At 65.5% G+C, this 55651-nt stretch carries 54 protein-coding genes (1 of these 54 only partly in view); 22 read left to right on the top strand and 32 right to left on the bottom strand.

Going from position 1 to position 55651, the window contains the following annotated elements; genetic code table 11:
• Positions 1–42: 42 nt before the first annotated feature.
• From AC3WT0_RS01615 to AC3WT0_RS01590, 6 genes are all read right to left on the bottom strand, one after another.
• Entirely contained in the window at positions 43–321 is a 279-nt protein-coding gene (locus AC3WT0_RS01615) for a hypothetical protein (protein WP_492750899.1), read from the bottom strand.
• Between the two features lie 49 nt (positions 322–370).
• Positions 371–817, bottom strand: a complete 447-nt coding sequence (locus AC3WT0_RS01610) for a helix-turn-helix domain-containing protein (protein WP_492750897.1) — start codon at positions 815–817, stop codon at positions 371–373.
• Positions 818–913: 96 nt separating this feature from the next.
• A complete protein-coding gene (locus AC3WT0_RS01605; protein ID WP_492750895.1) occupies positions 914–2806 on the bottom strand; it encodes an acetyl/propionyl/methylcrotonyl-CoA carboxylase subunit alpha in 1893 nt (630 codons plus the stop codon).
• Positions 2800–3264 (bottom strand): DUF4440 domain-containing protein, encoded by a 465-nt coding sequence (locus tag AC3WT0_RS01600; protein ID WP_492750893.1) that lies wholly within the window; start codon positions 3262–3264, stop codon positions 2800–2802. Before AC3WT0_RS01600 ends, AC3WT0_RS01605 begins: the two co-directional genes overlap by 7 nt.
• 163 nt (positions 3265–3427) lie before the next feature.
• Entirely contained in the window at positions 3428–5029 is a 1602-nt protein-coding gene (locus AC3WT0_RS01595; RefSeq protein ID WP_492750892.1) for a carboxyl transferase domain-containing protein, read from the bottom strand.
• The gene (locus AC3WT0_RS01590; RefSeq protein WP_492750891.1) at positions 5026–6177 is read right to left on the bottom strand and encodes an isovaleryl-CoA dehydrogenase; all 1152 of its coding nucleotides are present in this window, start codon (positions 6175–6177) and stop codon (positions 5026–5028) included. The genes AC3WT0_RS01595 and AC3WT0_RS01590 overlap by 4 nt, the downstream gene beginning before the upstream one ends.
• A 143-nt stretch (positions 6178–6320) precedes the next feature.
• On the opposite strand from AC3WT0_RS01590, the gene AC3WT0_RS01585 reads away from it, so the two are divergent.
• Positions 6321–7226 (top strand): LysR family transcriptional regulator, encoded by a 906-nt coding sequence (locus AC3WT0_RS01585; RefSeq protein ID WP_492750890.1) that lies wholly within the window; start codon positions 6321–6323, stop codon positions 7224–7226.
• A 56-nt stretch (positions 7227–7282) separates the two neighbouring features.
• Here the strand turns inward: AC3WT0_RS01585 and AC3WT0_RS01580 are convergent, their stop codons facing one another.
• From AC3WT0_RS01580 to AC3WT0_RS01560, 5 genes are all read right to left on the bottom strand, one after another.
• Entirely contained in the window at positions 7283–7558 is a 276-nt protein-coding gene (locus AC3WT0_RS01580; RefSeq protein WP_492750888.1) for a hypothetical protein, read from the bottom strand.
• A gap of 413 nt (positions 7559–7971) precedes the next feature.
• Positions 7972–9288, bottom strand: a complete 1317-nt coding sequence (locus tag AC3WT0_RS01575; RefSeq protein ID WP_492750887.1) for an amidohydrolase family protein — start codon at positions 9286–9288, stop codon at positions 7972–7974.
• 37 nt (positions 9289–9325) lie between these two features.
• Positions 9326–9862, bottom strand: coding sequence for a GAF domain-containing protein (locus tag AC3WT0_RS01570; RefSeq protein WP_492750886.1), 537 nt, complete (start codon positions 9860–9862; stop codon positions 9326–9328).
• Between the two features lie 54 nt (positions 9863–9916).
• A complete protein-coding gene (gene mfd / locus AC3WT0_RS01565) occupies positions 9917–13378 on the bottom strand; it encodes a transcription-repair coupling factor (RefSeq protein ID WP_492750884.1) in 3462 nt (1153 codons plus the stop codon).
• Positions 13379–13421: 43 nt separating this feature from the next.
• A complete protein-coding gene (locus AC3WT0_RS01560) occupies positions 13422–13688 on the bottom strand; it encodes an FAD assembly factor SdhE (protein ID WP_492750883.1) in 267 nt (88 codons plus the stop codon).
• Between the two features lie 122 nt (positions 13689–13810).
• Here AC3WT0_RS01560 and recG point away from each other — a divergent pair, with 122 nt between their 5' ends.
• Positions 13811–15874 carry an ATP-dependent DNA helicase RecG gene (gene recG / locus AC3WT0_RS01555; protein ID WP_492750881.1) on the top strand — a complete coding sequence of 688 codons (2064 nt, stop codon included), beginning with the start codon at positions 13811–13813 and terminating at the stop codon, positions 15872–15874.
• An 8-nt stretch (positions 15875–15882) separates the two neighbouring features.
• On the opposite strand, the gene AC3WT0_RS01550 is transcribed toward recG, so the two are convergent.
• Together AC3WT0_RS01550 and tyrS are read right to left on the bottom strand one after the other, a co-directional pair.
• Positions 15883–16206: a PilZ domain-containing protein gene (locus tag AC3WT0_RS01550; protein WP_492750880.1), complete on the bottom strand. Its 324-nt coding sequence runs from the start codon at positions 16204–16206 to the stop codon at positions 15883–15885.
• Positions 16207–16330: 124 nt separating this feature from the next.
• On the bottom strand, positions 16331–17554 hold the full coding sequence (tyrS, locus tag AC3WT0_RS01545) for a tyrosine--tRNA ligase (RefSeq protein WP_492750879.1): 1224 nt from the start codon (positions 17552–17554) through the stop codon (positions 16331–16333).
• A 31-nt stretch (positions 17555–17585) separates the two neighbouring features.
• On the opposite strand from tyrS, the gene AC3WT0_RS01540 reads away from it, so the two are divergent.
• Together AC3WT0_RS01540 and AC3WT0_RS01535 are read left to right on the top strand one after the other, a co-directional pair.
• On the top strand, positions 17586–18140 hold the full coding sequence (locus AC3WT0_RS01540; RefSeq protein WP_492750878.1) for a DOMON-like domain-containing protein: 555 nt from the start codon (positions 17586–17588) through the stop codon (positions 18138–18140).
• Positions 18137–19339 carry an exo-beta-N-acetylmuramidase NamZ family protein gene (locus AC3WT0_RS01535; RefSeq protein WP_492750877.1) on the top strand — a complete coding sequence of 401 codons (1203 nt, stop codon included), beginning with the start codon at positions 18137–18139 and terminating at the stop codon, positions 19337–19339. Before AC3WT0_RS01540 ends, AC3WT0_RS01535 begins: the two co-directional genes overlap by 4 nt.
• On the opposite strand, the gene AC3WT0_RS01530 is transcribed toward AC3WT0_RS01535, so the two are convergent.
• Together AC3WT0_RS01530 and AC3WT0_RS01525 are read right to left on the bottom strand one after the other, a co-directional pair.
• Complete coding sequence (locus tag AC3WT0_RS01530) at positions 19333–20334, bottom strand: 2OG-Fe(II) oxygenase (RefSeq protein WP_492750876.1); 1002 nt, start codon at positions 20332–20334, stop codon at positions 19333–19335. The genes AC3WT0_RS01535 and AC3WT0_RS01530 overlap by 7 nt on opposite strands.
• A gap of 4 nt (positions 20335–20338) precedes the next feature.
• Positions 20339–21517 carry a vWA domain-containing protein gene (locus AC3WT0_RS01525; RefSeq protein WP_492750874.1) on the bottom strand — a complete coding sequence of 393 codons (1179 nt, stop codon included), beginning with the start codon at positions 21515–21517 and terminating at the stop codon, positions 20339–20341.
• Between the two features lie 110 nt (positions 21518–21627).
• On the opposite strand from AC3WT0_RS01525, the gene AC3WT0_RS01520 reads away from it, so the two are divergent.
• A complete protein-coding gene (locus AC3WT0_RS01520; RefSeq protein WP_492750872.1) occupies positions 21628–23046 on the top strand; it encodes a methyl-accepting chemotaxis protein in 1419 nt (472 codons plus the stop codon).
• A gap of 34 nt (positions 23047–23080) precedes the next feature.
• On the opposite strand, the gene AC3WT0_RS01515 is transcribed toward AC3WT0_RS01520, so the two are convergent.
• The 6 genes from AC3WT0_RS01515 to AC3WT0_RS01490 all read right to left on the bottom strand — a co-directional run bounded on the left by AC3WT0_RS01515 (position 23081) and on the right by AC3WT0_RS01490 (position 29592).
• On the bottom strand, positions 23081–23932 hold the full coding sequence (locus AC3WT0_RS01515; protein ID WP_492750871.1) for an AAA family ATPase: 852 nt from the start codon (positions 23930–23932) through the stop codon (positions 23081–23083).
• Between the two features lie 63 nt (positions 23933–23995).
• The gene (locus tag AC3WT0_RS01510) at positions 23996–24664 is read right to left on the bottom strand and encodes a DUF6975 family protein (RefSeq protein WP_492750870.1); all 669 of its coding nucleotides are present in this window, start codon (positions 24662–24664) and stop codon (positions 23996–23998) included.
• Positions 24665–24806: 142 nt separating this feature from the next.
• On the bottom strand, positions 24807–26843 hold the full coding sequence (gene rpoD / locus AC3WT0_RS01505) for an RNA polymerase sigma factor RpoD (RefSeq protein WP_492750869.1): 2037 nt from the start codon (positions 26841–26843) through the stop codon (positions 24807–24809).
• 16 nt (positions 26844–26859) lie between these two features.
• Positions 26860–28713, bottom strand: a complete 1854-nt coding sequence (dnaG, locus tag AC3WT0_RS01500) for a DNA primase (RefSeq protein WP_492750867.1) — start codon at positions 28711–28713, stop codon at positions 26860–26862.
• A complete protein-coding gene (locus AC3WT0_RS01495; RefSeq protein WP_492750866.1) occupies positions 28710–29057 on the bottom strand; it encodes a GIY-YIG nuclease family protein in 348 nt (115 codons plus the stop codon). The genes dnaG and AC3WT0_RS01495 overlap by 4 nt, the downstream gene beginning before the upstream one ends.
• Before the next feature lie 82 nt (positions 29058–29139).
• A complete protein-coding gene (locus tag AC3WT0_RS01490) occupies positions 29140–29592 on the bottom strand; it encodes a GatB/YqeY domain-containing protein (RefSeq protein WP_492750865.1) in 453 nt (150 codons plus the stop codon).
• Positions 29593–29718: 126 nt separating this feature from the next.
• On the opposite strand from AC3WT0_RS01490, the gene carA reads away from it, so the two are divergent.
• The 6 genes from carA to AC3WT0_RS01460 all read left to right on the top strand — a co-directional run bounded on the left by carA (position 29719) and on the right by AC3WT0_RS01460 (position 36662).
• Positions 29719–30885: a glutamine-hydrolyzing carbamoyl-phosphate synthase small subunit gene (gene carA / locus AC3WT0_RS01485; protein WP_492750864.1), complete on the top strand. Its 1167-nt coding sequence runs from the start codon at positions 29719–29721 to the stop codon at positions 30883–30885.
• A complete protein-coding gene (locus AC3WT0_RS01480) occupies positions 30882–31250 on the top strand; it encodes a ribonuclease E inhibitor RraB (protein WP_492750862.1) in 369 nt (122 codons plus the stop codon). The genes carA and AC3WT0_RS01480 overlap by 4 nt, the downstream gene beginning before the upstream one ends.
• 52 nt (positions 31251–31302) lie before the next feature.
• Complete coding sequence (gene carB, locus AC3WT0_RS01475; RefSeq protein ID WP_492750860.1) at positions 31303–34638, top strand: carbamoyl-phosphate synthase large subunit; 3336 nt, start codon at positions 31303–31305, stop codon at positions 34636–34638.
• A 79-nt stretch (positions 34639–34717) separates the two neighbouring features.
• A complete protein-coding gene (greA, locus tag AC3WT0_RS01470) occupies positions 34718–35197 on the top strand; it encodes a transcription elongation factor GreA (protein ID WP_492750859.1) in 480 nt (159 codons plus the stop codon).
• Between the two features lie 56 nt (positions 35198–35253).
• Positions 35254–35883 carry a rhomboid family intramembrane serine protease gene (locus AC3WT0_RS01465; protein ID WP_492750857.1) on the top strand — a complete coding sequence of 210 codons (630 nt, stop codon included), beginning with the start codon at positions 35254–35256 and terminating at the stop codon, positions 35881–35883.
• Positions 35880–36662, top strand: coding sequence for an APH(3') family aminoglycoside O-phosphotransferase (locus AC3WT0_RS01460; protein WP_492750855.1), 783 nt, complete (start codon positions 35880–35882; stop codon positions 36660–36662). Before AC3WT0_RS01465 ends, AC3WT0_RS01460 begins: the two co-directional genes overlap by 4 nt.
• 6 nt (positions 36663–36668) lie before the next feature.
• On the opposite strand, the gene AC3WT0_RS01455 is transcribed toward AC3WT0_RS01460, so the two are convergent.
• From AC3WT0_RS01455 to AC3WT0_RS01435, 5 genes are all read right to left on the bottom strand, one after another.
• Positions 36669–36902 (bottom strand): DUF4170 domain-containing protein, encoded by a 234-nt coding sequence (locus AC3WT0_RS01455; protein WP_492750854.1) that lies wholly within the window; start codon positions 36900–36902, stop codon positions 36669–36671.
• Positions 36903–36967: 65 nt separating this feature from the next.
• Positions 36968–37459 carry a hypothetical protein gene (locus AC3WT0_RS01450; RefSeq protein WP_492750853.1) on the bottom strand — a complete coding sequence of 164 codons (492 nt, stop codon included), beginning with the start codon at positions 37457–37459 and terminating at the stop codon, positions 36968–36970.
• Entirely contained in the window at positions 37353–37841 is a 489-nt protein-coding gene (locus AC3WT0_RS01445; protein WP_492750852.1) for a hypothetical protein, read from the bottom strand. The genes AC3WT0_RS01450 and AC3WT0_RS01445 overlap by 107 nt, the downstream gene beginning before the upstream one ends.
• Positions 37838–38206, bottom strand: a complete 369-nt coding sequence (locus AC3WT0_RS01440) for a phage holin family protein (RefSeq protein WP_492750850.1) — start codon at positions 38204–38206, stop codon at positions 37838–37840. The genes AC3WT0_RS01445 and AC3WT0_RS01440 overlap by 4 nt, the downstream gene beginning before the upstream one ends.
• A 14-nt stretch (positions 38207–38220) precedes the next feature.
• Entirely contained in the window at positions 38221–38757 is a 537-nt protein-coding gene (locus tag AC3WT0_RS01435) for a hypothetical protein (protein WP_492750848.1), read from the bottom strand.
• A 128-nt stretch (positions 38758–38885) separates the two neighbouring features.
• On the opposite strand from AC3WT0_RS01435, the gene eno reads away from it, so the two are divergent.
• The 5 genes from eno (at position 38886) to AC3WT0_RS01410 (ending at position 43418) form a co-directional block, all read left to right on the top strand.
• On the top strand, positions 38886–40172 hold the full coding sequence (eno, locus tag AC3WT0_RS01430; RefSeq protein WP_492750846.1) for a phosphopyruvate hydratase: 1287 nt from the start codon (positions 38886–38888) through the stop codon (positions 40170–40172).
• Between the two features lie 97 nt (positions 40173–40269).
• Positions 40270–40515, top strand: a complete 246-nt coding sequence (locus AC3WT0_RS01425) for an FtsB family cell division protein (RefSeq protein WP_492750844.1) — start codon at positions 40270–40272, stop codon at positions 40513–40515.
• A gap of 8 nt (positions 40516–40523) precedes the next feature.
• Complete coding sequence (locus AC3WT0_RS01420; protein WP_492750842.1) at positions 40524–40868, top strand: energy transducer TonB; 345 nt, start codon at positions 40524–40526, stop codon at positions 40866–40868.
• An 88-nt stretch (positions 40869–40956) separates the two neighbouring features.
• Positions 40957–42027 carry a pyruvate dehydrogenase (acetyl-transferring) E1 component subunit alpha gene (gene pdhA, locus AC3WT0_RS01415; protein WP_492750840.1) on the top strand — a complete coding sequence of 357 codons (1071 nt, stop codon included), beginning with the start codon at positions 40957–40959 and terminating at the stop codon, positions 42025–42027.
• On the top strand, positions 42027–43418 hold the full coding sequence (locus AC3WT0_RS01410; RefSeq protein ID WP_492750838.1) for a pyruvate dehydrogenase complex E1 component subunit beta: 1392 nt from the start codon (positions 42027–42029) through the stop codon (positions 43416–43418). The genes pdhA and AC3WT0_RS01410 overlap by 1 nt, the downstream gene beginning before the upstream one ends.
• Before the next feature lie 46 nt (positions 43419–43464).
• On the opposite strand, the gene AC3WT0_RS01405 is transcribed toward AC3WT0_RS01410, so the two are convergent.
• From AC3WT0_RS01405 to AC3WT0_RS01395, 3 genes are read right to left on the bottom strand one after another with little or no spacing between them, the layout of a single operon-like run.
• A complete protein-coding gene (locus tag AC3WT0_RS01405) occupies positions 43465–44202 on the bottom strand; it encodes a TadE/TadG family type IV pilus assembly protein (RefSeq protein ID WP_492750836.1) in 738 nt (245 codons plus the stop codon).
• A complete protein-coding gene (locus tag AC3WT0_RS01400; protein WP_492750834.1) occupies positions 44193–44783 on the bottom strand; it encodes a TadE/TadG family type IV pilus assembly protein in 591 nt (196 codons plus the stop codon). Before AC3WT0_RS01400 ends, AC3WT0_RS01405 begins: the two co-directional genes overlap by 10 nt.
• Positions 44780–46624, bottom strand: a complete 1845-nt coding sequence (locus tag AC3WT0_RS01395) for a Tad domain-containing protein (RefSeq protein WP_492750832.1) — start codon at positions 46622–46624, stop codon at positions 44780–44782. The genes AC3WT0_RS01400 and AC3WT0_RS01395 overlap by 4 nt, the downstream gene beginning before the upstream one ends.
• A gap of 116 nt (positions 46625–46740) precedes the next feature.
• Here AC3WT0_RS01395 and AC3WT0_RS01390 point away from each other — a divergent pair, with 116 nt between their 5' ends.
• Positions 46741–47406, top strand: coding sequence for a squalene/phytoene synthase family protein (locus tag AC3WT0_RS01390; RefSeq protein ID WP_492750830.1), 666 nt, complete (start codon positions 46741–46743; stop codon positions 47404–47406).
• Positions 47407–47441: 35 nt separating this feature from the next.
• Positions 47442–47900, top strand: coding sequence for an EF-hand domain-containing protein (locus AC3WT0_RS01385; protein ID WP_492750828.1), 459 nt, complete (start codon positions 47442–47444; stop codon positions 47898–47900).
• Here the strand turns inward: AC3WT0_RS01385 and trmFO are convergent.
• Positions 47897–49222, bottom strand: coding sequence for a methylenetetrahydrofolate--tRNA-(uracil(54)-C(5))-methyltransferase (FADH(2)-oxidizing) TrmFO (trmFO, locus tag AC3WT0_RS01380; protein ID WP_492750826.1), 1326 nt, complete (start codon positions 49220–49222; stop codon positions 47897–47899). The genes AC3WT0_RS01385 and trmFO overlap by 4 nt on opposite strands.
• 41 nt (positions 49223–49263) lie before the next feature.
• Between trmFO and AC3WT0_RS01375 the strand changes: the two genes are divergently transcribed.
• Together AC3WT0_RS01375 and AC3WT0_RS01370 are read left to right on the top strand one after the other, a co-directional pair.
• Positions 49264–49701, top strand: coding sequence for a DUF488 domain-containing protein (locus AC3WT0_RS01375; RefSeq protein ID WP_492750824.1), 438 nt, complete (start codon positions 49264–49266; stop codon positions 49699–49701).
• Complete coding sequence (locus tag AC3WT0_RS01370) at positions 49698–50345, top strand: lysoplasmalogenase family protein (RefSeq protein WP_492750822.1); 648 nt, start codon at positions 49698–49700, stop codon at positions 50343–50345. The genes AC3WT0_RS01375 and AC3WT0_RS01370 overlap by 4 nt, the downstream gene beginning before the upstream one ends.
• A 10-nt stretch (positions 50346–50355) precedes the next feature.
• Here AC3WT0_RS01370 and gyrA read toward each other — a convergent pair whose 3' ends face one another.
• Positions 50356–53034, bottom strand: coding sequence for a DNA gyrase subunit A (gene gyrA, locus AC3WT0_RS01365; protein ID WP_492750820.1), 2679 nt, complete (start codon positions 53032–53034; stop codon positions 50356–50358).
• A 219-nt stretch (positions 53035–53253) separates the two neighbouring features.
• Between gyrA and AC3WT0_RS01360 the strand changes: the two genes are divergently transcribed.
• Positions 53254–54510, top strand: a complete 1257-nt coding sequence (locus AC3WT0_RS01360; RefSeq protein WP_492750818.1) for a hypothetical protein — start codon at positions 53254–53256, stop codon at positions 54508–54510.
• Between the two features lie 49 nt (positions 54511–54559).
• Here the strand turns inward: AC3WT0_RS01360 and AC3WT0_RS01355 are convergent, their stop codons facing one another.
• Entirely contained in the window at positions 54560–55039 is a 480-nt protein-coding gene (locus AC3WT0_RS01355) for an Lrp/AsnC family transcriptional regulator (protein ID WP_492750816.1), read from the bottom strand.
• 179 nt (positions 55040–55218) lie between these two features.
• Between AC3WT0_RS01355 and AC3WT0_RS01350 the strand changes: the two genes are divergently transcribed.
• On the top strand, positions 55219–55651 hold the start of the coding sequence (locus tag AC3WT0_RS01350; RefSeq protein ID WP_492750814.1) for a histidine kinase dimerization/phospho-acceptor domain-containing protein. 1235 nt of this gene lie beyond the right edge of the window; the window shows 433 of its 1668 coding nt (coding positions 1–433); it begins with the start codon at positions 55219–55221; its stop codon lies beyond the right edge, outside the window.

Raw genomic sequence — 55651 nt, 5'->3', positions numbered from 1 at the left:
GGCCATATGCATCATTTTCCGTCTCCACTTTCGTCTGTTCGCTCAGGCCGGGATGGGCTTGAGGTCGCCGCCGCCGAAGGCTTCTTCGGGAAGGTTCATCTGGCGACGGACGAGCGCGAGGCGGTCGTGCGTGGAAAGAAGGTGGCTGCGCGCATCGATGATGGCGGATTGGGCGGCAGTCGTGGACGAAAGCGCGGGTTGAGCCATGACGGCCGCCAGCCTGGCTTCCAGCCTTGCTTCGGGAAGCGCGGCATTCAGCCGTGCGACGGCGGAGAATGCCCGGTCGAGCTCACGCTCGGCCTTGAAGAGCAGGGCTTCCACTTCGGTCCCGGCGGACAGGCGCCGGCTGAAGAGGCGGTTGAAGACGCCCTTACCGCGCGAAAAATTCTCCGACGGCGCGGAGAGTGGCGATGAGTCCGGCGAGCCCGATGATTGATGAGACGGCGATGCCGACAATGTAGGCGAGGACGCGAGCGTTTCCGATTGAACCATGTTCACCCCCAACTGGCAAAATTGCCAGGGGGATTTGCGCCCCCGGCAAGACCGTTGGTGAGGCATTTTCGGTCGTGTCCGGAATCTCCGGCGCTTGATGCACCAAATTCTGGTGTAGGTTTCCTTCCGCAGCAGCCAGCGCTTTCGCGGCGTCGAAGCGGCTCTTGGCGTCGAGCTTCTTCATCGCCGCCTTGATGTGCATGTCGACGGTGTGGGACGACAGATTCAGCGCCTGGCCGATCCGCTTGGACGTGCCGTGAACCAGCACCAGCCGAAGACACTCCCGCTGCGCTGGCGTGAGTTTGGCGACTGCGTCCCGGTCCATCGGAGTTCCCATTTCGCGCGCTACCCGCGGCGGTCAGTAATCACCTTCCTGTGGGATTAATGTTAAATGCCGTCAAGCGGCATGCGGCAGGCACCGTCAGGCGGCCGCCTCGACCCGCACGAGCAGCGCATCGACCTGAACCTGCGCGCCGACGCTGGCGTTGAGTTCGGCCACGGTGCCGTCGAAGGGCGCGGTCAGGCTGTGCTCCATCTTCATAGCCTCGAGCGTGACGAGTTTCTGGCCCTTTGTGACGGCGTCGCCGGCCGCGACGTCGACCGCGATGATGCGGCCGGGCATGGGCGAGAGGATTGCGCCGTCGGCGGCGGCCCCGGCGGCGGCACCATCGAAGCGCGCCAGCCGGAAGGCGTGGGTCTGGCCCTCTTCGACCGTTATAAAGTCTTCGCCGACAAAGCGGCCGCCGCCGTCAACCGGGTCGCCCTCCCAGATGTCGACGATATGCAGATCGGCATCTCCGCGTATCGCGATCGGTGCGCTGCGAGGGCCATTCAAACGGAAACCGTCGAGGCCACCCCAAGGCTCGTCCTGACTGATGCCATGGGCTTCGTCATGAGCGAACAGGAGGTTGAGCGCGGCGAGCTTCTGCGAGGCGGCGCTCGCTTCGCGTGGGGGAAGAAGATCGGCGAGCCGATCGGCGATGAAACCGGTTTCGACGCGGCCGGCGACGAAGTCCGGGTGACGAAGGGCGCGGACGAGGAAGCCGGCGTTGGTCTTGACGGGCCAGACGGCGGCATAGTCGATTCCGTCCGCGAGACGCTCGGTAGCCGCGGCGCGATCTGCTCCGAAGGCAACCAGCTTCGCGATCATCGGATCATAGAAGGGCGAAACCTCGTCTTCTTCTTCGACACCGGTCTCCACGCGCAGATCGTCTTCGGGGAGCTGGAGAACATCAAGCCTGCCGATCGAGGGCAGAAAGCCGTTAAGCGGATCTTCCGCATACAGCCGCGCTTCCATCGCCCAGCCGTTGATGCTCAACTCATCCTGACGCTTTGGCAGCGGTTCGCCGCTTGCGACGCGGAGCTGCCATTCGACGAGGTCGACGCCGGTGATTTCCTCGGTCACCGGATGCTCGACCTGCAGGCGCGTGTTCATTTCCATGAACCAGATGCGGTCGGCGCGCAGGCCTTCGCTGGCGTCGGCGATGAATTCGATCGTCCCGGCGCCGACATAGTCGACGGCCCTGGCGGCGCGGACGGCGGCGGCGCAGATCGCCTCGCGCGTCGCTTCGTCCATGCCGGGGGCGGGGGCCTCCTCGATCACCTTCTGGTGGCGACGCTGGAGCGAGCAATCACGCTCGAACAGGTGGATGGCATTGCCGTGGGCGTCGCCGAACACCTGCACTTCGATATGGCGGGGCGAGAGGATATATTTCTCGATCAGGACGCGATCGTCGCCGAAGCTGTTGGCGGCCTCGCGCTGGCAACTGGTGAGCGCATCGGCGAAATCCCCGGCGGCATCGACGCGGCGCATGCCCTTGCCGCCGCCGCCGGCGACGGCCTTGATCAGCACGGGATAGCCGATCTTGTCGGCCTCCGCTTTGAGACGATCGGGGCGCTGATCCTCGCCGAGATAGCCGGGGGTGACGGGGACGCCAGCGGCGATCATCCGCTGCTTGGCCGCGTCCTTCAACCCCATCGCGGTAATCGAGGAGGGGTGGGGGCCGACCCAGATCAGTCCCGCGTCGATCACGTCTTGCGCGAAGGCGGCGTTTTCCGACAGGAAGCCATAGCCGGGATGGATCGCCTCGGCCCCTGTCGCCCTGGCGGCGGCAATGATCCTTTCGCCCACCAGATAGGATTCGCGCGCGGGCGACGGGCCGATATGCACGGCCTCGTCGGCCTGACGGACGTGCAGGGCGTTGGCGTCTGCATCCGAATAGACGGCGACGGTGCGGATACCCATCGCGCGCGCGGTGCGGATGACGCGGCAGGCGATCTCGCCGCGATTGGCGATGAGCAGCGACTTCAGCATCCGGTAGTCCGCTTGGACCAGGTGATGTTCTGGATCTTCCACGCACCGCCTTCGCGGATCAGGTCGAAATGATCGACCCCGCAATGGCTGGTCTTGCCGTCGATGGTGAAGCTGTAATGGCCCCAGACCATCGCGATATTGCCGTCGATCTCGATCGCGGGATCGGCCATGCTTTCCTCGAAGCGTTCGGCGCCGGGCTTGATGCGCGCGGCCATCTCATCGGCGGTCAGATGATCGATGCGGACCGATCCGTCCACCGATTCAGTGGCGACCGTCACGGTCGCGCCCGGTCGGAAGGTTGCGGCGATCGCCGCCCCATCGCGCGCGGCGATGCCTGCGAACAGCGCGTTGACGGGGATCATCGCCGATGCCTCGGGCGTGCCCGGGGGCGGCAGGCCAGTCCCCTTGGGCAGCGGCTGGACCGGGGTGATCTGGAGCGCGAGGGCGAGGAATATCATTGGCCATCCCCGATGCGAAGTTGACAAAGTTGAGAGGCTAGAACGTCAAACGCTCCGGCGCCGCCGACGGCTGGCGCAGGTCGTGCGCAATCGCGGTCGAGGGCGATCATGGGCATGCACGAAGCGTAGCCCGAAACCGCAACTGTAGGACAGCGCGGCATCGCTACATCCGGAACACGCCGAAGCGCGCGGCTTCGGGAATCGGAGCGTTCAGCGTCGCGGCGAAGGCAAGGCCCAGCACGTCGCGCGTCTGCGCGGGGTCGATGATGCCGTCATCCCACAGCCGCGCAGTGGCGTGATAGGGATTGCCTTCATCCTCATATTTCTGGCGGATCGGGGCCTTGAACGCCTCGGCCTCATCGGGTGTCCAGCTCTCCGCGTCGCGGTGGACGGTGGCGAGGACCGAAGCGGCCTGCTCGCCGCCCATCACGCTGATCCGGCTGTTGGGCCAGGTGAAGAGGAAGCGCGGGGAGTAGGCCCGGCCGCACATGCCGTAATTGCCCGCGCCGAAGCTGCCGCCGATCAGAAGCGTGATCTTGGGAACGCTGGCGGTGGCGACGGCGGTGACGAGCTTTGCGCCATGTTTTGCAATGCCTTCCGCCTCATATTTACCACCGACCATGAAGCCGGAGATATTCTGGAGGAAAAGCAGCGGGATGCGGCGCTGACAGGCCAGCTCGATAAAATGCGCGCCCTTGACCGCGCTTTCGCTGAACAGCACGCCGTTATTGGCGAGGATGGCGACGGGCATGCCCCAGATATGCGCGAAGCCGCAGACGAGCGAGCTGCCGAACAGCGGCTTGAACTCGTTGAACTCCGATCCGTCGACGATGCGCGCGATGACCTCGTGGACATCATATGGCGCACGAACGTCGTCGGGGACGATGCCGTAAAGCTCCTGCGGATCGAAGCGCGGCGGGCGCGGATCGCGCAGATCGAGACCCGGATCGTGCGGCTTGCCGAAGGTCGAGACGATATCGCGGACGATGGTCAGCGCATGTTCGTCATTCTCGGCGAGATGATCGACCACGCCCGATTTGCGCGCATGGAGATCGCCGCCGCCGAGATCCTCGGCCGAGATGACCTCGCCCGTCGCCGCCTTCACCAGCGGTGGGCCGGCAAGGAAGATCGTGCCCTGATTGCGGACGATGACGGTCTCGTCCGACATGGCGGGAACATAGGCGCCGCCCGCGGTGCAGCTTCCCATCACGCAGGCGATCTGCGGGATGCCCTTGGCCGACATATTGGCCTGGTTGAAGAAGATGCGCCCGAAATGGTCGCGATCGGGAAACACCTCGGCCTGATGCGGCAGGTTGGCGCCGCCGCTGTCGACCAGATAGATGCACGGCAGGCGATTGGCCTCGGCAATTTCCTGCGCGCGGAGATGCTTCTTGACCGTCATCGGATAATAGGTGCCGCCCTTCACCGTCGCATCGTTGCAGACGATCATGCACTGGCGGCCCGAGACGCGGCCGATGCCCGCGATCATGCCGGCCCCGGGCACTTCGCCTTCGTACAGGTCGCAGGCGGCGAGCTGGCCGATCTCGAGGAAAGGCGCGCCGGGATCGAGCAGGCGCTCGACACGGTCGCGAGGAAGCAGCTTGCCGCGTTCGACATGCCTGGCGCGTGCCTTCTCGCTGCCGCCGAGCGCCGCCGTCGCGACGCGGCCGCGAAGATCGTCAACCAGCGCGCGGTTATGCGCGGCATTGGCGCGGAACTGTTCGCTGTCGGCCGACAGCTTGGTGTCGAGGACAGGAGCGCTCATGCCGCGCCGATCAACTCGCGGCCGATGAGCATGCGCCGGATCTCGTTGGTGCCGGCGCCGATATCGAGCAGCTTGGCGTCGCGCAGGAAGCGTTCGACCGGCCAATCTTTGGTGTAGCCCGCGCCGCCCAGCGCCTGAACCGCCTCACCCGCGACGCGGAAGGCATTTTCCGATGCAAGCAGGATCGCGCCTGCCGCGTCGAAGCGCGTCGTCTTGCCAGCATCGCAGCTTTTGGCGACGGCATAGACATAGGCGCGGGCCGAATTGAGCGCGACATACATGTCGGCGACCTTGGCCTGGAGGAGCTGGAAGGCGCCGATCGGCTTGCCGAACTGCTTGCGCTCGCGGACATAAGGCAGGACGACGTCGAGGCAGGCCTGCATGATGCCGAGCTGGATGCCGGCAAGCACCGTGCGCTCATAGTCGAGCCCCGACATCAGCACGCCGACGCCGCCGTTGAGCGGCCCCATGATGTTTTCCTCGGGCACTTCGCAATCGTTGAAGACCAGCTCGGCCGTGGGGCTGCCGCGCATACCCATCTTGTCGATCTTCTGGCCGATCGAGAAGCCGGGCATGTCCTTTTCGATGAGGAAGGTGGTGATGCCGCGGCTGCCTTCGCCCGTCTTGGCATAGACGACCAGCGTATCGGCATAGGTGGCGTTGGTGATCCAGAACTTCGTGCCGTTGAGGACGTAGCCGCCCTGAACCTTGTCGGCCTTGAGCTTCATCGAGACGACATCGGACCCGGCGCCGACCTCCGACATGGCGAGGCTGCCGACATGCTCGCCCGAGATGAGCCTGGGGAGATATCTGGCCTTCTGCTCGTCACTCGCCCAGCGCCGGATCTGGTTGACGCAGAGGTTGGAATGCGCGCCGTAGCTGAGGCCGATCGACGCCGAGGCGCGGCTGACTTCCTCGCAGGCGATGACATGTTCGAGATAGCCGAGAGCGAGGCCGCCATATTCCTCTTCCACGGTGATACCGTGGAGGCCGAGCGCGCCCATTTCGGGCCAGAGCGACTTGGGAAACCAGTCCTCGGCGTCGATCTTCGCGGCGATGGGGGCGATGCGATCGGCGGCGAAGCGCGCCGTCGTCTCGCGGATCATGTCGGCAGTCTCGCCAAGCGCGAAATCGAAATCGGGGGTCATGGCTTCGGTCTCTCCTCTCCCCCAAGCCTAGCGGGGTGGCGCATCCCAGAAAAATTGAATGGATTTGAACGATATCATTATTTTTATCTATGAAGGGCGGGGCGTCGCGGCCGCGGCGTCCCGGCCAGCCGGATTTTAGACTGATGCTCGATCGTTATCTGCTTCGCTATTTCCTCGCCGTGGTCGACCAGGGCAATTTTTCGCGCGCGGCGAATCATTGCAACGTGTCGCAGCCTACATTGTCGGTCGGCATCGCCAAGCTCGAACGATTGCTGGGGCACCGGCTGTTCGTGCGATCGAACCAGCGCGTGGCGCTGACCGAAGCCGGCACGCGGCTCCAGCTTCATGCGCGCCGGATCGAACGCGAGTTCCACCTCGTGCAGCAATCGATGGACGAGGCGATCGACATGCCGCCGCTGCGGATCGGCGTGCTCGGCAGCGTGCCCGGCGCGCTGATCGCGGCGGCGCTGGCCGAGGCGCGGCCGAGCGAGCATAATCGCTTCGAGCTGCTGTTCGGGAGCGAACGCGAACTGGCGAGCGACCTTGCCAAAGGGCGGATCGACGTGGCGCTGACCCTGGTCGATCGCGGTGCGGACCGGTTCGCCGAGCGCGCGATCCTGACCGAAGGCTATGCGCTGGCCGTGCCGTCGGGGCACCGGCTCGCAAGATGCGCGGCGATCGACGCCGAGCAATTGGGTGAGGACGTGATGATCGTCCGCCGGCATTGCGAAGCGCTGTCGTACACCAGCCGCTTCTTCACCGAACGGGGGGTGCGGCCGCATTTCGCGCTGCGCTCGACCAACGACGAGCGCGTGCTGCAGATGGTTGCGGCGGGGCTGGGGATCACGGTGATGCCGCTTTGCTATCAGGCTGAGGGCGTGTCGCGGCCCGCGCTGGCGGGGTTCGACTTTACGCGGACGCTGGGATGGGCTGCGGCGCAGGACGCGGAATATCTGCTTGTCGACACACCGAGGGTGATGACCGCGATCGCCGATCGTCTGGCGGCGCAGGGGCCGCCGAAGGAAGAAAGGGGCAGCGTCGGGCGCTGAACCCAAAATACGGCGCCCGGGCCGGGTATGATGCCCGGCCCGGCGTCGTCATGGGGTCAGCGATTGTTCGCAGCGATGGCGGCGAGCTTGATTTCCTGATTGGCCTGATCGAGCAGCTGCTTCGCCTTGGCCGCATGGCCGCCCAGATCATATTCGTTCGCCTGCTGCGCGGCGGTCAGATAGTTGTAGGCCTGCCGCGACATGGCCTGCGCTGCGGCGAGGTTGCCGTGACGGAACGAGCTGACATTTTCGACCGGCGGCTGAGCGGCATAAGCGAGAGCCGGAGTGGCCAGCAGCGACAGGGCAACCAGTGCCTTCATGGGATTGTTCATCGTCATTCTCCTTCAAAGCAAAAGAGTGAGGGATAGTGGCCGCCTCCCCGGGGAGAGCGGGGGGCAGGGTGTTCAACCCGGAGAGGCGGCGCCTGGCGCGACCCTTGGGGGAGGGGGATGGGGCGCGTCAGGGATGGGGTAGAAAGGGCGGGGGCAAGGCGTGGGACCCAAGCCGGCGCCGGCCCGAACCGCGAGCCGGCATGGCCGGCGGCGATCGTCGCATGAAAATCGAAAGTGACATGTTAGCGCCCTTTCTGCCTCATTCGTGAGCGGTTTCGGCTGGTTGATCGCCTCGTCCGTTCACAAGCTCTTATCTACCCGTTCGATTGTGAACGGTGCCGAAACGGTTGGTTAGAAAAGCGTCATGTGGCGGACAGGATTGGAGCGCCAAGCGATATGGCAGGCAGCGGACCTCAGCCGTTGAGCTCGTTCCGTACCGTGACGCCGCCCTTCATCACGAAGCGCACGCCGCGCAGCAGATCGATATTCGCGATCGGATCGCCCTGAACCGCGACGAGATCGGCGAAACGGCCGGGCTGGAGCGTGCCGACGCGGTCGGACGCGCCGAGCAGGTCGGCGGCGTTGCGCGTCGCGGCCTGAATGGCCTGCATCGGGGTGAGCCCGGCGGCGACGAGATGGCCGAACTCCTCCGCCTGCCGATCGGGCAGTACCGCATCGCTGCCGAAGGCGATGGGGACGCCCATCCTGTGCGCCCTGGCGACGGTGCGTGCCGGCGTGTCGCCGACGGCGATGATCTTCTCGCGGATGACGGGATGAAGCTGCTCGGGTCGGTTGCGCGCGGTGTCGATGCTGATCGCAAGGATCGTCAGCGTCGGCACGAGATAGACGCCGCGATCGCGCATTGCGGCGAGCGCGGCGTCGTCGGCGAACGAGCCATGTTCGATCGACGCGACGCCGCCCCGAACGGCGGCGGCGATCGCCTCACCGCCATAGGCGTGCGCGGCGACCTTCATGCCGAGCGCATGAGCGGTTTCGACCACGGCCCGTATCTCGGCATCGGACATGAGCTGCATGCCGACGGGATCGGGCGACAGGCTGGTGACGGCCCCACCGACCATGATCTTGATGAGATCGGCGCCGCGCTTCTTGCGATCGCGCACCTGCCAGGCGGCCTGTTCCGGCGAGTCGATCGTCCGGCGGCGCCAATGGGGATTGTCGAGCGCCTCGTCGAAACCGACCGAACGATCGGCGACGCTGCCGGTGGCGCCCAATTGCTCGAGCGCCACCCAGAGGCGCGGGCCTTGCGCCAGCTTCCGGTCGATTCCGCGCTTGAGCGCGGCGTCTTCGCCGACCGATCCCAGCACGCGCGCCGAGGTGAAACCGCGCATCAGCATCTCGCGCGCATTGGCGGCGCTTTGCATCAATGCGTCGAGCTCGCTTGCCTGTGCCGCGTCGAGCACGGGGTTGAGCGAACCCGGGCGGGTATCGAGGTGGATGTGGCAATTGATGAAGCCGGGGAGGACCGTCGCCGACGACAGGTCGACGATGCGAACGCCTGCGGGCCTGACATGACCGGGGACGATTTCGACGATGCGTTCGTCGGCGATCAGGATCGATGCGGCGGAGCGGGGTGCGCCGATGCCGTCGATGAGCGTTCCGGCGTGAACGATGCAATCGACCTTGCCCGTGGCCGCCATCGCCGGAGCGCTCGCCAGCATGACCCCGCCGACGATGAAGGCACGCCGGTCCACCGATTTCCATTCGCCCATGCTTGTTTCCCCCTGCAATGGTGGAAAGCTAGCGCGATCAAAGAGCCTTGCGAAGCAGGGAAGCGTGCTCGCCCGTCGCGGATTCGAGCGCGGCGAGATTTTCGAGGACGGCACCGACCGAGCGGGCGAGCGTTCCGAGCAGCTTGATGGCTTCCGGATCGATCGGTCCCTGCCGAGCCCAGTAAGTGCCGATGGCGAAGCGGGATTCGTCGAAGCCCACGGGAAACATCGCCATGCTGCCGACGAAGGTGTCGCGATAGTAATTATAGACGAGGCGCGGATCATTGGTGATGTCGGGAATGATAATCGGCTTGCGATCGAGCATCGCCAGCCCCGAAATGCACGCCTTGATCGGGAAGCTCTGGCCGACCCAAAGGGGGGCGAGAGCATCTTCCGCGACATATTCGACTTCGTCGGCGCGTCGGCGCACGACGGTTATGCCGTCGGAGGCCGCGATCTCGCGCGTCGATTCGCGCAGGATCGCCACGACATCGTCGACGGAGACAGCCACGGACAGGCGCTGAATCGCCGTGACGAGCGCGCTCCATCGGGCAAGTATTGCCGGTTCGGTCACGGCTCTCCCTCCGTAATCCGTGATACGCAACCACCGAATTTACATTTTAAATCCCTAAGAGACTATTTTTGCAAGGCCGCGCGACAATTGGAGCGCTCCGTTCAAGCGCGAGGCGGGATCGCCCCAGGCGCGGGTGATGACGAGCTTGCTGTCAGGACGCAGCCGTGCAGTGCCCTTCAGCCGGTCGACATAGCCGAGCAGCCCCGGCAGATCGGGGAAATTGTCCTGGAAGAAGCTGACCAGCGCACCGCGCGGACCGGCGTCGATCTTGGCGATGTTGGCGCGCCTGGCGTTGAGCTTGATCTCGATGACGGTCAGCAGATTCTGCGTCGCGGGCGGCAGCTTGCCGAAACGGTCGATCAGTTCGGCGGCGAAGGCTTCGATGCCCTGCTTGTCCTCGATCTCGTTGAGGCGGCGATAGAGGCCCATGCGCAGATCGAGATCGGGGACATAATCGTCGGGAATCATGATCGGCGCATCGACGGTGATCTGCGGCGAGAAGGATTCCTTCGCCATCGCCTTTTCGATCCCGCCCGCCTTGGCCGAGAGGATCGCCTCCTCGAGCATCGACTGGTAGAGTTCGAAACCGACTTCCTTGATGTGCCCCGACTGCTCGTCGCCGAGCAGATTGCCCGCGCCGCGAATGTCGAGATCATGGCTGGCGAGCTGGAACCCCGCGCCCAGGCTGTCGAGATCGGACAGCACCTTGAGCCGTTTCTCGGCGGTTTCGGTGAGCACGCGGTCATGCGTCGTGAGATAGGCATAGGCGCGCGTCTTCGACCGGCCGACGCGACCACGCAGCTGGTAGAGTTGCGCGAGGCCGAAGCGATCGGCGCGGTGGATGATCATCGTGTTGGCGCTGGGAATGTCGATCCCGCTTTCGACGATGGTCGTGGAGACCAGCACTTCGTAGCGCTTGTCGTAGAAGGCCGACATGCGTTCCTCGACCATGCCCGCCGCCATCTGGCCGTGGGCGACGACATAGCGGACCTCGGGCACTTCCTCGCGCAGGAACTTTTCGATGTCGGGCAGGTCGGAGACGCGCGGCGTGACGAAATAGCTTTGCCCGCCGCGATAATGTTCGCGCAGCAGCGCCTCGCGGATCACGACGGGATCCCAGGGCATGACATAGGTGCGCACGGCGAGGCGATCGACCGGCGGCGTCTGGATCACCGAAAGCTCGCGCAGGCCGGACATTGCCATCTGGAGGGTGCGCGGGATCGGGGTTGCGGTGAGGGTGAGCTGGTGGACGTCGGTCTTGAGCGCCTTCAGCCTTTCCTTGTGGACGACGCCGAAGCGCTGCTCCTCGTCGACGATGACGAGGCCGAGGCGCTTGAACTCGACGCCCTTGGCGATGACCGCATGGGTGCCGATGACGATATCGATCGTGCCGTCGAGCAGGCCTTCCTTGACCGCCTTGGCTTCGCCTGCGGGGACGAGGCGCGAGAGGCGGCCGATCTTCAGCGGGAAGCCGTTGAACCGGTCGACGAAATTCATGTGGTGCTGGCGGGCGAGCAGCGTCGTCGGGCAGACGAGGGCGACTTGCATACCGGCCATCGCCGCGACGAAGGCGGCGCGCAGGGCGACTTCGGTCTTGCCGAAACCGACATCGCCGCAGACGAGCCGGTCCATCGGGCGACCCGAAGCGAGATCGGCGATGACGTCGCCGATCGCGCGCTCCTGATCATCGGTTTCCTGATAGGGGAAGCGATCGACGAAGGCGGGGTAGCCGCCGCTGTCGGGCTCGGCGATTTCGGCGGGGCGGAGCGCGCGTTCGGCGGCGGTCTTGATGAGCTCGTTCGCGATCTCGCGAATCCGCTCCTTCATCTGCGCCTTGCGCCGCTGCCAGGCCTCGCCGCCCAGCCGGTCGAGCGCGACGCCCTCGCTTTCGGCCCCGTAGCGCGACAGCACGTCGATATTCTCGACGGGCACGTAGAGCTTGTCGCCGCCCGCATAGGTCAGCCAGACGCAGTCGTGCGGGCTCTGGCCTACCGGGATCGATGTCAGCCCTTCGTAGCGCCCGATGCCGTGATCGACGTGAACGACGAGATCACCGGGGGTGAGCGTCGCCAGCTCCGACATGAAAGCGTCGGCGCTCTTGCGCTTCTTCTGCCGGCGGACGAGGCGGTCGCCGAGCATGTCCTGCTCGGTTATCAGGGCAATATCGGGCGTGGCGAAGCCGTGGTCGAGCGGCAGGACGACGATCGCCGCGCCATAATTGGCGGCAAGGCCCAGCGCTTCCTGCCAATTGTCGGCCGCTGGCGCGGTCTTGAGACCATGATCGGCGAGGAGCGCGGTCAGGCGCTCTCGCGAGCCCGCCGAATAGCTGGCGAGGACCAGGCGCCTGCCGGCACGCTGGAGCGACCGGGCATGCGCGGCGACCGCTTCATAGACATTGGCGTTCTGGGCGCGCTCGGGCGCGAAATCGCGTGGTCCGTCGACGCCGAAGTCGAGCACCGTGGCGCTTTCGGGCTCGCGGAAGGGCGTGGTGAGGTGAATGGCATTGTCGCCGACCGCCTGCGCCCACTCGTCGGGTGTCAGATAGAGGGCGGCGGGTTCGATCGGGCGATAGCTCCCGGGATCAGAGGACTGCGCGCGCACGCGATTGGCGTGATAGTCGGCGATCGCCTCAAACCGCGCCTCTGCAGCGGCGGAGGTTCCCGAATCGCGGAGGATCACCGCATCGTCGCCGAGATGATCGAAGAGGGTGGTCAGCCGATCCTCGATCAGCGGTAGCCAATGCTCCATGCCGGCGAGACGACGGCCGTCGCTGATCGCCTGATAAAGCGGGTCGCCGGTCGCGGTCGCGCCGAAACGTTCGCGGTAGCGGCTGCGGAAGCGCTTGATGCCTTCCTCGTCGAGAAGCGCCTCGGATGCGGGAAGCAGGGTGAAGCCGTCGACGCGCCCGGTGGTGCGCTGATCGGCGGGATCGAAGCGCCGGACGCTTTCGATCTCGTCGCCGAAGAAATCGAGGCGCAGCGCCTGCTCCTCGCCCGAGGGGAAGAGATCGACAAGACCACCGCGCACCGCGAACTCGCCCGGATCGGCCACGGTCTCGACACGGACATAGCCATTGGACTGAAGCAACTCGGCAAGCCGGTCGCGATCAATCCGCTCGCCCGGCGCGAGCCGCGCGACGAGCTGGCGGATACGGAAGGGCGTCAGCGTGCGCTGCGTGGCGGCATTGAGCGTGGTGACGAGAAGCTGCGGACCTCTGGGCTTCGCCTGCAGCGCGTGGAGCGTCGCGAGTCGTTCCGACGTCGAGCGCAGCGACGGCGAGGCGCGATCATAGGGAAGACAATCCCATGCCGGGAAACTCAGTACTTCCAGCTCGGGCGCAAAATAGGTGGCGGTCTCGGCGAGGCTGCGCATCGCCTGCTCGTCCGATGCGATGAAGACAGCGCGACTCTTCGATGCGCGCGCAAGATCGGCCGTCAGCCAGGGCAGGAAGCCGGCAGGGGCGCCCGCAAGGGTCAGCGGCGACTTGGCATGGAGAATCTTCTGAAGGTCGGTCATCGGGCGGTCCAAACCGCGCTCCTTAAGGGAGGAGCACGCGAGATCATTCGGAGATGGGAATATAGTCGAGGCGCTTCATCGCCTGGATCATCGGGCCTTCGATGTGCGGCGGAACCGGGATCGTGCCGATCGCCCAGCCCATGATGTCGACATCCTGCTCGTTCATCAGCGCCTCGTACCAGGCGATCTCCGCCTCGTTCCATTCCGTTGCATGGCGATCGAAGAAGCCGCCGACCATCAGGTCCGCTTCCTTGGTGCCGCGATGCCATGCGCGGAACTTCAGGCGTTTGAGACGGGCATCGCGATCCATGGGCGTCCAATGCAAATTGGCCGGCGGGCTTTTAGGGCCGGCCGGCTGGTGATCCCTGTCTGCCCGGGAGCGGAAGGCACCGCTTCCGCTTCGGCTGAACAGACTTTAGAGCGCAGATAGCCATGCGACCCGATATTCTCAATCCGCTGTTCGCCGAAGTCACGGCCCTGAAAGGGATCGGGCCGCAGCTTGCGCGACCGCTCGAGCGGCTGGGGCTGGCGCGCGCTGTCGATATCGCTTTCCATTTGCCGAGCGGGTTCATCGATCGGCGTCCCGTCGTCAGCCTCGACGAGGCGATTGCCGGGCAGGTGGTGACGCTGACGCTGACCGCTGCCGACTATCGGCAGGGCGGCCCGCGATCGCCCTTCCGCGTCCATGCGATCGACGCGATCGGCAACGCGATCAGCCTAGTCTATTTCGGCGGCAATCCGGGCTGGGCGAAGAAGCTGCTGCCGCTGGGCGAGGCGCGCATCGTATCGGGCAAGATCGAGACCTATGGACAGGAATGGCAGATGGTCCATCCCGACCATGTGCTGCCGCCCGAAGAGGCCGGGGAGATCGCCGAGCGCGAGCCGGTCTATCCCCTGTCGGAAGGGCTGACGGGCAAGCGGCTGGCGGCGCTGGCCGCGCAGGCCGTGGCGCGCGCGCCCGAGCTTGCCGAGTGGATCGAACCCAGCGTGCTGGCGAAAGAGGGATGGGCGTCATGGCGTCAGTCGCTCGCCACCGCGCATGCCGATCCGGCCGACAAGGCCGCGCGGCGGCGGCTGGCCTATGACGAACTGTTCGCCAACCAGCTTGCGCTGATGCTGGTCCGCGCGTCGTCGCGGCGGCGGCGCGGCGTTCCGCTGGCGGGCGACGGCAGGCTGCGCGATATGCTGCGGCTGCCCTATGCGCCGACGGGTGCACAGACGCGCTCGATCCGCGAGATCGAAGGCGACATGCAGCAGGCGACGCCGATGGTCCGGCTGCTGCAGGGCGATGTCGGCGCGGGCAAGACGCTGGTCGCGCTGATGGCGCTGCTGACGGCAGTCGAGGCCGGCGCGCAGGGCGCGATGCTGGCGCCCACCGAGATATTGGCGCGCCAGCATCATGCGAACCTGACGGCGATGCTCGCCGGCTTGCCGATCAATGTCGCGATCCTGACCGGGCGTGAGAAGGGCAGGGCCCGCGAATCGACGCTGATGGGGCTGGCCGATGGATCGATCGACATCCTCGTCGGCACGCACGCGATCTTCCAGGAAGCGGTGAGCTACAAAAGGCTGGGGCTCGCGGTGGTCGACGAGCAGCATCGCTTCGGCGTTGCGCAGCGGATGATGCTCCAGGCCAAGGCCGAGCATCCGCCGCACCTGCTGGTGATGACGGCGACGCCGATCCCCCGCACGCTGACGCTGACCCATTATGGCGAGATGGACGTGAGCCGGCTCGACGAGATGCCGCCCGGCCGGCAGCCGATCGAGACGCGCGTCCTTTCCGACGAGCGGCTGGGTGAGGTGGCCGACGGGCTGGGGCGGCATATCGATGCGGGCGGGCAGGCCTATTGGGTGTGCCCGCTGGTCGAGGAAAGCGAGACGAGCGATCAGGCGGCGGCCGAGGCGCGTGCGGCGGCGCTCAGGCTGCGCTTCGGCGACGATCGCGTGGGTCTGGTCCATGGCCGGATGAAGGGGCCGGACAAGGATGCCGTGATGGCCGATTTCGCCTCCGGGCGGACGGCGGTGCTGGTCGCGACGACGGTGATCGAGGTGGGCGTCGACGTGCCCAATGCGACGCTGATGATCATCGAGGGTGCCGAGCGTTTCGGGCTGGCGCAGCTCCACCAGTTGCGCGGGCGCGTGGGGCGCGGCGACAAGAAGTCGATCTGCCTGCTGCTGCGCGGCGGGATGCTGAGCGAGACGGCGCGCGCGCGGCTGGCGCTGATGCGCGAGACCAATGACGGTTTCCGCATCGCCGAGGAGGATCTGCGCCTGCGCGGTGCGGGCGAGCTGCTCGGCACGCGCCAGTCGGGCGAGCAGCTCTTCCGGCTCGTGGAGCCCGACATGCTGCAGGACCTGCTGCCGATGGCGAGCGACGATGCGCGGCTGCTCGTCGATCGCGACGGCGGACTGGAAGGCCCGCGCGGCAAGGCGGCGCGGCTGGCGCTCTATCTGTTTGAGCGCGACGCCGGGGTGGCGCTGCTCAGGTCGGGCTGAAGCGCGGCTCAGCGCGCGTGGGCGACGAGCTCGGAGAGGAGCTGGAGATAAGGGGCGAGATCGATCATGCGGTCGAACTGGCAGCCGACGCGGCCGCCGAGCGCCCAGCGGACCTCGGCGCCGACCGAGCCCACCACGGGAAAGCGGACCATCAGCCGGTCGCCTTCGGCGAAGCTGTTTTCGGAGCGCGCCATGAAACCCGAGGCGGAGATGTTCACGACCTGCAGCGAAACCACGCCCGCCGGGCCGTTGCCCCGGGTGCGGTAGAAGACTTCCTCACGCGCGGCCTCGCGCTGATCGTGGATCGTCCGGTTCTGTGCGTTGAAACTCATGACGCTACTCCGGAACACCACTTGCCCCTTCTGACAGACCTAGACCCGAAACCTTAACGGCGGCGCAAGGAATGGGATTAAAGAAGCCTTACCGCGCCTCGGCTCGGCCACATCGGGGACGGCGTCAACGCACCAGCAGCGCGTGATTTTTCTTGCCCGCCGAGACGCGCACCGGCGCGTCGCCGACCGCGATCACCAGCGCTTCGTCCTCGACCTTCTCGCCCTCGACGCGCGCGCCGCCGCCCTTGATCAGCCGGCGGGCCTCGCCCTTCGACGCGGCAAGGCCCAGCGCCACGAGCGCGTCGACGACGCCGATGCTGCCGCCCTCGACCCTGTGCGTCGGGAGCGCGGCGCCGCTGGCGCCTTCCTCGAAGGTGCGGCGCGCGGTCTCGGCTGCTTCGGCGGCGGCCGTTTCGCCATGCGCCATGGCGGCGGCGGCATCGGCGAGAATCTTCTTGGCGTCGTTGATCTCGGCGCCCTCCAGTGCCTCGAGCCGGGCGATCTCGTCCAGCGGCAGATCGGTGAAGAGGCGCATGAAGCGGCCGACATCGGCGTCCTGCGTGTTCCGCCAGAACTGCCAATAGTCATAGGGCGACAGCATATCGGCATTGAGCCAGACCGCGCCCGAGACGGTCTTGCCCATCTTGCCGCCGTCGGCGGTGGTGATGAGCGGCGTCGTGAGGCCGTAGACCTGCTCGCCGTCGATGCGGCGCGTCAGTTCGATGCCGTTGACGATATTGCCCCACTGGTCCGATCCGCCCATCTGGAGGCGACAGCCCACGCGGCGCGAAAGCTCGCGGAAATCATAGGCCTGCAGGATCATGTAGTTGAATTCGAGGAAGCTCAGCGACTGTTCGCGGTCGAGGCGCAGCTTGACCGAGTCGAAGCTGAGCATCCGGTTGACCGAGAAATGCTGGCCGATTTCGCGCAGGAAGGGGATATATTCGAGCTTGTCGAGCCAGTCGGCATTGTCGACCATGATCGCATCGGTCGGGCCGTCGCCGAAGGTCAGGAAGCGCTCGAACACCTTCTTTATGCCCGCGATATTGGCGGCGATCATATCGGTGGTGAGCAGCTTGCGCGCTTCGTCCTTGAAGCTCGGATCGCCAATCTTCGACGTGCCGCCGCCCATCACCACGATCGGCTTGTGCCCGGCCTGCTGGAGCCGGCGGAGCATCATGATCTGGACGAGGCTGCCGACATGAAGCGATGACGCTGTGGCGTCGAAGCCGATATAGCCGGGAACGATCTCCTTCGCCGCGAGGGCGTCGAGGCCCTCGGCGTCGGTCAACTGGTGGATATAGCCGCGCTGGTCGAGCAGGCGTAGGAGATCGGATGCATAGGTCATGGCGCGCAGCGCCTAGCATGGGGACATCGGCTTGAGTAGCGTCTTGGCGAAGCGGCGGCTGATCGCGCATCCCGATTTTCCGTGCCCTGCGATCGAGGGCTTCGACATCGAGCTGAGCCGTGTGGGGGAGGCCATGTTGTCGATCGCCTATATGGTCGTCGGGGACATTGCGGCGCTGGCCGTCCCCGTGCCAGCCGCTCCGGCGCGGCGCGACGAGTTGTGGCGGCGCACATGCTTCGAGGCGTTCGCGTGGGACGGCGAGGGCTATGCCGAGGTCAATCTGTCGCCCTCAGGCGAATGGGCGGCCTATCGCTTCGACGGTTATCGCGCGGGGATGCGCGATGCGCCGGTCGCTTCGCCGCCCTCGATCGACGTTGTAGCGGAGCCTGCGCGACTGAGCGTCGGCGCGACGATCAATCTCGCGGGCCTGATCGCGCCGGGGGCCACACGGATCGGGCTGTCGGCGGTAATCGAGGCGAAGGACGGGACCAAAAGCTACTGGGCACTCGCGCATCCCGAGGGCAAACCCGATTTTCATCATCGCGCTTGCTTCGCGATCGAACTGCCTGCACCTGAGCGGGCATGAAATTCGGCATCGACCGGCTGCTCGCCGACCCCGCTCTTCGCGCGCCGCTCGCCGGCAGGCGCGTCGCCCTGCTCGCGCATCCCGCATCGCTGACCGAGACGATGGTCCATTCGCTCGACGCGCTCGCGGCCTGCCCGGACATCGAGCTGAGCGCCGCCTTCGGGCCGCAGCACGGACTGCGCGGCGACAAGCAGGACAATATGATCGAATCGCCCGATTATCGCGATCCGGTCCATGGCATTCCGGTGTTCAGCCTCTATGGTGAAGTGCGCAAGCCGACCGACGCGATGATGGATGCGTTCGACGTGCTGCTCGTCGATCTGCAGGATCTGGGCTGCCGTATCTACACCTTCATCACCACGCTGCGTTACGTGCTCGAGGCAGGCGCGCGGCTGGGCAAGGCGGTGTGGGTGCTCGATCGCCCCAACCCCGCCGGGCGTCCGGTCGAGGGGCTCACGCTGCTGCCTGGCTGGGAAAGTTTCGTCGGTGCGGGCGCGATGCCGATGCGCCACGGGCTGACGATGGGCGAGCTTGGCCGCTGGTTCGTGGCCGAGCTTGGGCTCGACGTCGATTATCGCGTGATCGCGATGGAAGGCTGGCAGCCTGAAGAAGGGCCGGGGTTCGGTTGGCCGCTTGGCGAGCGCGTGTGGGTCAATCCCAGCCCCAACGCGCCCAACATCAACATGGCGCGCGCCTATGCGGGGACGGTGATGGTCGAAGGTGCGACGATATCCGAAGGGCGGGGGACGACGCGTCCGCTCGAACTCTTCGGCGCGCCCGATATCGATGCGCGCGCGGTGATCGCCGAAATGCAGGCGCTTGCCCCCGAATGGCTGCACGGCTGCATTCTGCGCGATATCTGGTTCGAACCGACCTTCCACAAGCATGTCGGCAAGCTGTGCAGCGGCGTGCACATCCATGCCGAAGGGCCGGCTTATGACCATGGCGCGTTCCGGCCATGGCGCGTGCAGGCGCTGGGCTTCAAGGCGATCCGGCGGCTCTATCCCGATTATGATCTGTGGCGGGATTTTCCCTATGAGTATGTCCTCGACCGGCTGGCGATCGACGTGATCAACGGCGGGCCGGGGCTGCGCGAATGGGTGGATGACGCCGCTTCGTTGCCGGGTGACCTGGATATCGTGACCTTGCCGGACGAAAGTGCATGGGCGGAGAGGCGGAAACCCTTCCTGCTTTATTGAGCAGTCTCGCCAGTCGCCTCATGCTGGCCAAATCCGGCGGCGGGATCGATAGGGGGACGTTGCCGGATCCAGCGGCTGGAGAGGAGCTTCACGCCGCTTTCCACGGCGCTGCCAATGTGGCGCGTGGCCGGATCGGGTCGGCCGTCGGGCAAGGCGTTGGCGAAGATCAACGCATCGCCGGTACGGCCGCGCAGCGCGAGACCGAGTTCGGTGAAGATCGTCTCGCCGCCGTGGTAATCGTCGTTGAGCCAGGTCAGCAACGTCAGGTGGCGCTGGTTGGCCATGCCCGGGATCGCATCAAGGTGAGCGCGATATTGCTGGCCGGGATGGTAGCGCAGGACCTGGAGCGTCTCGCCCTGTTCGACTGCGGTCCGGCTCGCGGCGGCGAAACGGCGATTGAGCGCGTGGATCGCGGGACATTCGAAGACGAGGGGGAAGCCCGCCGCATCCGAATCACGCACGGGATCGGCGACGAAGCGCTTCTGCGCCTCGTGGAAGATGAGCGCCGGCTTGAGGCGTGGTTCGGCCATGTCGGCGAGGAAGGCGCATTCGGCGGGCGTCAGCAGCGCTTCGATCTGCGCGATATAGGGTGTGGCGTTGACGATCTGGTGTGGGGGCGTCGTGCGGGGCGTGCCTGCTTCGTCGAGATCCATCGCCGCGATCAGATCGCGTTGACGCGCCGCGATCGGATCATTTCCTGCCCAGCGGTGAAGGCTGTCCACGGCCCCGGCCCAGTCGCGCGCGCCGCCGGCTCCGGTTGCGAGGAAAGCGGCGTGGATACGCGCGGCCTGCATATGGCCCGCTTCGTCGCCGCGCTGGAAGTCTTCACGCGCGGCGGCGAGATCGCGGGGAAGCAGGCGACCCTCGACGCGCCACAGCCCGCGCGCCCACAATGCCTCGCCGTCGCCGCGCGCGGCGAGATCGTCGATCAGCGCAATTGCGTCAGCGGCGCGGCCTTGCTGCGCGAGCGCGAGCGCCTGCCGGGCGTCGCTCATAAGCTCAATTCTTGCGGGTCAGCGCGCGCATCGCTTCGTCGAGGCCGGCGAGCGTCAACGGGTACATGCGATCGTTCATCAGTTCCTTGATGAGTGCGATCGACTGCGAATAGCCCCACTGCGCCCTGGGGATCGGATTGAGCCATGCGGCGGCGGGGTAGGTCGTCACCAGCCGGTGCATCCAGACAGCGCCCGATTCCTCGTTGAAATGCTCGACCGAGCCGCCCGGATGGCTGATCTCATAAGGGCTCATCGACGCGTCGCCGACGAAGATCAGCTTATAATCATGTCCATATTTGTGGAGCACGTCCCACATTGGCGTGCGTTCGGAGAAGCGGCGGCGATTATCCTTCCACACGCCTTCATAGGGGCAGTTGTGGAAGTAGAAGAATTCGAGGTTCTTGAACTCGGCGGTGGCCGCCGAGAACAGCTCCTCGCACAGCTTGATATGCGGGTCCATCGATCCGCCGACGTCGAGGAACAGCAGCAGCTTGACCGCATTGTGCCGCTCGGGACGCATGACGACGTCGAGCCAGCCCTGGCGCGCGGTGCCGGCAATCGTGGCGTCGATGTCAAGTTCGTCCGCGGCGCCTTCGCGGGCGAAGCGGCGGAGGCGGCGGAGCGCGACCTTGATGTTGCGCGTGCCAAGCTCCTTGGTGCTGTCGAGATTCCTGAACTCGCGCTGATCCCAGACCTTGATCGCCTTGCCCTGCCGGCCTTCGCCGCCGATGCGCACGCCCTCTGGATTATAGCCGCCATGGCCGAAGGGCGAGGTGCCGCCGGTGCCGATCCATTTGCTGCCGCCCTGATGGCGTTCCTTCTGCTCTTCGAGCCGCTTCTTCAGCGTCTCCATGATCTCGTCCCACGAGCCGAGTTTCTCGATCTCCGCCTTCTGCTCGTCGGTCAGGTAAAGCTCGGCGACCTGGCGGAGCCATTCGGCGGGAATCTCCGCGGCTTCGGTGCCGTAGCGCGTCTCGATGCCCTTGAAGATCTTGGCGAAGACCTGATCGAAACGATCGAGCAGCCCTTCGTCCTTCACATAGGTGGCGCGCGCCAGATAGTAGAATTCCTCGGGCCGGTTCGCGATCACCTCGCGGTCGAGCGCCTCGAGCAGGATCAGATGCTCCTTGATCGAAGCCGGGATGCCGGCAGCGCGAAGCTCGTCGAGGAAGTTCAGGAACATGGACGCAGTCTAATCGAGCGCAGGCGCGCGTCCAGCGCATTTGCGCCAGTGGTTAACCAGCCTTCAAGATTTGGCTGCTAGGCCCGTCCGGATATCCCGGGGGATAATAGATGCTTCACAACGAGATAGTCGCAGCCGATCCGGGTGCGATAGACAGGGTCGCGAAGTCTTGTGGAGATCTGGCCGTCGGCTGCACCGACGCAGCCGGGCACATCTCCGACGTGTCCGACAGCGTGAGCCGCCAGATCGCGATGATCGCGACGCTGGAGGACATCATCGGCGGGCTCGAGGAAGATCAGCGCCGCGCCGCCGATTCGACCGACGAGGCGCGGCTGCTATCCGAAAAGGCGCGCGCCAAGCTGGAAGCCGGCGCGCGGGTGATCGCGCAGTCGCTGGACGAATTCATCGCCGTCACCAATCTGGTGGTGAAGCTGGGCGAACAGGTGACCGAGGTGACGTCGGCGCTGGCGCAGGTGAAGCGCGTGACCCAGAGCATCGACACGATCGCGCGCACCACCAACATGCTGGCGCTGAACGCAGCCATCGAGGCCGAGCGCGCGGGCGAGGCGGGACGGACCTTCGCCGTGGTCGCGGCCGAGGTGAAGAAGCTCGCGCAATCGACGCGCGCGGCAACCGAGGAAATCGACGCGACGATGACCTGGGTCGGCCGCGAGACCGAAGCCTATGTGAGCGAAGTGCGCGTGGGCGTGGAGAAAAGCCGCGCGGCACAGGCGAGCCTTGCGACGGTGAACGAAACGGTTTCGGAAGTGGCGCAGATCGTGGAACTGGTCGATCATCAAAGTGACGGGATCGCGCGATCGACCAGCCTGATCCACGACAATGTCCTGCGTTGCCGCGACGAATTGTCGGGCTTTGCACGCGAGGCGCGATCGAGCGAGCGCCAGCTTGTCGATGCGCGCGACAAGATGATGGAGCTCGAACTGCTGTCGAACACCATGTTCGACCAGATCGTCCATAGCGGCTTTGCCAGCGAGGATCGCATCTTCGTCGACATGGCAGTAGACGCCGCCAAGCGCGTCCAAACGCTCGTCGATCGCGCGATCGCACAGGGCGAGGTCAAGATGAGCGACGTGTTCGATACCGATTATCGGCTCATCCCGGGATCGAATCCGGAACGCTTCAACAATCGCTTCAACGATTTCGCGGACCGCTATCTGCGCCCGGTGATCGACGAGGTCACGGCGGCCCACGCCGATGTCGAGGGATCGGTCTGTTCGGACGTCAACGGCTATCTGCCGACGCACCAGACGAGCCGGTCGCAGGAGCCGCGCGCCGACGATGTCGAGTGGAACAATGCGCGCTGCCGCAACCGCCGCATCCTGCTCGACGACGCGACCGCGCGCGCGATCAGGAGTGACGCGCCCTATCTGATGGCGGTCTATCGCTATGAGCGCGGCGACGAGTTCAGCCTGCTCAAGAATGTCTTCGTGCCGCTCTATTTCAACGGCCGGCGCTGGGGCAATTTCGAGATCGCCTATGTCAGCGATCGGGGCGCAGTGCGTATCTGACGCCGCCGGCCTGCCGGGGGCATAGGGAGAGGATTCAGGCCTTCCCGCCCTGGCGGCGCGCCATGAAGGCGAGGCGTTCGAAGAGCATCACGTCCTGCTCATTCTTGAGCAGTGCGCCGTGGAGCGGCGGGATGGCCTTAGTCGGGTCGCGCGACTGGAGGACCTCGAGCGGCATATCCTCGTGCAGGAGGAGCTTGAGCCAGTCGAGCAGCTCGCTGGTCGAGGGCTTCTTCTTGAGGCCGGGGACGTCGCGGACCTCGTAGAAAATGTCCATCGCCTTGCTGACCAGCAGCTTCTGGATGCCGGGGAAGTGGACATCGACGATCGCCTGCATCGTGTCGCGATCGGGAAACTTGATATAGTGGAAGAAGCAGCGGCGCAGGAACGCGTCGGGCAGTTCCTTCTCGTTGTTCGAGGTGATGACGACGATCGGCCGCTCGGCGGCGCGCACCGTCTCCTTCGTCTCATAGACATGGAATTCCATGCGATCGAGTTCCTGAAGCAGATCGTTCGGGAACTCGATGTCGGCCTTGTCGATCTCGTCGATCAGGAGGACGGGCAGGGTGGGGGAGGTGAAGGCCTCCCACAGCTTGCCACGGCGGATATAGTTGGAAATCTCGTGGACGCGGGGATCGCCGAGCTGGCCGTCGCGCAGGCGGGCGACCGCATCATATTCGTAGAGGCCCTGCTGCGCCTTGGTCGTCGACTTGACGTTCCATTCGATCAGCGGCGCGCCGACCGCCTTGGCGATCTCGGTAGCGAGAACGGTCTTTCCGGTTCCGGGTTCGCCCTTGACCAGCAGCGGGCGGCGCAGCGTGACCGCCGCGTTGACGGCGACCTTCAGATCGTCGGTTGCGACATAATCGGCCGTACCTTCGAAACGCATAGCTGTCCTTCCCGTTGCTCTTCGCAACGGGATAGGCAGCGCCGATGGCGCACGCAAGCGTGGTTAGATATGGGCGCGGGCGTCGCGGCGGGCGTCGAGCAGGTCCCAGAGCCCGCGATGCTGCGCGAGAATCTGTTGCGCGCCGAAGGCGAGCGCGCGCTCCACCGCTACGGTTTCCGCGATCGCGGCTGTGGCGGCGAGCGTGCCGGCTTCGTCGGGAAGACGGTTGTCGGGAAGATGGATGCCGAGGCGCGCCGAAGCGGCGTCGAGCAGGGCGCGAATCGGGCTCCAGTCGAGCGTGAGCGCGAAGGCGGCGCCGAGCGCGGTGCCCTTGCGATCCGACTGGGCGAGCATTTCGAGCGCGTGGCGCTGCTGCGAGACGGCGGCTTCGCTTTCGGCCTGGCCCGGCGTGCTGGGCAACGGACCGGCGGCGGCGACGAGCTGGGCGATGGCGGCGCGTTCGATCGCGAAGGCCTCGGCCGCTTCGGCGAGCCAGGCGCGGGCGACGGGATGCGTCGCCTTGTTCGCGGCATAATCGATCACGCCGGGATGGCGACCGTGGAGCGCGGCGAGATAATGGACGGCGTCGGCAAGGTTGCGCGGGCCATCGACACCGTCGAGCAGATCGCGCGTGCGCGGGAAGCGATGCGCGCCGCTGCCGTCGCTGCGGACGAGCGCGACGAGGAACTCGGCGGCGCCCGCACGGCTCAGATCGACCGCAGGTGAATCCATCTCTCGCGCTTCCTCCAACCCGATCCCGGACGTCCGGCGACCGGCGATGCGTCACTTAACGGAAGGCATATAACCGAAGCACGTAAAGAGAAGGTTGATCGCGCATTAGCAAATGCCCCGGCAAGCCGGGGGCCATGCTAACTCACTGATCCAGAAAGCTGCGCATCTTGCGGCTGCGCGAGGGATGCTTGAGCTTGCGCAGCGCCTTCGCCTCGATCTGGCGGATGCGTTCGCGCGTGACGCTGAACTGCTGACCGACTTCCTCGAGCGTGTGATCGGTGTTCATGCCGATGCCGAAGCGCATGCGCAGCACGCGTTCCTCGCGCGGGGTGAGCGAGGCGAGGACGCGGGTGACCGTTTCCTTGAGGTTCGCCTGGATCGCGGCGTCCACCGGGATGACGGCGTTCTTGTCCTCGATGAAATCGCCGAGGTGCGAATCCTCCTCGTCGCCGATCGGCGTTTCGAGGGAGATCGGCTCCTTCGCGATCTTCATCACCTTGCGCACCTTCTCCAGCGGCATGGAGAGGCGTTCGGCCATTTCCTCGGGCGTGGGCTCGCGGCCCTGCTCGTGGAGGAACTGGCGGCTGGTGCGCACCAGCTTGTTGATCGTCTCGATCATGTGGACCGGGATGCGGATCGTGCGCGCCTGATCGGCAATCGAGCGCGTGATCGCCTGGCGGATCCACCAGGTCGCATAGGTGCTGAACTTGTAGCCGCGGCGATATTCGAACTTATCGACCGCCTTCATCAGGCCGATATTGCCTTCCTGAATGAGGTCGAGGAACTGCAGGCCGCGATTGGTGTATTTCTTCGCGATCGAGATGACGAGGCGCAGATTGGCCTCGACCATTTCCTTCTTCGCGATACGCGCCTCGCGCTCGCCCTTCTGCACCATGTTGACGATGCGGCGGAACTCGCCGAGCGACATGCCGGTGGCCTGAGCGATCTCGGCGATCTCGGCGCGGATGCGCTCGACCGCCGGGCCTTCGTTGGCCGCGAACGCCGCCCATTTCTTGTCGCGCTGGGCGACCATCTCGACCCAGGTCTCGTCGAGCTCATGATCGATATAGGCTTCGAGGAAATCCTTGCGCGGCACCTTGTGGCGCTCGGCGAGGCGCAGCATCTGCCCGCCAAGCGCGGTGAGGCGCCGGTTGTAGGAATAGAGCTGATCGACGAGATATTCGATCTTCGCCTGGTGGAACTGGACGCTCTCGACCTCGGCGGTCAGATCCTCGCGCAGCCGCTGATATTTCTTCTCCTCGGAGGCGGGGAATTCCTCGCCCGAGCCGAGTGCGACGAGGCGCGAGGCCTGCATCTTGGCGAATTTCTTGAAGACCGAAGTGATGGTCGCGAACTTCTCGAGCGCGGCGGGCTTGAGCAGCTCCTCCATCGCGGCAAGCGAGAGGGTGTTGTCTTCTTCCTCCTCGTCGACCGGGCGCTTGGCGCGCCGCTCGGTCATCGATTCCTCGTCGTCCTCGTCGGCCGAGACTTCCTCGACATCGTCCTCTTCCTTGAAGGAAGGGCCGGCATTCTTCTCGGAAATCTCGCCGTCGACGCTTTCCTCATCCTCGAGGCTGTCGGGCGAGGGATCCTTCGAGAGCATCGCATCGAGATCGAGGATCTCGCGCAACTGCATATGGCCTTCGTTGAGTGCCTCGGACCAGCCGATGATCGCGTTGAAGGTGATCGGGCTCTCGCACAGGCCGAGGATCATCGTGTCGCGGCCGGCCTCGATGCGCTTGGCGATCGCGATCTCGCCTTCGCGGCTGAGCAGCTCGACCGCGCCCATCTCGCGCAGATACATGCGGACGGGATCGTCGGTGCGATCGACCGTCTCCTTCTTCTTCTCGCCGACGGAGGGCGCGGGGCCGTCGACCGAATCGACGCCCTCGACCTCGTCATCGTCCTGCTGCTGCTGTTCCTCGCCGTCTTCGCCGGCGTCCTCATTCTCGACGATGTTGACGCCCATCTCGTTGAGCGCCGACATGATGTCCTCGAGCTGGTCGGACGACATCTGGTCCTGCGGCAGGGCCTCGTTCAGCTCGTCATAAGTGATGTAGCCGCGCTTGCGGGCGCGGGCGATCAGCTTCTTGACCGACGCTTCGTTGAGATCAATCAGCGGCGCATCGCCGGTTTCCACCTTGTCGTTGCTGTCGCCGCCGCCGTTCGTCTTCGCCATTTAACCGCCTTCGAAATTACTGGTCGCCCTCGCCGTCCTGCATGAGATTTGCAAGACGCCGCTCCACTTCGTTCCTCAGACCAAGCAGACGCTGCTGCTCGGCAAAAGTTTCCTCGTCGAACCGCGCCTGAAGCCGCCCCGTGGCTTCCTGCAGCGCCGCATCGACTTCCGGCCGCGAGACCATCACCTGGATGGCCTCACCAAGATCGGCCCGCGCCTTCTCCGGCTCCGCATCCTTGCGGGTGAAGGAGAAGGGCAGGCTGTCCGCTCGGAGCAGCTCACGCGCGACATCATTATACTCGGATAGCGCCAATATGGTGGATAGTCGCCCGGGATCAAGCGTCTGATCGGCGATCGACACATCGATGAGCGCCGCCATGAGTCGCCCGAGCGCCGGATCGTGGAAGCGAAGCGCGGTCAAAGCCTCCATATGGCGCGCGATTTCATCGGGGAATCGCAGCAGCCCGGCGGCGATTCCCTTGGCGAGAACGCGCTCGATTCCGCCGCTGCCGATCCCGCGTGCGACGGTGGAAACGGGACGCGGCGGCTCGCGCCAGTGGCCGCCGCGACCGCCGCGGCCGCCGAAGTCGCGGCGCTGATCGTTGCGGCGGCGCGTGAGGAAGCGCGCTTCGAAACGCTCGCGAAACTCGGCCTGATATTGCTGGCGGACGTCCGAATCGCTGATCGACTGGGCGACGTCGTTCAACCGGCGGCGGAGCCCGGCGCGCTGCTCGGGCGTGTCGAGCGGGCCTTCCTCCAGCGCATGGCGCCACAGCCGGTCGACGAGCGGCTCGGGGCTGGCGAGCAGCGATTCGAACGCGGCGGGGCCGCCGGAGCGCACCAGATCGTCGGGATCCTGCCCGCCCGGCAGCGTGAGGAAGCTGAGCGAACGGCCGGGCTCGAGCAGCGGGAGCGCGCGCATTGCCGCGCGCACCGCCGCTTTCTGGCCCGCGCTGTCGCCGTCGAAGCAGAGGACGGGGACTTCGGCGATTCGCCACAGCCGCTCGAGCTGCGCTTCGGTGAGCGCGGTGCCGAGCGGGGCGACGACCTCGCCGATCCCGGCCTGCGCGAGCGCGATCACGTCCATATAGCCTTCGACGACGATGATCCGCCCGGCCTTGCGCGCGGCGGCGTTCGCCTTGTCGAGATTGTAGAGTGTGCGCCCCTTGTCGAAGAGCGGAGTGTCAGGCGAGTTGAGATATTTGGGCTCGCCTTGCCCGATGATGCGGCCGCCGAAGGCGATGACGCGCCCGCGCTGGTCGCGGATCGGGATCATCAGCCGGTCGCGGAAGCGATCGTAAGGCTCCTTCTCCTCGACCTGGATCAGCAGTCCCGCCTCGACGAGCAGCGGATCGCCCGCCGATTTGAGCGCGGTGCGCAATTTGCCGCGCGAATCGGGCGCGAAACCGAGCCCGAAGGCGCGGCGCGTGGCATCGGTGACGTCGCGCTTGTCGAGATAGGCGCGAGCGGTCGCACCGGCGATCCCGTCGAGCTGCTCGCCGAACCAGCGCTGAGCCTCGGCCATCACGCCGTGGAGCGTGTCGGCGCGTTCGGCCTTTTCGGCGGAACGCGGATCGGGCGCGGGGACTTCCATGCCGGCGACGGCGGCGAGTTCCTTCACCGCATCCATGAAGGGCAGGCCGCGCTGGTCGGTCAGCCAGCGGATCGCGTCGCCATGCGCCGAGCAGCCGAAGCAGTGATAAAAACCCTTCTCGTCATTGACGTAGAAGCTCGGCGTCTTCTCGTTATGGAAAGGGCAGCAGGCGCGGAACTCCCGCCCCGCGCGCTGGAGCTTCACCGTCTTGCCGATCAGCGCGGACAGCGTGGTACGCGCGCGGAGTTCGTCGAGGAAGGCGGCGGAGAGGCTCATGCGTGCATCTCGACCCGACACAACTCACCCTCGCCGTTCGTCCCGAGCGAAGTCGAGGGACGTTCGTGCGGTGGCCGGGCATAGTGAGACAGTGCAGCCCAATCGCCGCGCATCAGCGCTTCCTTTTTTGCGCGGGACCAGGGCTTGATCCGGCGCTCTGCCTCAATGGCTTCGATTCGGGTCGGGAAACTCTCGTTCCAGGCAAGGCTGACGGGGCGTCGCCGGGTTGTGAAATCGCAGGAGCCGCTCATCTGATGTTCGGCAATGCGCCGATCGAGATCGTCCGTATGGCCGGTATAATAACGGCCATCGGCGCATTTCAGGATATAGACCCAAAACGCCATTGTTTGCCCCGGGCAACGTCCCTCGACTTTGCTCGGGACGAACGTGATTTTCAATGTCGGCTTTGTGACATGTGACCCGGCTTTACGCCAGCGCGGCCTTCACGAGGCCGCTGGCCTTCGACATGTCGAGCGTGCCGGCGTGGCGCGTCTTCAGTTCGGCCATCACCTTGCCCATGTCCTTGACGCCGGTGGCGCCGATCTCGGCCTTGATCGCCTCGATCGCGGCCCTGGTCTCGTCCTCCGACAGCATCTGGGGGAGGAAGCGCTCGATCACCGTGACTTCGGCCTCTTCGGCGGCGGCGAGTTCGGCGCGGCCGCCCTTGGCGTACATCTCGATCGATTCGCGGCGCTGCTTGACCATCTTCTGCAAGACTTCGGACACGAGAACGTCGTCGTCGGGCTGGTTGCTGCTGGTCCGCAGTTCGATATCGCGATTCTTGACCGCCGACTGGATGAGGCGGATCGTGGCCGTCGTCGGCTTGTCGCCGCCCTTCATCGCCTCGACGAGCGCGGCCTTGATGTCGTCGCGAATCATGCGCTTTCCCTGCTGCTTTCCGGAAACCTCCTTCATAGGGCGGCGGCGCAGATTTTAATAGATTGACCAGGCGGGATGCGGCACCTATCTCGCCGGCCGTTTACCCGTAAGAGGACCCCCGAAACGATGGCCGAGGCCAATCCCATGCGCGCGCCCGAAGGAGCCACCGGCGCTCTCGTTCTTGCCTCGGGCGAGGTGTTGTGGGGGAGAGGATTCGGCGCTGCCGGGCATGCGGTGGGCGAGGTGTGCTTCAACACCGCGATGACGGGTTATCAGGAAGTGATGACCGATCCCTCCTATGCGGGGCAGATCGTGACCTTCACTTTCCCGCATATCGGTAATGTCGGCACGAACGACGAGGATATCGAGGCGGCGACGGCGCATGCGCTGGGCTGCATCGTGCGCGAGGACGTGACCGAACCGAGCAATTTCCGCGCGTCGAGCCGCTTCGACGAATGGCTGCGCAAGAATGGCCGTTTCGGACTGGCCGGCATCGATACGCGCGCGTTGACGCGCAAGATCAGGCTGGACGGCGCGCCCAACGGCGTGATCGTCCACGCGCCTGATGGCGTGTTCGACATCCCCGCGCTGATCGAGAAGGCGAAGGCCTGGCCGGGGCTGGAGGGCATGGACCTCGCCAGGGACGTGACCGTCGACGAATCCTATGATTGGCAGGGTGGCCCGTGGCGGCTGGGCTTCGGCTATGGCGAGGAGGGGCTGGAGGAAAAGCGCCCCCATGTCGTCGCGATCGATTATGGCGCCAAGCGCAACATCTTCCGCAACCTCGTGAAGGCCGGCGCCAAGGTGACCGTGCTGCCCGCGACGGCGAGCTTCGCCGACGTGATGGCCGAGGGGCCGGACGGCTTCTTCCTGTCGAACGGCCCCGGCGATCCGGCGGCGACGGGCGACTATGCGGTGCCGGTGATCCGCGAGATACTGGACACGGGCAAGCCGCTGTTCGGCATCTGCCTTGGCCACCAGCTGCTTGGCCTCGCGGTCGGCGCGAAGACCGAGAAGATGCATCAGGGGCATCGCGGCGCGAACCACCCGGTCAAGCGGCTGAGCGACGGCGCGGTCGAGATCACCAGCATGAATCACGGCTTTGCGGTGGATGCCGGCACGCTGCCTGCCAACGCCAAAGCGACGCACGTCTCGCTGTTCGACGGCAGCAATGCCGGGATCGAGCTGACCGACAAGCCGGCATTCAGCGTGCAATATCACCCCGAAGCGAGCCCGGGGCCGCAGGACAGCTTCTATCTGTTCGAGCGGTTCGTGGGGATGCTGAAGCCATGAGCATCAAGCTGCCCAAGGTCGACCAGTCGCGGCTCGACGAGGAGTGGGAGGCGGACAGGGACGTTCTCGCCAATCTTGCCGCCAATGGCGACAAGCCGAGCGTGCCGCGCCCGGTCGACGTCAGCTTCCGCGGCAGCGAAGAGGCGCTGCAGCGTCTGGCCGAGGGCGCCAAGCCCTTCGGCTTCGTCGAGCTTGATCGCGAGATCGGCGAGGATGGCGAGACCTATCTGTTCCTCGAATGCGAGCAGGCGGTGGACGAGGAATCGATCCGCGCGCTGACCCGCAAATGCCTGCAGATCGAGATCATGTTCGACGTCGAATATGACGGCTGGGGCTGCATGGCCGTGAACGGGGCGACGCATTGATCGAGTTTTCGCCCTTCAGCGGCGACGTACAATATTCACCAGAGGCCAAATAATGCCCAAGCGCACCGACATCTCCTCCATCCTCATCATCGGCGCGGGCCCGATCGTCATCGGGCAGGCATGCGAGTTCGACTATTCGGGCACGCAGGCGTGCAAGGCGCTGAAGGAGGAGGGCTACCGGATCATCCTGGTCAACTCCAACCCGGCGACTATCATGACCGATCCCGAGCTGGCCGATGCGACCTATGTTGAGCCGATCACGCCCGAGATCGTGGCGAAGATCATCGAGAAGGAGCGCCCCGATGCGGTGCTGCCGACGATGGGCGGGCAGACCGCGCTCAACACCGCGCTGGCGCTGTTCGAGGACGGGACGCTGGAGAAGTTCGGCGTGAAGATGATCGGCGCGGACGCCGAGGCGATCGACAAGGCCGAGGATCGCGCCAAGTTCCGCACCGCGATGGACAAGATCGGGCTGGAAAGCGCGCGGTCGACGATCGCTCACACGCTCGACGAGGCGCTGGCGGGGCTCGACAAGGTCGGGCTGCCGGCGATCATCCGGCCCAGCTTCACGCTGGGCGGAACGGGCGGCGGCGTCGCCTATAACCGCGCCGAGTTCGAGGAGATCGTGCGCAAGGGGCTCGACGCGAGCCCGACCACCGAGGTGCTGATCGAGGAATCGCTGCTCGGCTGGAAGGAATATGAGATGGAAGTGGTCCGCGACCGCGCGGACAACGCCATCATCGTCTGCTCGATCGAGAATATCGATCCGATGGGCGTCCATACGGGCGATTCCATCACCGTCGCGCCGGCGCTGACGCTGACCGATAAGGAATATCAGATCATGCGCAACGCCTCGATCGCGGTGCTGCGCGAGATCGGGGTCGAGACGGGCGGATCGAACGTCCAGTTCGCGGTGAACCCGAAGGACGGCCGCCTCGTCGTCATCGAGATGAACCCGCGCGTGTCGCGTTCGTCGGCGCTGGCGTCCAAGGCCACCGGTTTCCCGATCGCCAAGGTCGCGGCAAAGCTGGCAGTGGGCTATACGCTCGACGAGATCGTCAACGACATCACCGGCGTGACGCCCGCGAGCTTCGAGCCGACGATCGACTATATCGTCACCAAGATTCCGCGCTTCGCCTTCGAGAAGTTCAAGGGCAGCGAGCCGATCCTGTCGACCGCCATGAAGAGCGTCGGCGAAGTGATGGCGATCGGCCGCAATTTCCACGAGAGCCTGCAAAAGGCGCTGCGCGGCCTGGAGACCGGGCTCGCCGGGCTCAACATCGTCGATGCGTTGGTCGGCGCGCCCAAGGACGAGATCATAGCGGCGCTTTCGCGCGCGACGCCCGACCGGCTGCTGGTCGCGGCGCAGGCCCTTCGCGAGGGGCTTTCGGTCGCCGAGATCCATGCGGTCGCCAAATATGATCCCTGGTTCCTCGAGCGGATGGGCGAGATCATCGATGCCGAGCAGGAGGTGATCACCAACGGCCTGCCGCGCGACGCGGCAGGGATGCGCAAGCTGAAGGCGATGGGCTTCTCCGACAAGCGGCTCGCCTATCTCGCGCTCCAGTCGGCCAATGTCCGCCACGGGATGAGCCGCGGGATCGCCAAGGGTTCGGGGCTGATCCACGACGCGGTCAGCGCGCTGACCGGCGGGGTGAACGAGGACGAGGTGCGCAAGCTGCGCCACAAGCTGGGCGTGCGCCCGGTGTTCAAGCGCATCGACACCTGCGCCGCCGAGTTCGAGGCGAAGACGCCTTACATGTATTCGACCTACGAAGCGCCCACCTTCGGCGAACCGGAGAATGAGGCCCAGCCTTCCGACCGGCGCAAGATCGTGATCCTCGGCGGCGGTCCGAACCGGATCGGGCAGGGGATCGAGTTCGACTATTGCTGCTGCCACGCCTGCTTCGCGCTGGCCGATGCAGGCTATGAGACGATCATGGTCAACTGCAACCCGGAGACGGTGAGCACTGACTATGACACGTCCGACCGCCTCTATTTCGAACCGCTGACCGTCGAGGACGTGCTGGAGATTCTGCATGTCGAACAGTCGAACGGCACGCTGGAAGGCGTGATCGTGCAGTTCGGCGGGCAGACGCCGCTGAAGCTGGCGCAGGCGCTGGAGGATGCCGGCATCCCGATCCTCGGCACCAGCCCCGATGCGATCGACCTGGCGGAGGATCGCGAGCGCTTCGCCAAGCTGGTCGCGACGCTCAAGCTGCGCCAGCCCGAGAACGGCATTGCGCGGAGCCGCGACGAGGCGATCGCGGTCGCCGACCGCATCGGCTATCCGGTGCTGATCCGTCCCTCCTACGTGCTCGGCGGGCGCGCGATGGAGATCGTCGACGGCCCCGCGCAGCTCGACGACTATATCCAGACGGCGGTGCAGGTTTCGGGGGATTCGCCCGTCCTGATCGACCGTTATCTGCGCGATGCGATCGAAGTCGATGTCGATGCGGTCGCCGACGGCACCGACGTGGTGGTGACCGGCGTGATGCAGCATATCGAGGAGGCGGGCGTCCATTCGGGCGACAGTGCCTGCACGCTGCCGCCCTACAGCCTGAGCGATGCGATCGTCGCCGAGATCGAGCGGCAGACGGTGGCGCTTGCCACCGCGCTGAAGGTCAAGGGGCTGATGAACATCCAGTTCGCGGTCAAGGACGGCGACGTCTATCTGATCGAGGTCAATCCGCGCGCCAGCCGCACCGTGCCTTTCGTCGCCAAGGCGACAGGCAATGCGATCGCCAAGATCGCCTCACGCGTGATGGCGGGCGAGAAGCTGGCCGATCTGCCGCCGATCGATCGAAACATCGATCATATCGCGGTGAAGGAAGCCGTATTCCCGTTCGCGCGCTTCCCCGGCGTCGATCCGGTGCTTTCACCGGAAATGAAGTCCACCGGCGAAGTCATGGGTATCGATCAGGATTTCGCCACCGCCTTCGCCAAGGCGCAGATCGGGGCGGGGACGATCCTGCCCGCTGGCGGCACCGTGTTCGTCTCGGTCAAGGACAGCGACAAGGCAGTGATCCTGCCCGGCGTGCAAGGGCTCGTCTCGATGGGCTTCAAGATCATCGCGACGGGCGGCACCGCCGACTATCTGCGCGCGCAGGGCGTTCCGGTCGAAATGGTCAACAAGGTCCAGCAGGGACGGCCGCACATCGTCGACAAGATCAAGGACGGCGCGGTCGCCCTGATCTTCAACACGACCGAGGGCTGGCAGTCGCTGAAGGACAGCCAGTCGATCCGTGCATCGGCGCTGAACGGCAAGGTGCCTTACTTCACGACCGCCGCCGCGAGCGTCGCAGCAGTGCGCGCGATCGAGGCTTTGCGCGCTCATCCCCTTGAAGTCCGTCCGCTCCAGTCATATTATTCGCGTTCGCACGCCTGATCCCGACATTGATATCGAGCGGCGGGCGGCCCGGGTAACGGGTCGCTTGGGGTAGAGTTTTTGACGAAGGGTGGAACGAATGGCGACCGTCGAAAAGATGCCGATGCTGGCCGAGGGCTATAAGAAGCTCTCGGAAGACCTGCACCGCCTCAAGACCGTCGAACGTCCCGAAGTGATCGACGCGATCGAGGAAGCGCGCGCGCATGGCGATCTTTCGGAAAATGCAGAATATCACGCCGCCAAGGAGCGCCAGGGCCAGATCGAGGCGTCGATCGCCGACATCGAGGACCGGCTGAGCCGCGCCCAGGTGATCGATCCCACCACGCTTTCGGGCGACAAGGTGGTGTTCGGCGCGACCGTCACGCTGCTCGACGAGAATGACAAGCCGGTGCGCTACCAGATCGTCGGCCAGACCGAGGCGGACGCCAAGGGCGGGCGTATCTCCTATAATTCGCCGCTCGGCCGCGCGCTGATCGGCCGCAAGGTCGATGACGAGATCGAAGTGACCGTGCCGTCGGGCGACCGCTGGTACGCCGTGTCGAAGATCGAGTTCATCTAGGCGGCGCCGCGCGGGCGGCGGCGTGCCGCCCGTGCATTCCCGAGGGTTTCGACCGGATGAAGATGCCACCCGGCCCCTATACGCAGGCGATCCTCGCCGTGACGTCGATCGTCTGGCTGGGGCTGTGGCTGAGCGGCTGGCTGGATATTTCGGGGATGCTCGGCGGGTTCATTCCGGCGCGCGTGGGCGGGCTGATCTACGTCGCAGGTGCGCTGCCGGTGTGGCTGACGCCGCTGAGCGCGGCTTTGCTTCATGCCAATCTCGTCCATCTCGGCTTCAACATGCTGATGCTCGCCTTTTGCGGGCGCTTTACCGAGAGCGCGATCGGATCGCGGCCCTATCTGCTGCTTTACGTTGTCGGCGCCTATGCGGCGGCGGCGGCGCAATATCTGGCGGGGCCGGCGAGCACGGTCCCGATGGTCGGCGCGAGCGGCGCGATCTCGGCCGTGGTCGGGGCCTATGCCATGCTCTACGGCCAGCAGAAGACGCGCGCCGTCGGTCCATTTTCGGCGACCGTCGTGCACGTCGCCTGGCTCGCGGCGGCGTGGATCGTCGTCCAGATGATGTTCGAGCTCGCCATGTCGGGCAGCGCGACGCAGATCGCGATCGCCGCGCATATCGGGGGCTTCATCGCCGGGCTGATCCTCGCTCGCCCGCTGCTGATCTGGCATTACCGGCACGCATGATCCCGCTGCCCCCGGCGCTGGCCGAATGGGTCGCGGGTTATGACGCCGAGGTGCATGAGGGCGGTGAATCCGGGGGGCGGATAATCCGCTTCGCGCGGTCCGGCCGAACGGCGCTTTTCCTGAAACATGGCGAGGGGCGCGTAGCCGACGACATCGTCGACGAGGCCGAGCGCCTGCGCTGGCTCAACCGCCATTTCGCGTCGCCGACGCTGCGCTGCTTTCTCCTTGCCGGCGATGCAGCCTGGTTGCTGGCCGATGCAATGGCGGGGGCAACGGGCGATGCGTTGATCGAGGATGGCGACGCCGATATCGATCTGATCGCGCGCGAGGCGGGGCGGATGCTCCGCCGGCTGCACGACCTGCCCGTCGACGATTGCCCGTTCGATGCGGGCCATCGGCTGCGGATGCGCGCGGCCCGGCGCAATGTCGATCTGGGGCTGGTCGATGCCGAGGATTTCGACGCCGAGCATGAAGGCTGGGATGTCGAGCGGCTATGGGCGAAGCTCGAAGCCATGCCGCAGCCGGGCGGACCGGCCGTGGTCACGCATGGCGATTATTCGCTGGGCAATATCCTGTTTGCGGACGGACGCGCGACCGGCCTGATCGACGTCGGGCGTCTTGGCCGTGCCGATCCTTATCAGGATCTGGCGATCATGTGGTCCAACCTCGGCGAGCATGGCGCGGACGCCCAAGCAGCGTTCCTGCGGGCCTACGGCATGGAGGATGGCGGCGACGCCGAGCGCATCGCCTTCCATCTCTGCCTCGACGAGTTCTTCTAGAGCAGCTCAGCCCTGAGGGGGCGGGGCGAGCAGATCGGGCTCGAGCAGGCGGTGGAGATGGACCACCACATATTTCATCTCGGCATCGTCGACCGTGCGCTGCGCTGCAGCACGCCAGGCCTCTTCGGCCGACTTGTAGTCGGGAAAAACACCGACGACGTTGATGGTGCTGAGATCGTCGAAATCGAGAGTCCGGGGGTCACGAACGCGGCCGCCGAACACGAGATGAAGTTTGCTCATCGTCTGGTCCTGCAGTTTCCGGTCGCCTATGCGCCTGACGACCGGGAACCGCAAGGGCAGTAGGGTTATTCGCCCTTCTTTTTCGCAGAATCGCGCGCGCTTTTCACGGCGGCCTCGCCTGCCTGCGTTACCGCGCTGATTGCGCTCTGGACCAGTCGGTTGGCTTCGGCGCGCGCCGCCGATCCGTTCACGCCGAGCGAGTCGAGCGTCTCGCTGCCCGCTGCCCGCGCAGCCTTGACGGCGTCGGTCGCGGCGCCGCGGATGCGCTTGCCGACCGGGCCGAGCACCTTGGCTTCGCGTTGTGTGCGGGGCAGCAAAGATGCGGCGATCGCGCCGATCGCCAGACCGCCGACGACGATCGCGAGCGGGTTCTGCTCGATGCCGGCCGCCGTGCGCTCGCGCGCGGTTTCGGCTGTGCGCTTCGTGCTGGCGTAAGCCGTCGCGACGCGCTCACGCGCGTGCGTCGTCTTCTCCCGCGCCGCCGCCTTCGCCTGTTCCAGCTTCTGCGTTGCCTTTTCGCGCAGGGCCGCCTTTTCGGGCACGAGGTCGTCGCTCATTCTTTGTGCTCCTTGCTGGTTCGGTCGCCGGGGCGCGGGCAGCCGCGGCGCTGATCGCCCTGGCGATCAACTCATCTGGACTTAATTGGGTTGCGTCGTGTAAGCCGAGCAGGCGTGCGGCGCGGTTGATAAGCGGCTTGCGCAGCAGCCAGGCGGCGCCGGCGGCAAGCAGGGCGGCCGTCGCCCCGGGGTTGCGGCGCGCCGATTCCACTCCGTCATTGACCAGCCCGGTGCCCCATTGGCGCAGCTCGCGCCCCGCCTCGAGCATCAGCGTCTGCGGATGAAAACGCTTCTGGATACGAACCATCGTGGCCGTGAGCTGCGCGCGCGCGGCGGCCGATTCGGCTTCGGCACGCTCGAGATCATATTTGCTCTTGCTCATGGCGCTTCACCGATCCGCGTTGCCTTGTCGAGCTTGCGGAGCGCGATCGAGACGAGAAGGACGGCGACCCCGACGCCGACGACCGCGACGATCGCAGCCGCGCCGAGCGGCCCGACGAAGGGCGTGAGCGCCAGCACGATACCGACGAGAAGCGTCGTGGCGGTGGCGAGCCCGAGGATCGCCGCGACGACAAGCATCGCGACGGCGGTACGCGATTCGACGAGGCGTGCGACGAGTTTCGCACGCTGGAGCTTGAGTTCGGCCCGGACGAAACCTTCGACATCCTCGATCAGCTCGCCGAACAGCGAGCCGACCGGCTGGGCGTCGGGGCGTTCGTCGGGGTCAGGCTTGTCGATGCGCTCCACCCCGCTGGCTCCGCTCAGGCCTTGTTCGACCCGCCAGCTTTCACCAGCCGCGCGATGACGAAGCCGATCGCCGCCGCCGCGCCGATCGCGACGGCCGGGCTCTTGCGGACGAGGTCGCGGGCGTCGCCCAACAGCTCGTCGACATCCTTCTTGCGCAGATTGGCGGCGAAGCCCGAAAGGCTGTCGGCCGCGACGCGGGCGTAGCGGCCATATTGATCACCGACCTTGGCATCGACCTGAACCGCGGCGTCACTGACCAGCTTGGCGACGGTGTCGAGCGCTTCGCTCGCGCGTTCCTTGCCTTGCTCGGCATAGCTTTTCGCCTTGCCGGTGGCCTCGCCGGTCAGGCGCACGGCCTCCTCGCGGACCTTGCCGGTGGTGGTCGCGACCTTGGCCGCCGCGGGCTTTGCAGCAGCGGCAGGCTTCTTTGCGGTCGTGGCCTTCTTCACTGCCGGCTTGGCGGCGGCGGGAGCCTTGCGGACGGGGGCCTTCTTGAGCGGCTTGGAGGCTTCGCCGGCGATCGGCGCGGTCTTGCTGGTCTCGTCGGTCATCTCGATTCCTCCATTGGCGCGAACTGTATCGCGCAAACAACAGTCGCCGTCGCCTGCGGGTTCCATTGCCTCGCGCGCGCTCCATCGATAGAGCGCAGCCCACGTTCAGTCCACCAGGGAAGCAGCCGATGACCGCCATTCTCGACATTCATGCTCGTCAGATCATCGATAGCCGGGGCAACCCGACCGTCGAGGTCGATGTCTCGCTCGAGGACGGCAGCTTCGGCCGCGCTGCGGTGCCCTCGGGCGCGTCGACCGGCGCTTTCGAGGCTGTCGAGAAGCGCGACGGCGACAAGAAGCGCTGGCTGGGCAAGGGCGTGCAAGCCGCTATCGACGCCGTGAATGGCGAGATCGCAGACGCGGTGCTCGGCTTCGACGCCGAGGACCAGGGGGAAATCGACGCCGCGCTAATCGCGCTCGACGGCACCGACAACAAGGGGCGGCTGGGCGCCAACGCGATCCTGGGCGTCAGCCTTGCCGTCGCCAAGGCCGCCGCGGATGCACGGGGGCTGCCGCTCTATCGCTATGTCGGCGGGGTTTCGGCGCATGTCCTGCCGGTCCCGATGATGAACATCATCAATGGCGGTGCGCATGCCGACAACCCGATCGACTTCCAGGAGTTCATGATCGTTCCCGTCGGCGCGCCGACGCTGGCCGAAGCGGTGCGCTATGGCTCCGAGATATTCCACACGCTGAAGGGTGCGCTCCACGACAAGGGTCTCGCGACGGCGGTGGGCGACGAGGGCGGTTTTGCGCCCAATCTCGGTTCGACGACCGACGCGATCGACTTCATCATGCAGTCGATCGAGAAGGCCGGATATACGCCGGGCGACGACGTGATGCTGGCGCTCGACTGCGCGTCGACCGAGTTTTTCAAGAAGGGCGCCTATGAGATGACGGGGGAGGGCAAGACGCTCTCGCCCGCTGAAATGGCCGACTATCTCGCCGATCTCGCCGCGCGCTACCCGATCTTCTCGATCGAGGACGGCATGGCCGAGGATGATTATGAGGGCTGGAAGCTGCTGACCGACAAGGTCGGCGGCAAGGTCCAGTTGGTCGGCGACGATCTGTTCGTCACCAACCCCAGGCGGCTTTCGGATGGCATCGCGCAGGGCCTTGCCAACTCGCTGCTGGTCAAGGTCAACCAGATCGGCACGCTGACCGAGACGCTGGAGGCGGTGAGCATCGCGCAGCGCGCCTCCTATACCGCCGTCATGTCGCACCGTTCGGGCGAGACCGAGGATTCGACGATCGCCGACCTCGCGGTCGCGACCAATTGCGGGCAGATCAAGACGGGCAGCCTCGCGCGCTCGGACCGGCTTGCGAAATATAACCAGCTGATCCGTATCGAGGAGGAGCTTGGCGACGTCGCTCGTTACGCTGGCCGCACGATTCTCCGCGAAAAACGGGCTTGATTCGCCGACTCCGCTGTGATTCAAGCGGGGGGTGGCGCAGTCATCCAAATTCAGGGCTCTCATCCGTTCAGCTGCGGCGCCGGCCATCGGTACGCTCGTGATCGCCTTCTTCGGCGGCTACGCGCTGGTCGGCCCGAACGGGGTGATGGCCTATGGCGATTACAGCCGGTCGCTCGCGAAGCGGCAGGCCGTTCTCGCCGACCTGCAGAAGCGGCAGGGCGCCCTGGCCAAGAAGGTGTCGCTGCTCGATCCCAGGAAGGCGAATCCGGATATGGTCGACGAAATGGTCCGCAAGGAGCTCGGCGTCGCCCATCCCGACGAAATCATCATTCCGCTGAACTGAGCGGCGCTATGGCCGGCTCGCTCCTGATCCTCGCGGCCAGCGCGGCCCGGATTGTATCGATGCAGCTCGAATATCCCCCCAAATCACTCGTCGCCAACGAACAGGGGGCGGTCTCGTTCAAGGTCGAAGTGCTGGCGAACGGCAAGGCGCGCAATTGCCAGGTGACGTCCGGCAGCGGATTCGCGGCGCTCGACAAGGCGACATGCGACCAGATCCTGACGCGCGCCGTGTTCGAGCCTGCATCGGATGCGAACGGCAAGGCGATCGATTCGACGCTCGAAGGATCGATGAACTGGACGATTCCGCCGCGCGCCAGGCCCAGCCCGGAAGCCGCCCGCCCGCCCGAGGGTTGATCGCGACGCTACGGCAGCCGCCACCGGTTGCACGACACGCCGAGTGCCGCCTATAGGCGATGGCACGTCCCTTACTCATCTCAGGAATATGGAGAGCCAATTGGCCAGGGCATCGACCCCCAAAGCCGCGAAGGAAACGGCCGCCCCGGCGGCGCCCAACCGCGAACGCCCGGCCGAGCCGCAGCGCTATGCCGCCTCGAAGGACGAACTTCTCGAATTCTACCGCCAGATGCTGCTCATCCGCCGCTTCGAGGAGCGGGCGGGCCAGCTTTACGGCCTGGGGCTGATCGGCGGCTTCTGCCACCTCTATATCGGCCAGGAAGCCGTGGCCGTCGGCCTGCAGTCGGCGCTGGAGCCGGGCAAGGACTCAGTCATCACCGGCTACCGCGATCATGGTCACATGCTAGCCTATGGCATCGATCCCAAGCTCATCATGGCCGAGCTGACCGGCCGCTTCGCCGGCATCAGCCAGGGCAAGGGCGGATCGATGCACATGTTCTCGGTCGAGCATAAATTCTATGGCGGCCACGGCATCGTCGGCGCGCAGGTGTCGCTTGGCACCGGGCTGGGCTTCGCGCACAAATATCGCGACGACGGCGGGCTCTGCCTCGCCTATTTCGGCGACGGCGCGGCCAATCAGGGCCAGGTCTATGAGAGCTTCAACATGGCCGAGCTGTGGAAGCTCCCGATCATCTACGTGATCGAGAACAACCAGTACGCCATGGGCACATCGGTCAACCGCTCGTCGGCCGAGGACCAGCTTTATCGCCGCGGCGAGAGCTTCCGCATCCCCGGCATCCAGGTCGACGGCATGGACGTACTCGCGGTGCGCGGCGCGGCCGAGGAAGCGCGCGAATGGGTGAAGGCCGGCAAGGGGCCGATCCTGCTTGAGCTCAAGACCTATCGCTATCGCGGCCATTCGATGTCCGACCCGGCCAAATATCGCTCGCGCGAGGAAGTGCAGTCGGTGCGCGACAAGTCCGACCCGATCGACCATGCCGGCCGCGAGCTGCAGGCCATGGGCGTCAGCGAGGACGCGCTGAAGGATCTCGACAAGCAGATCCGCGCCATCGTCTCCGAGGCCGCCGATTTCGCCGAATCCGCGCCCGAGCCTGCCGTGGCTGAACTCTACACCGACGTTCTGGTGGAAAATTACTGATGCCGATCGAACTGAAGATGCCCGCGCTTTCCCCGACGATGGAGGAAGGCACGCTCGCCAAGTGGCTGGTCAAGGAAGGCGACAGCGTCAAATCCGGCGACATTCTCGCCGAGATCGAGACCGACAAGGCGACGATGGAATTCGAGGCGGTCGACGAAGGGACGATCGGCAAGATCCTCGTCCCCGAAGGCACAGACAATGTGAAGGTCGGCACCGTCATCGCGACGATGGCGGGCGAAGATGGCGAGACGGCGGCTCCGGCCGCCGCGCCCGAGCCCGCGCCGCAGCCGACGCTTGCCGCCGACGAGACCGGTATCGATGCGCCGAAAAAAGCCGCGTCGGGCACATCGAACCTTGCGGGCGACGCCAAGCCCAGCGTTTCCGACCCCGCCATTCCGGCGGGCACCGAGATGGTCCGCATGACGGTGCGCGAGGCGCTGCGCGATGCGATGGCCGAGGAAATGCGCGCCGACGACCGCATCTTCGTGATGGGTGAGGAAGTCGCCGAATATCAAGGCGCCTACAAGGTCACGCAGGGCTTGCTCGACGAGTTCGGCGCGAAGCGCGTCATCGACACGCCGATCACCGAATATGGCTTTGCCGGCGTCGGCACGGGCGCGGCGATGGGCGGCCTGCGCCCGATCGTCGAGTTCATGACCTTCAATTTCGCCATGCAGGCGATCGACCACATCATCAACTCGGCGGCCAAGACCAACTATATGTCGGGCGGCCAGATGCGCTGCCCGATCGTGTTCCGCGGTCCGAACGGCGCGGCCAGCCGCGTGGGCGCGCAGCACAGCCAGAATTATGCGCCCTGGTATTCGGCGGTGCCCGGCCTCGTCGTGATCGCGCCTTATGACGCGGCCGACGCCAAGGGCCTGCTGAAGGCGGCGATCCGCAGCCAGGATCCGGTCGTGTTCCTCGAGAACGAGCTGCTCTACGGCCGCAGCTTCGACGTTCCCAAGCTCGACGACTATGTCCTGCCGATCGGCAAGGCGCGGATCATGCGCGAGGGCAAGGACGTGACGCTGGTCAGCTATTCGATCGGCGTGGGCGTTGCGCTCGAAGCCGCCGAGACGCTGGCGGCGGAAGGCATCGACGCCGAAGTGATCGACCTGCGCACGCTGCGTCCGCTCGACAAGGAAACGGTGCTCAAGTCGCTTGCCAAGACCAATCGCATGGTCGTGGTCGAGGAAGGCTGGCCGACCTGCTCGATCTCGTCGGAAATCATCGCCATCGCGATGACCGAGGGCTTCGACGACCTCGACGCGCCGGTGCTGCGCGTGACCGACGAGGACGTGCCGCTGCCTTATGCGGCGAACCTCGAGAAGCTGGCGTTGATCGACGCGGATCGCGTCGTGAAGGCGGCCAAGGCGGTCTGCTACCGCTGATCCGGCCTTTGGGGGCGGGGGGAGCGCCTAAGGCTCCCCCGTCCGATCAGGTCGTATATTTGTCGCAGGTCATCGCCGTTTCCTTCGGCGACGGGTTCCAGACGCCGCCGGCAGCGTCGCCACCGGCTGCAGTCGCCTTGTAAGGCGTGACCTGATCGAGGTCGCGTTTGTCGCGCACCACGAAGGAGGCGACATACTGGATGCGCGGCTGGCCGACGAGCCACTGCGCGATCACCGGCTGATAGTCATAGTTGATCTCGACGAACATCACCGCGCTCAGCGGCGGTGCCGTCACGATACCGCCCACGGGCCCCATGCCCTGGACCGCCGTGCCGGTCTTTCCGTCACCCGCCTTGCCGTAAGACGAGTCGTAGTTGGCGCCCTTCTTCATGCCCAGGCAGCGCTGCCAGTGAATCCACTGGCCGCCGTCCGCGTTCAGCTCAAGGCTCGAAAGCGTGATGCGGCCGCGATTGGCGAGATCGAGATTGGCGCTCTGCAGGCGGGCGCCCTGCAGGATGTCGTTGATGTCGACTTCGCGGATCTGCTGCGTGTTGAGCGTGCTGGTGACGCCCACGCGCGAGGCGTTGTCGGCCAGGGCAAGCGCGATCTGGCTGACGCGCAGATTAGCCTGGGCGAGATTGGCGACCTCGAGGCCGTACATGCCGACGCCTACGAAAATCGGTAGCGAATAGCCGAATTCGATGAGCGCCAGCGCGCTCGTGTCGCGGCGGAACCGGCTGATTTCGGCGGCGAAGCCGCGCAACGTCCGTTGGATCAATTGCATCGTGTCACCACCGTCGGCAGATATTGCGTGGAATAGGGCTGGTTCTTGAGCACGGTCTTCGCCACCAGCGTCTGCGTCGGCGACCAGCCGAGCATCGAGGCCATGGGGAAGATGCGGGTGTAGTTGACCGTCACCTGATAGACGACGATGTCGTCGGAACCGCCGACGCCGGTCTTGCCGGGATCGGAATCCCACTGCCCGTTGCCATTGACATCGTCATAGCATTCACCGGCATCCCGAACGCCGTTCTTGTTGCTGTCGGTGAACTTCTCGGGCTTGATGTTGGAGAAGGTCGTATAGCTCTTGCGCAGCGGCTTCACCTCCGCGCCGGGCGCGACCCTGTGCACCGCATCCGCGACGGCCTGGTCGATCGTGTCGATATTGGTGCTTGCGCCTTCGAGCGTCGAGTCACGCGCCGCCTTCTGCACCGCGCCCTCGAGCATCGATTGCGTATAGGACTGATAGGCAAGGTCGCTGAGCCCGAGGATCATCAGGCAAAGCACCGGCGCGACGATGCCGAATTCGATCGCGGTGACGCCGCGGCGATCGCCGGCGATCGCGGAGAGGATGGTCCCGTTCATTTCGAAAGCCTCAGTTCGGCGATCTGCGACGCGATCGTCTTGAAGGCAGCCTTCAGCGCAGCGTCGTCGGCCGCATAAAACGCCTTGTTCGGCGAAGCGCAGCCCTGAAGCTGGCTGTTCATCGTCTGCGCATAAGCGACAACCCAGATCGTGATGTTTTTTGCTTTCGCCTGCTCGCAAATCGTTGAAAAACGCGTATTATGGCGGGATGTCAGCGAGCTAAAGCTGCCGCCCGAGACGCGCTTGTCGAGAACTTCATAGCCGTAAAGTCCGTAGATATTTTCATTGGGTGCCATGGCGCCGTCGGTCATAAAAATAATGTTACGGCTCGGAGGGTTGCGGTTTGGCCAAGCTGCTGTGTCTGACGCGAATGGGCCGGTCGGCGAGATGAAGCGTGCGCCCCACAGCATGCCGGTGTCGTGATAGGTGCCACCGGTCGTCCGGAGCCCGTTCACATATGTGGTGACCTCGGCCTCGGTCATCGTTCGCAGGCGCTGCGACTGCTGCCCACACGAAACATAGCCTTGCGCCTGGCCGCTATTCGTCGGGTCGGTTCCATCGCCCGGCGCTGCGCCATTGCTCCCACTGGTGGCTGCGGTTGGCGTGTTTGCGCTCGGATTGGTGTTTGGCGGATAGTAGATGACATCCGGCCACATCGGTCGCCAGCGTGTGTCATAGCTGGTTGGCGCCAGATCGATATTGAGGTCGCTCGGCAGCGCGTTCAGATCGAAGCTCGTCGATGCGGTCGTCGGGCGTTCTTCGATGCAACCTTCCCACCGGCTTTGTGTGCCGTCGATCTTGGCCGGATTATTGACGACTGTGCCTTTTACATAGTCGGTGACGTCGAAAGATTCCTGCTGATATTGCCACTTATCGAACACCTGCGCATAGCTGGTTTCGATCCAGCTGCAGGTGCCGCCATTGTTCGAGACCCAGCCGGTGGAGCGACGCGATGTGGCGGGATAGCCCGTCGCCGGCGTGCGTGCATAATTATATGTCCCGGGGCTGGCATTGCATGTTGCGCTGCTAACGTTACGCGTCGTTTGCGTCGTGCCGTCGGTCGCCTGCTGTTTGTAGAGTGCATGCCGGGATTGGTAGGTGTAGTTGCCGCTGATGAGGAAGTTACTCGGCAGCTGATATCCGACATTCACGGTCGACGTGTAGGGCACAAAGCCGAAACGCAGATGCGTCGAGGGATCAGCAGCGGAAATCAGCGTTTTATAGAAATCCACGACCGCCGAACGCAGGGCGACGATTTTGGATGTCGACTTTTCCTGAAGATAATAGCGTGGCCCGGACGGCGTGCTGTATGCGACCTTGGCCTGCGAACAACTGCTTTCGGACGCTGCGCACGCCATCGACCCCGTGGTGTCGAGGACGAACATCACATCGACATCGGCGACCTCGAGCCGCGCCTGGCAAGTGACGTTGAGCGCGACGGCCTGCTGGCCGAAGGCCTGCATGACCACCATCGGCACGGTCGCGGTCGCGGCGGCGGATATCTGCCCGTCTATCGTCGCCTGCGGCGTGAAGCTCACGTTGCGCGTGCTGAACCAGCCCTGCTGGAAATTGTTGCTGAAGAAATTCTGCGCTTGCGTCTGCGCGTTGCTGTCGAAATTGGTGTCGATCATGAACTTGCGGCCAGCGAGCGCGCCGGCGTCGCAGGCCTGCTGCAGGCGGACCTTGACGACATAGAGGCGCGCCATGTCGACGGCCGAGCCGGCGAGCGCGGTCAGCGGCATCAGCGCGGCAGCGACGATGACGAGCGTGTTGCCCGTCGTGTCGAACGCCAGCCGTCCGAGCGAGCGCCTGCGCCCCCTGATCATCCATCCGCTTGCCATGCAGTCCACCCCATTCCATGGAGGCAGGTGCCTCCGCAGTGGACGCTCATGCAGCAAACACAGCTAATGTCCGTTGAAGCGGCAGGGTTAACGCGCTTTTTTCCTTGATTGCGGTCATGCCAGTCGAATCAGTCATTTATGATCCCGATCGCGCGCTTGCGCTGGTTTATGCGCCGGCGGAGGTGCGGACGGCGCTCGCGACGCTGTGGCGACTCGACGAAGCGCTGGCGCAAGTGGTGCGCACGACGAGCGAGCCGCTGGTCGGGCGGATGCGGTTGACGTGGTGGCATGATGCGCTGCTGGCGCTGGCGGAGCGCCCCGCGCCCGCCGAGCCGTTGTTGCGCGACGTGGAAGCGCATCTGGTGCCGCATGTCGCGCCGGATCGGCTGGTTCCGCTGATCGACGGATGGGAAGCGCTGCTCGATCCGCTGCCTTTGTCGGTTGAGGCGATCGCCGATCACGCGGCGGGACGGGGCAAGGCGATGTTCGAGATTGCCGCCCGGTTGCTCGGCGGATCACAGGACGTTCGGTTCGTCGAGGCAGGCGGACTCTGGGCTCTGGCCGACCTTGCCGGGCATGTCAGCGATGCGGAGACGGCGGAGCGTGCGCGGCAGGCAGGGCGGGCCGCGATCTCCGGCCTGCCCGGGCGCTGGCCGCGCCACCTTCGCGCGCTTGGGGCGCTGGCGGTGCTGGCGCGGGGCGACCTGGAAGGTAAGGAGCGGACGCGCGGATCGCCGGCTCGCACGCTGCGCGCGCTCGGGCATCGCCTCTCCGGTTATTGAGTGCTAGCCTTTCGCTCGCACGGGCGGAGGGGACTATGGGGCGTTTCCTGGCGGGGGTCGCGTCGGCGTTGCTGCTGGCGGCGGCCGGATTCTTCTGGTGGCAGGGCAAGGGCGGTGACGGCGCTCTGCCGATCCCGGCGGCGCCGGGCGCCGCGCTTGCCGAAACCGGGCTGCCGGCTCCGCCCGAGGCCGACGAGCGGACGCGCGAGCAGAAGCGCTTCGATCGTTATGACAAGGATCGCAGCGACGGCGTTTCGCGCGAGGAATATCTCGCCAATCGGCGCAAGGCCTACGCACGCCTCGACGCCGATGGCGACGGCAAGCTCAGCTTCGACGAATGGGCGAAGAAATCGACCGACAAGTTCGCTGGCGCCGATGCCGACAAGTCAGGCGTGCTGACGCGCACCGAGTTCGCGACGACGCGCGTCGTGCGCAAGACGCCGGTCCGCCGCGATTGCCCGCCAGAGAAGCCAGCCGAGGCCGACGAAAGCTAAAGCCAGCCGGCGAACGCCTCACGCGCGCGATCGGTGTAGAGCAGCTTGCGATCGGCCTTCCTGGTCTTCTTGCCCATGATCGGGGGGAAGAGGCCGAAATTGACGTTCATCGGCTGATAGCTCTCGACGTCCGCGCCGCCGGTGATGTGGCCGAGCAGAGCGCCCAAGGCGGTTTCGGGAGGCGGCGGGAGGGGCGACGTACCCGACAGCTCCGCCGCGGCGAAGCGCCCGGCCAGCAGGCCGACAGCCGACGATTCAACATAGCCTTCACAGCCGGTGATCTGGCCGGCGAAACGGACATGTGGACGCGCCTTGAGGCGAAGCGTCGCATCGAGCAGCCGGGGCGAGTTGATGAACGTGTTGCGGTGCAACCCGCCCAGCCGCGCGAACTCAGCCTTTTCGAGGCCCGGGATGGTGCGGAACAGACGCACCTGCTCGGCATGCTTCAGCTTGGTCTGGAAGCCTACCATGTTCCACAGCGTACCCAACGCATTGTCCTGCCTGAGCTGGACGACGGCATGAGGCCAGCGGCCAGTGCGGGGATCGTCGAGCCCCACCGGCTTCATCGGGCCGAAGCGCAGCGTATCGAAGCCGCGTTCGGCCATCACCTCGATCGGCATGCAGCCTTCGAAATAGGGCGTGTCACGCTCCCATTCCTTGAACTCGCCTTTCTCGCCGTCGATCAGCCCCTGGTGGAAGGCGCCATATTGTTCGCGGTCCATCGGGCAGTTGATGTAATCCTTGCCGTCGCCCTCGGGGCCAACCTTATCCCAGCGCGACTGGAACCAGGCGACTGACATATCGATACTGTCGCGGTGGACGATCGGTGCGATCGCATCGAAGAAGGCAAGCGAGTCCGCACCCGTCGCCACGCCGATCGAGGCAGCCAGCTTCTCTGCGGTCAGTGGCCCCGTCGCGACGATGGTCGTGCCGCTTTCGGGCAGGCTGTCGACGCGCTCGCGGACCAGCTCGATATTGGGATGGCTCTCAATCGCCTGCGTCACGGCTTGCGAGAAGCCGTCGCGATCGACGGCGAGCGCGGAGCCCGCCGGCACGCGATGCGCATCGGCCTTGGCCATGATGAGCGAACCGAGCGCGCGCATCTCCGCATGAAGCAGGCCGACGGCGTTGCGTTCGGCATCGTCGGACCGGAAACTGTTCGAGCAGACGAGCTCGGCAAGCCCGTCGGTCTGGTGCGCCGGCGTCATGGTGCCACTGCCGCGCATCTCGAACAGGCGGACGGGGATGCCCGCTTCGGCAAGCTGCCACGCGGCTTCGGAACCGGCGAGGCCGCCGCCGATGATTTGTACCTTGTCAGTCATGACATGCCCGATACTCATAGTCGGGAAGGGAGGCGAGCGCTTTGACCACGACAATCTGCACCATCGGCTATGAAGGCGCGACCGTGCCCGAGCTGGTCGCCGCGCTGAAAGACGCGGGAGTGGAGCTGCTGATCGACGTGCGCGCGGTGACAAGCTCGCGGCGACCAGGGTTTTCGAAGAACGCGCTCGCTGCCGAAATGGCGGCCGCCGGGATCGACTATCGCCATCTGAAAGCGCTGGGCACGCCCAAGACAGGGCGCGATGCGGCGCGCAAGGGCGACAAGGCGACGCTGGAAGCCGTCTATGCCGGGCAGCTCGCCCTGCCCGAGGCGCAGGCGGAGGCGGCGGTGATGACGGGGCTTGCGGCCTCTCGACGCGCGGCCTTGCTCTGCTATGAGCGCGATCCGGCGATGTGCCACCGCTCATTGCTGATCAGGGCAATAATGCCCGATGCCGAGGTTGAGGATCTGTTTGCATGATGAAGGGCAAGGGGCTTCTGCTCGTTCTGGCGATCGTCGCCGGACTGGCTTACCCGCTGGGTTGGGGACATGAATTGTCGCCCGCCGTCGCGATCGTCTGGAAAGGCCTGACGGTTGCGCTGCTGGCGTTGTGGGTTGCGACGCAGGCGCGCGATTTCGATGGTTGGCTGATGACGGGCATGTTCGCACTTTATGCGATCGCCGACATGGTGCTGGTCGAAAGCATGACGCTCGGGGCGATCGTCTTCATGGCGGGCCATGCGACAGCCGCCTGTCTCTATTGGCGCAACCGCCGCCCCGGGCCGACGTCGAGCCAGAAGGCGCTGGGGCTGATCGTCATCCCCGCCGCCGTGGTGGCCGCCTATTTTATGCCCACCGATCGTGGGCAGGCGCCCGGCGTCGCTCTTTATGCGTTCTTCGTCTCGACGATGGCGGGCACGGCGTGGATGAGCCGCTTTCCGCGCTATCGCACCGGCATCGGTGCGATGCTGTTCCTCGCGTCGGACATGCTGATCTTCGCGCGCATGGGGCCGCTGACACCCAGCTACGGCCTGCAGTTCGCGGTCTGGTACAGCTATGTCGCAGGGCAGGTGCTGACCGCGATCGGCGGCGTGGAGGGACTCAGGCGCCGCACGGGCGCCTGAGCCGCACCCCTCATTCCTCGGGCGAGTCGCCTTCGGCGTCTTCGTCGCTTTCATCGATCCGCGCGGCGGAGACGACATGCTCGTTCTCCGCCACGTCGAACAGGCGCACGCCGGCGCTGTTGCGGCCGATAACGCGCGTGTCGGCAATCTTCATGCGGATGAGCTTGGCCTGATCGGTGACGAGCATCAGCTGCTCGCCGTCATGCGCAGGGAAGCTGGCGACGACCGGGCCATTGCGATCCAGATTGTCGATATTGGTGATGCCCTGACCGCCGCGATTGGTGCGGCGATATTCATAGGCCGAGCTGCGCTTGCCATAGCCGTTGGCGCAGACGGTGAGGATGAATTCCTCGGCTGCGGCGAATTCGGCCAGGCGACCGGCATCGAGCGTTGTCTCGCGATCGCCCTCTTTCCAGGGCGCCGCACGCAGATAGGCTTCGCGCTCTTCCGTCGACGCATCGAAACCCTTGAGGATCGAAAGCGAGATCACCTCGTCACCGTCGCGCAGCGTGACGCCGCGCACACCGGTCGAGGTGCGGCTCTGGAACTCGCGCACCGCAGTGCCTTCGAAGCGGATCGCCTTGCCCTGCCGGGTGGCGAGCAGGACGTCGTCCTCTTCGGTGAGCAGCGCCACGCCGATGAGCCGATCGGTCGCGTCTTCCTCGAAGCGCATCGCGAACTTGCCGTTCGAGGGGATGTTGGCGAACGCGTCCATGCTGTTGCGGCGGACATTGCCGTGCGCCGTCGCGAAGACGACGTGGAGGCGGCTCCATTCCGCTTCGTCTTCGGGCAGCGGGAGCACGGTCGAGATCGTCTCGCCTTCGGCCAGCGGCAGGAGATTGACCATAGGGCGGCCGCGCGTCGCCGGGCCGCCTTCGGGAAGGCGCCAGACCTTGAGGCGATAGACCTTGCCGTGGGTCGAGAAGAACAGCACCGGATTGTGCGTCGAGGTGACGAACAGTTCCGTGATCGCATCCTCGTCCTTCGTCGCCATGCCGGCGCGGCCCTTGCCGCCACGACGCTGCGCGCGGAAGGTGTCGAGCGGCGTGCGCTTGATGTAGCCGCCGAGGGTGACGGTGACGACCATCTCCTCGCGCTCGATCAGATCCTCGTCGTCGATACCGTCGGCAGCGGGTGCGATCTCGGTGAGGCGCGGCTTGGCGAACTCGTCGCGGATCGCGACCAGTTCCTCGCGCATCACTTCGTAAAGGCGGACGCGGTTGGCGAGGATCTCGAGCAGCTCGCCGATGCTTTCGGCGAGTTGCTTGAGCTCGTCGCCGATCTCGTCGCGGCCGAGCGCGGTCAGGCGGTGCAGGCGCAGGTCGAGGATCGCGCGCACCTGCGCGTCGGACAGGCGATAGCTGTCGCCTTCGATCTCCTGCTCGACGGCTTCGACGAGGCGGATATAGGGCGCGATCTCGGCGATCGGCCATTCGCGCGCCAGCAATGCGGCGCGGGCCTCAGCCGGGCTGGCCGATCCTCGGATGATGCGCACCACTTCGTCGAGATTCGTCACTGCGATGACGAGGCCGAGCAACAGGTGCGCCCGCTCGCGTGCCTTGGCGAGCTCGAACTTGGCGCGCCGGGTGATCACTTCCTCGCGGAAGCGGATGAACGCCTCGACGATGTCGCGCAGGTTGAGCGTCTCGGGCCGGCCGCCGCGAATGGCGAGCATGTTGGCCGGGAAGTTGGACTGCGCCGGCGTGTGACGCCACAGCTGGTTGAGCACCACCTCCGGCGTCGCATCACGACGCAGGTCGATGACGATGCGCACGCCCTCGCGGTTCGATTCGTCGCGAATGTCGCTGACGCCTTCGATGCGCTTGTCCTTGGCGGCTTCGGCGATCGATTCGACCAGCCGGTTCTTGCCGACCTGATAGGGAATCTCGGTGAGGACGATCGAGCGACGATCGCCGCGCCCTTCCTCGACCTTGTGCCGGCTACGCAGGATGATCGAGCCGCGCCCATTCATATAGGCGGCGCGCGTTCCGGCCTGACCGAGGATCAGGCCGCCGGTCGGAAAATCGGGGCCGGGAATATGCTCCATCAGCCCTTCGACGCTGATCGCCGGATCTTCGATATAGGCGAGGCACGCCGCGATGACTTCGCCCAGATTGTGCGGCGGGACGTTGGTCGCCATGCCGACCGCGATGCCGCCGGCGCCGTTGACGAGCAGGTTGGGGAAGCGTGCGGGCAGCACCTGGGGCTCGTCGCGCGAACCGTCATAGTTGGGCTGGAAGTCGACCGTGTCCTTGTCGAGATCGTCGAGCAGGGACATCGCGACCTTGGCAAGCCGCGCTTCGGTGTAGCGCATTGAGGCGGGCGGATCGGGGTCCATCGAGCCGAAATTGCCCTGGCCGTCGATCAGCGGCACGCGCATCGACCAGTCCTGCGCAAGGCGCGCAAGCGCATCGTAGATCGCGGAGTCGCCGTGCGGGTGATAGTTGCCCATCACGTCGCCGACGATCTTGGCCGATTTGCGATAGGGACGGCCGGGGACGAAGCCGCCTTCCTGGCTGGCATAGAGGATGCGCCGGTGGACGGGCTTCAGGCCATCGCGCACATCGGGCAGCGCGCGGGCGACGATCACCGACATCGCATAGTCGAGATAGCTCGACTTCATCTCGTCGACGATGCTGACGGGGGAAATGTCTGAAGGGTCGGCGAGCAGGGTCGCGTCGTCGGTCAACGGGAAGGCTTTCGGTGTGTGTTACGGAAGGATGTCAGTCCTAGACGATCGAACGGGCGAAGGCCACCCCCACGCCCCTGAAACAAGCCCCGGACGCGCCCGATTTGCGCCGCCATGCGACGAGGGAACGGCAGGGCGACTTGTGCGCTTCGCATGCTGGGCTTAGGACGGCGCGCGAAGGCCGCGCAGTCCGGCTGCAGGATCGCTTTAGGAGGCATCATGAAGAAGATTTCCACCTTCGCGCTGGCGTTTGCGACGACCACGCTTCTTGCCGGGCCGATGACGGCCCCGGCTTTCGCCGCGAAGAAGGAGAAGGCTGAAGCCGGCGCGTCCGACTTCAAGCCCGAGCTGAGCAAGGAATTCCGCGTGCCGATGGCGGCCGCGCAGCAGGCGATGACTGCCAAGGATACCGCCACCGCGCTCGCCAAGCTGAACGAAGCGGCGGCGCTGGCGAAGCTGCCCGACGAGAAATTCTATGTCGGCCAGATGGAGCTGCAGATCTCGCAGGCCAATGGCGACAAGGCGCTGCAGATGAAGGGCATCAACGACGTCCTCAACAGCGGCTCGACCGCTGCGGTCCAGGATCGCCCCCGCTACCTCTTCTACGCAGGCAGCGGTGCCTACGAAGCCAAGGACTATCAGACCGCGATCAAGCAGCTCTCGGAATCGGAAAGCCTTGGCTACACCAATCCGAACCTGCTGCCGCTGCTGGCCGAATCGAACTTCAAGCTCAACCAGGTGCCCGCGGGCCTCGCGGTGCTGGAGCGCGCGATCAAGGCGCAGGAAGCCGCCGGCCAGAAGGCGCCCGAGGATTGGTACAAGCGCGGCGCCTCTGTCGCCTATCAGGCCAAGCTGATGCCCGAGGTCGCCAAGTGGACCCGCCTGCAGGTGGCCGCCTATCCGACCGCCGAGAACTGGCGCAGCGCGCTCGTTATCTATCGCGACACCGGCGCGCTCGACAATCAGGCGACGCTCGATCTTTACCGCCTGATGCGGGTGAGCAAGGCGATCACCAGCGAGCGTGACTATTTCGAATATGCGAACCTCGCCAATGATCGCGGTCTTCCGGGCGAGGCCGTGAGCGTGATCGACGAGGGCGCGGCTGCAGGCAAGCTCAACAAGACCGCGCCGGGCATCGCCGACATCTACAAGATCGCGGCGCCCAAGGTCGCGGCCGACAAGGCCTCGCTGCCGGCGTCGGAGAAGGCGGCTGCATCGGCCAAGGACGGCAAGGCGGCGATGTCGACGGGCGACGCGCTGCTCGGCTATGGCGAATATGCGCGCGCGGCCGAGATGTACAAGCTCGCCCTGTCGAAGGGGAACGTCGACGCCAACATCGTCAACACCCGTCTCGGCATCGCGCTGGCGCTCGGCGGCCAGAAGGATGCGGCAAAGGCCGCGTTCGGCGCGGTCACCGGTGCGCGTACCGACCTCGCCCAGTTCTGGGTGCAGTGGATGACGCAGCCGACCGCCTGATCGGATCGGAATCCCGGGGCCTCGCGCCCCGGGATTTCTTCGCCGCCGCTTACAGGCTGAGCGGAATGGGAACGCCCGGTTCGTCCTTCGACGTGCGGATGGTGAGCGACGTTTTGACGCTGGTCACGTTCGGCGCCGTGGTAAGCTGGGACGTCAGGAAGCTCTGGAAGGCCTGAAGGTCGGCGGCGACGATCTTGAGGATGAAATCGATCTCGCCATTCAGCATATGGCACTCGCGCACCTCGGGCAGGCGCGCGACATGGTCCTCGAAGGCCTTCAGGTCCGATTCGGCCTGGCTGCGCAGGCTGACCAGCGCGAAGACGCTGATGCCATAGCCCAGGGGAATCGGATCGAGCGCGGCATGATAGCCCTTGATCACGCCGCTCTGCTCAAGTCCGCGAACGCGGCGCAGGCAGGGCGGGGCAGTGAGCCCGACGCGTGCCGCCAGATCGACGTTGGTCATGCGGCCGTCGCTTTGCAGTGCGGCAAGAATCTGCAGATCAATCGTATCGAGCTGGGTTTGTGCCATAGGTTTGTTCTTTTCCTAAAAGACCCTTCGGACACAAAATAATAATCTTGCGACAGAAAGCAATTGTCCCACATTGCGACGTATCAAAAACAACACTGTCGCACGCCCGATAACGGACTTATGGATCGGCCATTCGGCATTGGTCGCGTTCGAGGTCCTGAGTTCGATGGGAGGGGCACGTGCGATTCGATGACAGGTTGGCGACAGTGCTGGCGCTACCTGTAGCCGACAGCGGAAGTCGCGTTGCGGCGTGGATGCAGCTTGTCGATCTGCTTGCGCAGGACGGCGGCGGCACTCAGTCCGCATCGGTCGAGTTGGCTTACGATCTGCTGCGCCAGTGGCGCGACGCGGTTCCGCGCGAGCGGCGGCGCGGCGTGGCGGCTGCGCTGCGCGGCCGCGCGATCGATCCGCGCATCGTCGCTTTCTTTGCGGAGGACGAGGCGGGGATCGCCGCGCCGGTCATGGTCGGTGCGATCCTGCCTTCGGAGGCATGGCTCGCGCTGATTCCGGCGCTGTCGCCGTCGGCGCGTGCGTTGCTGCGCCATCGTCGCGATGTCGGTCCGGACGTGGAACGCGCCCTGGCGAGCTTCGGGCCGGCCGACCTTGTGTTGT

The sequence above is a fragment of the Sphingomonas sp. EU05-FHT14C10 genome, assembly GCF_058790595.1.
The sequence above is the reverse complement of the archived record's forward strand: the minus strand, read 5'-3'. Positions and strand labels throughout refer to the sequence as shown.

Bases quoted from the DNA above. Each gene is read 5' to 3' on its own strand.
- AC3WT0_RS01610 (WP_492750897.1), bottom strand. From the start codon at position 817: ATGGACCGGGACGCAGTCGCCAAACTCACGCCAGCGCAGCGGGAGTGT.
- AC3WT0_RS01605 (WP_492750895.1), bottom strand. From the start codon at position 2,806: ATGCTGAAGTCGCTGCTCATCGCCAATCGCGGCGAGATCGCCTGCCGC.
- AC3WT0_RS01600 (WP_492750893.1), bottom strand. From the start codon at position 3,264: ATGATATTCCTCGCCCTCGCGCTCCAGATCACCCCGGTCCAGCCGCTG.
- AC3WT0_RS01595 (WP_492750892.1), bottom strand. From the start codon at position 5,029: ATGAGCGCTCCTGTCCTCGACACCAAGCTGTCGGCCGACAGCGAACAG.
- AC3WT0_RS01590 (WP_492750891.1), bottom strand. From the start codon at position 6,177: ATGACCCCCGATTTCGATTTCGCGCTTGGCGAGACTGCCGACATGATC.
- AC3WT0_RS01585 (WP_492750890.1), top strand. From the start codon at position 6,321: ATGCTCGATCGTTATCTGCTTCGCTATTTCCTCGCCGTGGTCGACCAG.
- AC3WT0_RS01580 (WP_492750888.1), bottom strand. From the start codon at position 7,558: ATGAACAATCCCATGAAGGCACTGGTTGCCCTGTCGCTGCTGGCCACT.
- AC3WT0_RS01575 (WP_492750887.1), bottom strand. From the start codon at position 9,288: ATGGGCGAATGGAAATCGGTGGACCGGCGTGCCTTCATCGTCGGCGGG.
- mfd (WP_492750884.1), bottom strand. From the start codon at position 13,378: ATGACCGACCTTCAGAAGATTCTCCATGCCAAGTCGCCGCTGACCCTT.
- AC3WT0_RS01560 (WP_492750883.1), bottom strand. From the start codon at position 13,688: ATGGATCGCGATGCCCGTCTCAAACGCCTGAAGTTCCGCGCATGGCAT.
- recG (WP_492750881.1), top strand. From the start codon at position 13,811: ATGCGACCCGATATTCTCAATCCGCTGTTCGCCGAAGTCACGGCCCTG.
- AC3WT0_RS01550 (WP_492750880.1), bottom strand. From the start codon at position 16,206: ATGAGTTTCAACGCACAGAACCGGACGATCCACGATCAGCGCGAGGCC.
- tyrS (WP_492750879.1), bottom strand. From the start codon at position 17,554: ATGACCTATGCATCCGATCTCCTACGCCTGCTCGACCAGCGCGGCTAT.
- AC3WT0_RS01535 (WP_492750877.1), top strand. From the start codon at position 18,137: ATGAAATTCGGCATCGACCGGCTGCTCGCCGACCCCGCTCTTCGCGCG.
- AC3WT0_RS01530 (WP_492750876.1), bottom strand. From the start codon at position 20,334: ATGAGCGACGCCCGGCAGGCGCTCGCGCTCGCGCAGCAAGGCCGCGCC.
- AC3WT0_RS01525 (WP_492750874.1), bottom strand. From the start codon at position 21,517: ATGTTCCTGAACTTCCTCGACGAGCTTCGCGCTGCCGGCATCCCGGCT.
- AC3WT0_RS01520 (WP_492750872.1), top strand. From the start codon at position 21,628: ATGCTTCACAACGAGATAGTCGCAGCCGATCCGGGTGCGATAGACAGG.
- AC3WT0_RS01515 (WP_492750871.1), bottom strand. From the start codon at position 23,932: ATGCGTTTCGAAGGTACGGCCGATTATGTCGCAACCGACGATCTGAAG.
- AC3WT0_RS01510 (WP_492750870.1), bottom strand. From the start codon at position 24,664: ATGGATTCACCTGCGGTCGATCTGAGCCGTGCGGGCGCCGCCGAGTTC.
- rpoD (WP_492750869.1), bottom strand. From the start codon at position 26,843: ATGGCGAAGACGAACGGCGGCGGCGACAGCAACGACAAGGTGGAAACC.
- dnaG (WP_492750867.1), bottom strand. From the start codon at position 28,713: ATGAGCCTCTCCGCCGCCTTCCTCGACGAACTCCGCGCGCGTACCACG.
- AC3WT0_RS01495 (WP_492750866.1), bottom strand. From the start codon at position 29,057: ATGGCGTTTTGGGTCTATATCCTGAAATGCGCCGATGGCCGTTATTAT.
- AC3WT0_RS01490 (WP_492750865.1), bottom strand. From the start codon at position 29,592: ATGATTCGCGACGACATCAAGGCCGCGCTCGTCGAGGCGATGAAGGGC.
- carA (WP_492750864.1), top strand. From the start codon at position 29,719: ATGGCCGAGGCCAATCCCATGCGCGCGCCCGAAGGAGCCACCGGCGCT.
- AC3WT0_RS01480 (WP_492750862.1), top strand. From the start codon at position 30,882: ATGAGCATCAAGCTGCCCAAGGTCGACCAGTCGCGGCTCGACGAGGAG.
- carB (WP_492750860.1), top strand. From the start codon at position 31,303: ATGCCCAAGCGCACCGACATCTCCTCCATCCTCATCATCGGCGCGGGC.
- greA (WP_492750859.1), top strand. From the start codon at position 34,718: ATGGCGACCGTCGAAAAGATGCCGATGCTGGCCGAGGGCTATAAGAAG.
- AC3WT0_RS01465 (WP_492750857.1), top strand. From the start codon at position 35,254: ATGAAGATGCCACCCGGCCCCTATACGCAGGCGATCCTCGCCGTGACG.
- AC3WT0_RS01460 (WP_492750855.1), top strand. From the start codon at position 35,880: ATGATCCCGCTGCCCCCGGCGCTGGCCGAATGGGTCGCGGGTTATGAC.
- AC3WT0_RS01455 (WP_492750854.1), bottom strand. From the start codon at position 36,902: ATGAGCAAACTTCATCTCGTGTTCGGCGGCCGCGTTCGTGACCCCCGG.
- AC3WT0_RS01450 (WP_492750853.1), bottom strand. From the start codon at position 37,459: ATGAGCGACGACCTCGTGCCCGAAAAGGCGGCCCTGCGCGAAAAGGCA.
- AC3WT0_RS01445 (WP_492750852.1), bottom strand. From the start codon at position 37,841: ATGAGCAAGAGCAAATATGATCTCGAGCGTGCCGAAGCCGAATCGGCC.
- AC3WT0_RS01435 (WP_492750848.1), bottom strand. From the start codon at position 38,757: ATGACCGACGAGACCAGCAAGACCGCGCCGATCGCCGGCGAAGCCTCC.
- eno (WP_492750846.1), top strand. From the start codon at position 38,886: ATGACCGCCATTCTCGACATTCATGCTCGTCAGATCATCGATAGCCGG.
- AC3WT0_RS01420 (WP_492750842.1), top strand. From the start codon at position 40,524: ATGGCCGGCTCGCTCCTGATCCTCGCGGCCAGCGCGGCCCGGATTGTA.
- pdhA (WP_492750840.1), top strand. From the start codon at position 40,957: ATGGAGAGCCAATTGGCCAGGGCATCGACCCCCAAAGCCGCGAAGGAA.
- AC3WT0_RS01410 (WP_492750838.1), top strand. From the start codon at position 42,027: ATGCCGATCGAACTGAAGATGCCCGCGCTTTCCCCGACGATGGAGGAA.
- AC3WT0_RS01405 (WP_492750836.1), bottom strand. From the start codon at position 44,202: ATGCAATTGATCCAACGGACGTTGCGCGGCTTCGCCGCCGAAATCAGC.
- AC3WT0_RS01400 (WP_492750834.1), bottom strand. From the start codon at position 44,783: ATGAACGGGACCATCCTCTCCGCGATCGCCGGCGATCGCCGCGGCGTC.
- AC3WT0_RS01395 (WP_492750832.1), bottom strand. From the start codon at position 46,624: ATGGCAAGCGGATGGATGATCAGGGGGCGCAGGCGCTCGCTCGGACGG.
- AC3WT0_RS01390 (WP_492750830.1), top strand. From the start codon at position 46,741: ATGCCAGTCGAATCAGTCATTTATGATCCCGATCGCGCGCTTGCGCTG.
- AC3WT0_RS01385 (WP_492750828.1), top strand. From the start codon at position 47,442: ATGGGGCGTTTCCTGGCGGGGGTCGCGTCGGCGTTGCTGCTGGCGGCG.
- trmFO (WP_492750826.1), bottom strand. From the start codon at position 49,222: ATGACTGACAAGGTACAAATCATCGGCGGCGGCCTCGCCGGTTCCGAA.
- AC3WT0_RS01370 (WP_492750822.1), top strand. From the start codon at position 49,698: ATGATGAAGGGCAAGGGGCTTCTGCTCGTTCTGGCGATCGTCGCCGGA.
- AC3WT0_RS01360 (WP_492750818.1), top strand. From the start codon at position 53,254: ATGAAGAAGATTTCCACCTTCGCGCTGGCGTTTGCGACGACCACGCTT.
- AC3WT0_RS01355 (WP_492750816.1), bottom strand. From the start codon at position 55,039: ATGGCACAAACCCAGCTCGATACGATTGATCTGCAGATTCTTGCCGCA.